51 protein-coding genes (1 of these 51 running past the window's edge) are annotated in these 55,622 nt (G+C 68.2%); 26 read left to right on the top strand and 25 right to left on the bottom strand.

Annotation, left to right across the window (positions count from 1 at the left end; genetic code table 11):
• Positions 1–383: the 5' portion of an SDR family NAD(P)-dependent oxidoreductase gene (locus IBL26_RS10155; protein ID WP_187784361.1), read on the bottom strand. 400 nt of this gene lie to the left of the window's left edge; 383 of the gene's 783 nt are visible here — the first part of the coding sequence; the start codon lies at positions 381–383; its stop codon lies beyond the left edge, outside the window.
• A gap of 205 nt (positions 384–588) precedes the next feature.
• Between IBL26_RS10155 and IBL26_RS10150 the strand changes: the two genes are divergently transcribed.
• From IBL26_RS10150 to IBL26_RS10135, 4 genes are all read left to right on the top strand, one after another.
• The gene (locus IBL26_RS10150) at positions 589–1,896 is read left to right on the top strand and encodes an MFS transporter (protein ID WP_206684186.1); all 1,308 of its coding nucleotides are present in this window, start codon (positions 589–591) and stop codon (positions 1,894–1,896) included.
• Positions 1,897–2,008: 112 nt separating this feature from the next.
• Positions 2,009–2,743 carry a GntR family transcriptional regulator gene (locus tag IBL26_RS10145; RefSeq protein ID WP_187784360.1) on the top strand — a complete coding sequence of 245 codons (735 nt, stop codon included), beginning with the start codon at positions 2,009–2,011 and terminating at the stop codon, positions 2,741–2,743.
• Between the two features lie 267 nt (positions 2,744–3,010).
• On the top strand, positions 3,011–3,439 hold the full coding sequence (locus IBL26_RS10140) for a septal ring lytic transglycosylase RlpA family protein (RefSeq protein ID WP_241749232.1): 429 nt from the start codon (positions 3,011–3,013) through the stop codon (positions 3,437–3,439).
• A gap of 195 nt (positions 3,440–3,634) precedes the next feature.
• A complete protein-coding gene (locus IBL26_RS10135; protein ID WP_187784359.1) occupies positions 3,635–3,811 on the top strand; it encodes a hypothetical protein in 177 nt (58 codons plus the stop codon).
• 228 nt (positions 3,812–4,039) lie between these two features.
• Here the strand turns inward: IBL26_RS10135 and IBL26_RS10130 are convergent, their stop codons facing one another.
• From IBL26_RS10130 to IBL26_RS10105, 6 genes are all read right to left on the bottom strand, one after another.
• Entirely contained in the window at positions 4,040–5,224 is a 1,185-nt protein-coding gene (locus tag IBL26_RS10130) for an enolase C-terminal domain-like protein (RefSeq protein WP_187784358.1), read from the bottom strand.
• 3 nt (positions 5,225–5,227) lie between these two features.
• On the bottom strand, positions 5,228–6,400 hold the full coding sequence (locus tag IBL26_RS10125) for a CaiB/BaiF CoA transferase family protein (RefSeq protein WP_187784357.1): 1,173 nt from the start codon (positions 6,398–6,400) through the stop codon (positions 5,228–5,230).
• Positions 6,401–6,496: 96 nt separating this feature from the next.
• Positions 6,497–7,060 (bottom strand): hypothetical protein, encoded by a 564-nt coding sequence (locus IBL26_RS10120; protein WP_187784356.1) that lies wholly within the window; start codon positions 7,058–7,060, stop codon positions 6,497–6,499.
• A 183-nt stretch (positions 7,061–7,243) separates the two neighbouring features.
• Positions 7,244–7,447, bottom strand: a complete 204-nt coding sequence (locus IBL26_RS10115) for a heavy-metal-associated domain-containing protein (RefSeq protein ID WP_187784355.1) — start codon at positions 7,445–7,447, stop codon at positions 7,244–7,246.
• Entirely contained in the window at positions 7,444–7,833 is a 390-nt protein-coding gene (locus tag IBL26_RS10110) for a MerR family DNA-binding protein (RefSeq protein WP_187784354.1), read from the bottom strand. The genes IBL26_RS10115 and IBL26_RS10110 overlap by 4 nt, the downstream gene beginning before the upstream one ends.
• Positions 7,830–10,196: a heavy metal translocating P-type ATPase gene (locus IBL26_RS10105; protein WP_187784353.1), complete on the bottom strand. Its 2,367-nt coding sequence runs from the start codon at positions 10,194–10,196 to the stop codon at positions 7,830–7,832. The genes IBL26_RS10110 and IBL26_RS10105 overlap by 4 nt, the downstream gene beginning before the upstream one ends.
• A gap of 89 nt (positions 10,197–10,285) precedes the next feature.
• Between IBL26_RS10105 and IBL26_RS10100 the strand changes: the two genes are divergently transcribed.
• Entirely contained in the window at positions 10,286–11,377 is a 1,092-nt protein-coding gene (locus IBL26_RS10100; protein ID WP_241749230.1) for a S1C family serine protease, read from the top strand.
• Between the two features lie 221 nt (positions 11,378–11,598).
• Here the strand turns inward: IBL26_RS10100 and IBL26_RS10095 are convergent, their stop codons facing one another.
• From IBL26_RS10095 to IBL26_RS10085, 3 genes are all read right to left on the bottom strand, one after another.
• Positions 11,599–12,981: an MATE family efflux transporter gene (locus IBL26_RS10095; RefSeq protein WP_241749228.1), complete on the bottom strand. Its 1,383-nt coding sequence runs from the start codon at positions 12,979–12,981 to the stop codon at positions 11,599–11,601.
• A 546-nt stretch (positions 12,982–13,527) separates the two neighbouring features.
• Positions 13,528–14,301 (bottom strand): siderophore-iron reductase FhuF, encoded by a 774-nt coding sequence (gene fhuF, locus IBL26_RS10090; protein ID WP_187784352.1) that lies wholly within the window; start codon positions 14,299–14,301, stop codon positions 13,528–13,530.
• Positions 14,298–15,380, bottom strand: coding sequence for an alpha-hydroxy acid oxidase (locus IBL26_RS10085; RefSeq protein ID WP_187784351.1), 1,083 nt, complete (start codon positions 15,378–15,380; stop codon positions 14,298–14,300). Before IBL26_RS10085 ends, fhuF begins: the two co-directional genes overlap by 4 nt.
• Positions 15,381–15,495: 115 nt before the next feature.
• On the opposite strand from IBL26_RS10085, the gene IBL26_RS10080 reads away from it, so the two are divergent.
• From IBL26_RS10080 to IBL26_RS10070, 3 genes are all read left to right on the top strand, one after another.
• Positions 15,496–15,816, top strand: coding sequence for an antibiotic biosynthesis monooxygenase family protein (locus tag IBL26_RS10080; RefSeq protein WP_187784350.1), 321 nt, complete (start codon positions 15,496–15,498; stop codon positions 15,814–15,816).
• Between the two features lie 118 nt (positions 15,817–15,934).
• On the top strand, positions 15,935–16,768 hold the full coding sequence (locus IBL26_RS10075; protein ID WP_187784349.1) for an aldo/keto reductase: 834 nt from the start codon (positions 15,935–15,937) through the stop codon (positions 16,766–16,768).
• Positions 16,769–16,943: 175 nt separating this feature from the next.
• The gene (locus tag IBL26_RS10070) at positions 16,944–17,723 is read left to right on the top strand and encodes a DUF1194 domain-containing protein (protein ID WP_187784348.1); all 780 of its coding nucleotides are present in this window, start codon (positions 16,944–16,946) and stop codon (positions 17,721–17,723) included.
• Positions 17,724–17,832: 109 nt separating this feature from the next.
• Here the strand turns inward: IBL26_RS10070 and IBL26_RS10065 are convergent, their stop codons facing one another.
• The 3 genes from IBL26_RS10065 to aceA form a co-directional block, all read right to left on the bottom strand.
• On the bottom strand, positions 17,833–20,373 hold the full coding sequence (locus IBL26_RS10065) for a carbohydrate-binding domain-containing protein (protein ID WP_187784347.1): 2,541 nt from the start codon (positions 20,371–20,373) through the stop codon (positions 17,833–17,835).
• An 821-nt stretch (positions 20,374–21,194) separates the two neighbouring features.
• Positions 21,195–21,356 carry a hypothetical protein gene (locus IBL26_RS10060; RefSeq protein ID WP_187784346.1) on the bottom strand — a complete coding sequence of 54 codons (162 nt, stop codon included), beginning with the start codon at positions 21,354–21,356 and terminating at the stop codon, positions 21,195–21,197.
• 12 nt (positions 21,357–21,368) lie between these two features.
• Complete coding sequence (gene aceA / locus IBL26_RS10055) at positions 21,369–22,703, bottom strand: isocitrate lyase (protein WP_187784345.1); 1,335 nt, start codon at positions 22,701–22,703, stop codon at positions 21,369–21,371.
• A 143-nt stretch (positions 22,704–22,846) separates the two neighbouring features.
• On the opposite strand from aceA, the gene IBL26_RS10050 reads away from it, so the two are divergent.
• From IBL26_RS10050 to IBL26_RS10025, 6 genes are all read left to right on the top strand, one after another.
• On the top strand, positions 22,847–24,235 hold the full coding sequence (locus IBL26_RS10050) for a helix-turn-helix domain-containing protein (RefSeq protein WP_187784344.1): 1,389 nt from the start codon (positions 22,847–22,849) through the stop codon (positions 24,233–24,235).
• A gap of 50 nt (positions 24,236–24,285) precedes the next feature.
• Positions 24,286–24,771 (top strand): type II RES/Xre toxin-antitoxin system antitoxin, encoded by a 486-nt coding sequence (gene parS, locus IBL26_RS10045; protein ID WP_241749227.1) that lies wholly within the window; start codon positions 24,286–24,288, stop codon positions 24,769–24,771.
• Complete coding sequence (locus IBL26_RS10040; protein ID WP_187784342.1) at positions 24,768–25,274, top strand: RES family NAD+ phosphorylase; 507 nt, start codon at positions 24,768–24,770, stop codon at positions 25,272–25,274. The genes parS and IBL26_RS10040 overlap by 4 nt, the downstream gene beginning before the upstream one ends.
• Before the next feature lie 118 nt (positions 25,275–25,392).
• Positions 25,393–26,634, top strand: a complete 1,242-nt coding sequence (locus tag IBL26_RS10035) for a YbfB/YjiJ family MFS transporter (protein WP_187784341.1) — start codon at positions 25,393–25,395, stop codon at positions 26,632–26,634.
• Positions 26,635–26,711: 77 nt separating this feature from the next.
• Complete coding sequence (locus IBL26_RS10030; RefSeq protein ID WP_367615406.1) at positions 26,712–27,191, top strand: DUF4126 domain-containing protein; 480 nt, start codon at positions 26,712–26,714, stop codon at positions 27,189–27,191.
• Complete coding sequence (locus IBL26_RS10025; RefSeq protein ID WP_187784340.1) at positions 27,188–28,570, top strand: FAD-containing oxidoreductase; 1,383 nt, start codon at positions 27,188–27,190, stop codon at positions 28,568–28,570. Before IBL26_RS10030 ends, IBL26_RS10025 begins: the two co-directional genes overlap by 4 nt.
• A gap of 247 nt (positions 28,571–28,817) precedes the next feature.
• Here the strand turns inward: IBL26_RS10025 and kdpC are convergent, their stop codons facing one another.
• The 4 genes from kdpC to kdpF are packed head-to-tail and all read right to left on the bottom strand — an operon-like array spanning position 28,818 to position 33,245.
• The gene (gene kdpC / locus IBL26_RS10020; RefSeq protein ID WP_187784339.1) at positions 28,818–29,381 is read right to left on the bottom strand and encodes a potassium-transporting ATPase subunit KdpC; all 564 of its coding nucleotides are present in this window, start codon (positions 29,379–29,381) and stop codon (positions 28,818–28,820) included.
• A 3-nt stretch (positions 29,382–29,384) separates the two neighbouring features.
• Entirely contained in the window at positions 29,385–31,445 is a 2,061-nt protein-coding gene (kdpB, locus tag IBL26_RS10015) for a potassium-transporting ATPase subunit KdpB (protein WP_206684185.1), read from the bottom strand.
• A gap of 12 nt (positions 31,446–31,457) precedes the next feature.
• The gene (kdpA, locus tag IBL26_RS10010) at positions 31,458–33,155 is read right to left on the bottom strand and encodes a potassium-transporting ATPase subunit KdpA (protein WP_187784338.1); all 1,698 of its coding nucleotides are present in this window, start codon (positions 33,153–33,155) and stop codon (positions 31,458–31,460) included.
• Positions 33,156–33,158: 3 nt separating this feature from the next.
• Complete coding sequence (gene kdpF / locus IBL26_RS26070; RefSeq protein ID WP_187784390.1) at positions 33,159–33,245, bottom strand: K(+)-transporting ATPase subunit F; 87 nt, start codon at positions 33,243–33,245, stop codon at positions 33,159–33,161.
• Positions 33,246–33,483: 238 nt separating this feature from the next.
• On the opposite strand from kdpF, the gene IBL26_RS10000 reads away from it, so the two are divergent.
• The 3 genes from IBL26_RS10000 to IBL26_RS09990 all read left to right on the top strand — a co-directional run bounded on the left by IBL26_RS10000 (position 33,484) and on the right by IBL26_RS09990 (position 37,779).
• Complete coding sequence (locus tag IBL26_RS10000; protein WP_187784337.1) at positions 33,484–36,162, top strand: sensor histidine kinase; 2,679 nt, start codon at positions 33,484–33,486, stop codon at positions 36,160–36,162.
• On the top strand, positions 36,159–36,857 hold the full coding sequence (locus IBL26_RS09995) for a response regulator (protein ID WP_187784336.1): 699 nt from the start codon (positions 36,159–36,161) through the stop codon (positions 36,855–36,857). The genes IBL26_RS10000 and IBL26_RS09995 overlap by 4 nt, the downstream gene beginning before the upstream one ends.
• Before the next feature lie 142 nt (positions 36,858–36,999).
• Positions 37,000–37,779, top strand: a complete 780-nt coding sequence (locus IBL26_RS09990; RefSeq protein WP_187784335.1) for a class I SAM-dependent methyltransferase — start codon at positions 37,000–37,002, stop codon at positions 37,777–37,779.
• A 15-nt stretch (positions 37,780–37,794) separates the two neighbouring features.
• On the opposite strand, the gene IBL26_RS09985 is transcribed toward IBL26_RS09990, so the two are convergent.
• The 4 genes from IBL26_RS09985 to IBL26_RS09970 all read right to left on the bottom strand — a co-directional run bounded on the left by IBL26_RS09985 (position 37,795) and on the right by IBL26_RS09970 (position 41,284).
• Entirely contained in the window at positions 37,795–39,099 is a 1,305-nt protein-coding gene (locus IBL26_RS09985; RefSeq protein ID WP_187784334.1) for an NAD(P)/FAD-dependent oxidoreductase, read from the bottom strand.
• Between the two features lie 30 nt (positions 39,100–39,129).
• Positions 39,130–39,696 (bottom strand): LysE family translocator, encoded by a 567-nt coding sequence (locus IBL26_RS09980; protein ID WP_241749225.1) that lies wholly within the window; start codon positions 39,694–39,696, stop codon positions 39,130–39,132.
• A gap of 70 nt (positions 39,697–39,766) precedes the next feature.
• On the bottom strand, positions 39,767–40,573 hold the full coding sequence (locus IBL26_RS09975) for a DUF72 domain-containing protein (RefSeq protein ID WP_241749224.1): 807 nt from the start codon (positions 40,571–40,573) through the stop codon (positions 39,767–39,769).
• Positions 40,574–40,684: 111 nt separating this feature from the next.
• Positions 40,685–41,284, bottom strand: coding sequence for an HD domain-containing protein (locus IBL26_RS09970; protein WP_187784331.1), 600 nt, complete (start codon positions 41,282–41,284; stop codon positions 40,685–40,687).
• A gap of 64 nt (positions 41,285–41,348) precedes the next feature.
• On the opposite strand from IBL26_RS09970, the gene IBL26_RS09965 reads away from it, so the two are divergent.
• On the top strand, positions 41,349–42,368 hold the full coding sequence (locus tag IBL26_RS09965; RefSeq protein ID WP_187784330.1) for an NADP-dependent oxidoreductase: 1,020 nt from the start codon (positions 41,349–41,351) through the stop codon (positions 42,366–42,368).
• A gap of 403 nt (positions 42,369–42,771) precedes the next feature.
• Here the strand turns inward: IBL26_RS09965 and IBL26_RS09960 are convergent, their stop codons facing one another.
• Positions 42,772–43,734 carry a hypothetical protein gene (locus tag IBL26_RS09960; protein ID WP_367615405.1) on the bottom strand — a complete coding sequence of 321 codons (963 nt, stop codon included), beginning with the start codon at positions 43,732–43,734 and terminating at the stop codon, positions 42,772–42,774.
• Positions 43,735–44,392: 658 nt separating this feature from the next.
• On the opposite strand from IBL26_RS09960, the gene IBL26_RS09955 reads away from it, so the two are divergent.
• From IBL26_RS09955 to IBL26_RS09945, 3 genes are all read left to right on the top strand, one after another.
• A complete protein-coding gene (locus tag IBL26_RS09955; RefSeq protein ID WP_187784328.1) occupies positions 44,393–45,595 on the top strand; it encodes an amidohydrolase in 1,203 nt (400 codons plus the stop codon).
• Positions 45,592–47,175 carry an ABC transporter substrate-binding protein gene (locus IBL26_RS09950; RefSeq protein WP_187784327.1) on the top strand — a complete coding sequence of 528 codons (1,584 nt, stop codon included), beginning with the start codon at positions 45,592–45,594 and terminating at the stop codon, positions 47,173–47,175. The genes IBL26_RS09955 and IBL26_RS09950 overlap by 4 nt, the downstream gene beginning before the upstream one ends.
• Before the next feature lie 573 nt (positions 47,176–47,748).
• The gene (locus tag IBL26_RS09945) at positions 47,749–49,257 is read left to right on the top strand and encodes a catalase (protein ID WP_187784326.1); all 1,509 of its coding nucleotides are present in this window, start codon (positions 47,749–47,751) and stop codon (positions 49,255–49,257) included.
• A gap of 107 nt (positions 49,258–49,364) precedes the next feature.
• Here IBL26_RS09945 and IBL26_RS09940 read toward each other — a convergent pair whose 3' ends face one another.
• Complete coding sequence (locus IBL26_RS09940) at positions 49,365–49,610, bottom strand: DUF3126 family protein (protein ID WP_187784325.1); 246 nt, start codon at positions 49,608–49,610, stop codon at positions 49,365–49,367.
• Positions 49,611–49,860: 250 nt separating this feature from the next.
• Here IBL26_RS09940 and IBL26_RS09935 point away from each other — a divergent pair, with 250 nt between their 5' ends.
• The 5 genes from IBL26_RS09935 to IBL26_RS09915 all read left to right on the top strand — a co-directional run bounded on the left by IBL26_RS09935 (position 49,861) and on the right by IBL26_RS09915 (position 54,444).
• Positions 49,861–50,253, top strand: coding sequence for a response regulator (locus IBL26_RS09935; RefSeq protein WP_187784324.1), 393 nt, complete (start codon positions 49,861–49,863; stop codon positions 50,251–50,253).
• A gap of 104 nt (positions 50,254–50,357) precedes the next feature.
• On the top strand, positions 50,358–51,107 hold the full coding sequence (locus IBL26_RS09930; RefSeq protein ID WP_187784323.1) for a DUF7168 domain-containing protein: 750 nt from the start codon (positions 50,358–50,360) through the stop codon (positions 51,105–51,107).
• The gene (locus tag IBL26_RS09925; protein ID WP_187784322.1) at positions 51,104–51,559 is read left to right on the top strand and encodes a SprT family zinc-dependent metalloprotease; all 456 of its coding nucleotides are present in this window, start codon (positions 51,104–51,106) and stop codon (positions 51,557–51,559) included. The genes IBL26_RS09930 and IBL26_RS09925 overlap by 4 nt, the downstream gene beginning before the upstream one ends.
• A 57-nt stretch (positions 51,560–51,616) precedes the next feature.
• Positions 51,617–52,774, top strand: a complete 1,158-nt coding sequence (locus IBL26_RS09920; RefSeq protein ID WP_187784321.1) for an ROK family protein — start codon at positions 51,617–51,619, stop codon at positions 52,772–52,774.
• A gap of 95 nt (positions 52,775–52,869) precedes the next feature.
• Complete coding sequence (locus IBL26_RS09915; protein WP_206684184.1) at positions 52,870–54,444, top strand: ABC transporter substrate-binding protein; 1,575 nt, start codon at positions 52,870–52,872, stop codon at positions 54,442–54,444.
• A 53-nt stretch (positions 54,445–54,497) separates the two neighbouring features.
• Here IBL26_RS09915 and IBL26_RS09910 read toward each other — a convergent pair whose 3' ends face one another.
• On the bottom strand, positions 54,498–55,124 hold the full coding sequence (locus tag IBL26_RS09910; protein ID WP_187784320.1) for a hypothetical protein: 627 nt from the start codon (positions 55,122–55,124) through the stop codon (positions 54,498–54,500).
• Between the two features lie 79 nt (positions 55,125–55,203).
• On the bottom strand, positions 55,204–55,622 hold a 419-nt coding region (locus IBL26_RS09905; protein ID WP_187784319.1), incomplete at its 5' end, for a pyridoxal-phosphate dependent enzyme.

The raw sequence follows: 55,622 nt of genomic DNA, 5'->3' as shown, positions 1-55,622 counted from the left end.
AGATTGATGGAGAGGACGCGGTCGATCTCCTCCGCCTCCAGCTCCGCCAGCGGCATGAGCTTGCCGATGATCCCGGCATTGTTGACCAGATGCGTCGGCGCGAAGCCGTCCGGCAAGGCGGCCGCCGCCGACCGCACGGCAGCGCTGTCGGCAACGTTCACTTTCACGACGGTGACGGCATCGCCATGGCGGGCGGCGCAGTCCCGCAGCGCGGCGTCCTGGATGTCCCAGACGATGGCCTTGCCGCCATGCGCCACCACGGCATCGACGATGGCACGCCCGATGCCGGAGGCACCGCCGGTGACGATGACGCAGGAACCCGCCAGCGCATCGGGCGCCAGGGATGGTGCCGGTGCGGGGGTGCCGCCGGTCTGGAGAGTCATGGGTTCCTCCTCGTTCTTCAGTTTCAATCTAGGATACATGTTCTTGTGTTCCAGACGCAAGGCCGCTAGCGTCCGCGCCAAGCCGCTATCGAAACCGCGGCGTCGAGGATGATCCAGGACAGGCCCGGCCATGCCGGACCACCATGCCCGCGCATGGAAACGCCCCGCCGACGCCGCGCCGATGGCGCCAAAGAGGAGGAATGGCGTGTCCTATGCAGCGACCGTCGCGGAGGCCCCGACCGGCATCCGCGAGCGCGTGACCAAGAAGCTCTACATTCGCATCGTGCTGTATTGCTTCGTCCTGTTCATCATCAACTACCTCGACCGCGTGAATGTCGGCTTCGCGGCGTTGCAGATGAACGAGGAACTCGGCCTGACACCGAAGATCTTCGGCTTCGGCGCCGGCATCTTCTTCCTCGGCTACATGGCGTTCGAGGTGCCGAGCAACCTGATCCTGCACAAGGTCGGGCCACGGATCTGGATCGCGCGCATCATGGTGACGTGGGGCATCATCTCCTGCGCCATGGCCTTCACCGCAGGGCCGACCAGCTTCTACATCCTGCGCTTCCTGCTGGGCGTGGCGGAGGCCGGCTTCGCGCCTGGTATCCTGCTGTATCTGACCTACTGGTTCCCGGCGAAGGAGCGTGGCCGCGCGGTGGCGGGCTTCATGACGGCCACGGTGCTCTCCTCCGTCATCGGCGCCCCGCTCTCCGGCTGGCTGATCAGCGGCACGCATGACTGGCTGGGCTTTTCCGGCTGGCAGTGGATGTTCCTGCTGGAGGGCCTGCCGGCCATCATCCTCGGCGTGGTAACCTTCTTCTACCTGATCGACCGGCCGGAAGACGACCGCCGCTGGCTGAGCACCGAGGAGCGCGGCTGGCTGATCGCCGAACTCCGCAAAGAGCAGGCCACCGTCTCCAGCCACGGGATGGAAGACTTCCGCGCCATCTTCAAGGATGCCCGCGTCTGGCTGCTGACGCTGGTCTATATGTGCAACGGCATCGCCATCTACGGCGTCGTGCTATGGCTGCCGCAGATCGTGAAAAGCATCGGCGGGCTCAGCAATGTGCAGACCGGGCTGGTCTCCGCCATCCCCTTCGTCTTCGCCGCCATCGGCCTGATCGTCATCGCCCGCAGCTCCGACCGCACCGGGGAGCGCAAGCTGCACACCGCCTTCAGCGGCCTGCTGGGGGGGTTGTTCCTGGCGGCCAGCGCCTTCGCCCCCTCCCCCATCATCGGGCTGGTGCTGTTGTGCTGCTCCGCCTTCGTGCTGTGGGCGACGCTTGGCGTGTTCTGGACGCTGCCGACGCAGTTCCTGACCGGCGCGGCGGCGGCCGGTGGCCTGGCGGCCATCAACGGCTTCGCCCAGCTGGGCGGCTTCTTCGGCCCGTCCCTGGTGGGCTGGGTGCGGGAGGGGACGGGCAGCTTCACCTACGCCCTGTTGGCCCTGGCCGTTTTCCCGGTGATCGGCTGCTTCATCTGCCTGTCGCTCAAGGCGCGGCGGGACAGCTGAGGCGATCACGGCCGGCGGCATGGGAGCGCCGCCGGCTGCGCCATGGCTTTCGGCGATTCCTTGCCGGGCCGTGACGCTCTAAGAAGGTCGGGAATGGATGGAGACGGGCACGATGCGGGTGGCAGGTCAGGCAGAGCGGAACCCGTCCCTGGGCGCGCAGCTGGCCGAACGCATCCGCGCCGCCATCATCTCCGCCGAGTTCGACCTGGGCGAGGCGTTGTCGGAGGACGGCCTCGCCGCCGCCTTCGGCGTCAGCCGCACGCCGGTGCGGGAAGCATTGCGGCTGTTGCAGACACAGGGGCTGGTAGCGGTGGTGCCCAAATCCGGCACCTTCGTCTTCAACCCCACTGAGGCCGATATCGCCGAGCTGTGCGAGTTCCGCTCGATGCTGGAGGTCAAGGCCGCCAGCCTGGCCCTGCAACGCGCCGCCGCCGCCACGCTGGCGGAATTGCGACCGGCGGTGGAAAGCATGGTTCAGGCCCAGGCGCAGGGCGACATGCGGCTCTACGGCCGGGCCGACATGGCCTTTCACCTCGCCTTCTTCGCCCATTGTGGCAACCGTCACCTGGCCGAAGCCTATGACATGTGCCTCGGCCGCGTTTCCGCCTTGCGGACGCACTTGGCCTTCGCCAGCAAGGGCGAGCCAGCGCGATCGTTCGCCGACCACCAGCGCATCGTGGCGATCTTCGCCGGAGATGATGCCGCGGACCTGCCCGAGATCCTGGACCAGCACATCCTGCGCACCCGGCAGAACTACATCGAAGCCTTGCAGGACCGGCTGCGTGCCTTGCAGCGCCAGGGCACGCGGCGGGACCAGATGCGGCGCAAGCTGGGCATGGCCGGTTAGGGCCCTATTCCACGGCCGAAGGCATCACGGGAAAGTTTGGGTGGGCCGATTCTCCCCTCTCAGGCTCCATGCGGCCCGGTTGGTCGCACCTGACATTGGCGCTGTAGCTGGGTTTGCGGCGCCCAAGCCGGCATCCGCGTTTTCCTAACCTTCCTCTGCCACATTCGCCGGGCGAGCCGGCGCATGTCTGGACGGGTGGCGGCAGCCGCCGGTCATCCCCATATATTTCAATAGTTTGATCCGGAGGGAAAAGGGGGGTCACACCCGATGAGAATCCTGACCTGGGCCACGATTGGCATGTTGTTGGCTGCCAGCGCCGCCACCGCACCCGCCGTGGCGCGGGAACGACACCGGGAGACCGGCGCCCGGGCCCATCATGCGGCGCCCCATGCGCAACGGGGCCGGGCTTCATACTACAGCAGCCGCTTCCATGGGCGCCGCATGGCCAATGGGGAGCGGTTCGACCGCAATTCCAACGCCGCCGCCAGCCGGACCCTGCCACTGGGCACCCGCGCACGGGTGCGGAACCTGGAGAATGGCCGCACGGCGGTGGTGACCATCCAGGATCGGGGGCCGCATCTGCGCAGCCGGGTGCTGGATGTCAGCCCGCAGATCGCCACCCAGCTGGGCATGCGGCAGCAAGGGACCGCGATGGTCGAAATCACGCCACTGGGTAGCCGCAGCAACCCGGGTTAAGCGGAGGCCTTGCCTTAATCAGGGCCAAATTTGGGCGAGGTGAGCGCCCGAAACCATCTTTTGTTTCTATTTTGTTCGCGTTTCATGACGGAAATGCTGAGATTATGGCGTCTTCGTGACCGGCCCCGCCCGATTTAAGGCTGGAATGTGGCAAGGCTCTGCCCTATTTCTGACTCCAGACAAGGAGGCCGGACCATGGACAGCAAGCTGATCGATCGCCGCAGTGCCCCGAAGAGCCGCGAAGACGCGATCAAGATCGCCCGGATGGAGCGCGAGAGTGCTGCCTATGCCGAGCTGGCCGAAATGAATGGCAACTGGAACAGCTGGGGTGACAAGAACACCTTCATGCTGGGTTCTTACCGCCCTTACTGAGGCTCAACAGCGCCTCAGCCTGGAACGGTCTGGCCGCACGCCGATATGGCGTGCAACCAGGCCGTTTTTTATTGGCCGGGTGCGGCTGCTTTCTACGGAAGGGACTGCAGGTAACGCCTTTCCCTTCCGGCATTCGTCGGACGGCACACCTTGGCTATCCGCAGAGCACCGTCGCGGCCTCCGATAGAGCACACGCCGCCGGCTAGGCCAGCCGGCGGCCATGCTGCCTTAATCGGCCAGTTGCTTCAGTACGGCGTAAAGCGCGGATTTCCGCTCGAAGCCGATACCCGGGCTGTCCGGCAGCTTGATACGGCTGTCTTCCACCGGCGTATCGTCGGCGAAGCCGCCGAAAGGTGCGAAGACTTCCGGATAGCTTTCGTTGCCGCCCAGCCCCAGCCCGACGGCGATGTTCAGCGCGAACTGATGGCCACCATGCGGCACGCAGCGGCGCGGACTCCAGCCATGGCTGACCAGCATGTCCAGCGTCCGCAGATACTCGACCAGGCCGTAGGACAGCGCCGGGTCGAATTGCAGGATATCGCGGTCGGCGCGCAGGCCACCGTGGCGGATCAGGTTGCGCGCATCGACCATGCTGAACAGGTTCTCGCCGGTGGCGATGGGGCCCACATAGTGCTCGGCCAGCGCGGCGTGGGTGCTGTAGTCCAGCGGGTCCAGTGGTTCCTCGTACCAGCGCAGCTTATAGGGGGCGAGCGCGGCGCCGTAGCTCAGCGCCGCATGCAGGCCGAAGCGGCCATTCACATCCACGCACAGGCGTGAACCATCGCCGCCCAGCAGCTTCAACACGGCCTCGATGCGCGCGACGTCTTCCTTCAGCGCGTCCCGCAACGGCGTGCCGGGGGCACCGCCGATCTTCATCTTGACGACCGAATAGCCCATGCCGAGGTAGCGCCGCATTTCCTCGACCAGCGCTTCCACGCCCTTGCCGGGGTAGTAGTAGCCGCCGGCGGCGTAGATCCAGGCGCTGTCATCCGCCTGGCCCTGGCGATAGCGCTCGGCCAGCAGCTTCCAGAGCGGCACGCCCTCCAGCTTGGCCGCGGCATCCCACAAAGCCATGTCCAGCACGCCGACGGCGACGCTGCGCTCGCCATGGCCGCCGGGCTTCTCGTTCTTCATCATCGCCGCCCAGGCACCGGCGGGGTCGAGCGTCCCTTCCGGCGTGGAGAGCGCCACCTCCGGCGTCTCCAGCAGGCGGTTGATGAAGCGTTCCTTCAGCAGCCCTGGCTGGGCGTAGCGGCCATTGGAATTGAAACCGAAGCCGGTGGCGCGCTTGCCGCTGCCATCCTCGACCGTGACGGCCACGATGCTGGCCGTCATCTTCGAGAAATCGATATAGGCATTGGCGATGTCACTGGCGATCGGCGCGACGCCATCGCGGACGGAGACAATCCGCATCGGTCAGATCACCTTCATCGCGCGCAGGCTGTCGATCTCTTCCGAAGCGAAGCCGAATTCGCGCAGCACGGAACTAGTGTGCTGCCCGCGCTCCGGCGTCGGCACCCGCGGCGGCTCGACCCCCGCGATCTGCATCGGTGGCCGCACCAGCTCGATCTCACCGAGCTTCGGGTGTTGCACCGGCCAAGCGAGGCCGAGATGCTTCACCTGCTCATCGGCGAAGACCTGGTCCATCGAATAGATCGGGCCGCAGGGCACGCCGGCGGCGTTGAACCGGCTGACCCAGTTGGCGGAGGTGTCGCTCTCCAGCCGCGCCTGCAGCACCGCGTTGGTCTTCTGCCGGTTCTGGGCACGCAGCTTGTCGGTGGCGAGATCGGGGTCCTTCGCCTCTTCCTCGATGCCCAGCACCTCGACGATCCGGCGCCACATCTCGCCACCGCCGCCGGCGATGTTGATGACGCCGTCGCTGGTGCGGAACAGGCCGGTGGGAATGGTGGTCGGGTGGTCGTTGCCAGCCTGCTGCGGCACGTCCTGCTTCATGGTCCAGCGGGTGGCCTGGAAGTCCATCATCGCCACCATGGCTTCCAGCAGGCTGGTATGGACCCAGCGGCCCTTGCCGGTCTGCTCCCGCTCCAGCAACGCCACCATGATGCCGATGGCGCAGTACAGGCCGGCGGTCAGGTCCGCCACGGGAATGCCGGCCCGCACCGGGCCCTGGCCCGGCAGGCCGGTCACGCTCATCAGCCCGCCCATGCCCTGGGCGATCTGGTCGAAGCCCGGCCGCTTGGCGTAGGGGCCGTCCTGGCCGAAACCGGAGATGCTGCCCAGCACGATGCGCGGATTGATCGCGGCCAGCGCATCGTAGTCGATGCCCAGCCGGGCCTTCACGTCGGGGCGGTAGTTCTCCACCACCACATCCGCCTGCGCCACCAGGCGGCGGAAGGCGGCAATGCCCTCCGGCTTCTTCAGGTTCAGGGTGATGGCGCGCTTGTTGCGGTGGACATTCTGGTAATCCGGCCCCAGCGCGTCGCCACCCAGGCCCTTGCCGGTATCCACTTCTTCCGGCGCCTCGATCTTGATGACGTTGGCGCCCCAGTCCGCGAGTTGCCGGACGGCCGTGGGGCCAGAGCGGACGCGTGTGAGATCAAGCACGGTGAAGCGGGAGAGCGGCAGCATGGCGTTGTATTTCCTCCGACTGGCGCGGAGCAGAGTAGCGCGCTCCGGCCCGGTGGAAACCCTCTGACGGACCGGCGAGGCCGTTTTACCCCGCCGCTAACCCCTGGGCGTGTCGGAGAGCCGGGCGAAGGGCCCGTACAGGTCGTTCAGTTCGGTGCCCTGCGCCAGCTTGTTGTAGCGCAGGGCGGAGGCGGGCTCCTGCGGCTGCACCGCCAGCATGTGGCGGCCCTGGCGGTCCACGAACAGCAGGTGGCGGTGGCTGTCCCCCCGGTGGATGACATAGACCTGCTTCATCTCCGCCACGCGTTCATCGAGGTCCGCTAGGGCGCGTTGGCGCCAGGCCAGCGACCAGTGGTCGAGGCTATGGGCCATGCTGGTCTCGGCGCCGGACGGCGGTGGCGGGGCCGGGTCCTCCGGCAACGCGTCCAGCAATCGGTCCAGATCCTCCCGCAGGCGGGAGATGACCGGGTTCAGTGCCGGGGAGGTCAGCGCCTGCTTGACCTGGGCAGCCTGCGCTTCCAGGAGCATCTGCTGCCGCGTCGCCTCGTCACTGCCGCCGTAGCCGGTGAAACGCCGGTTAGTGTAGCCGGGGGGCGGAGATTCGGCGCCCGGCTCCCTGGAGCCAGTTTCATCGGGGCCGGGGGTGCGGTCGTTCGTCATCGCGGTGTGCCCTTGCGCCGGCGGAAGGCGCCAGCCTGCATCGCCTCTTTCTGCCACGGGCAGCATGAACAAACCGTGCAACGCGAATCGTCCGCTGAAGCGGCGAAAGGCCGGAGAAGGAATTCTCCGGGCACCTTCTCTGGGGAATTCCTTCTCCAACCGTCCATCGCCCAGCCCGCAGGCCTAGGCAGCGACGTCGTAGCCTTCCTCGCGGATCGCCGTTTCCACCCGATCGCGCGGCAGGCTGGTGGTGGCGCGGACCTTGCCGCTTGCCAGGTCCACCGCCACCTGCGCGGCCGGGTCCCCGGCCTGGATGGCCTGGGTCACCGCACGCACGCAATGGGCGCAATCCATGCCGCGCACCGTCAGTTCGATCGTCTCACTCATAGTGTCTTTTCCAGTTCATCCAGGATGGGGCAGTCAGGCCGCGAATCGCCGCAGCAATGCGCGGCCAGGTGACGCAGGCTGCGGGCCATCGCCTGCATGGCCTGCGCCTTGGCTTCCAGCGCTTCCACATGCGCCAGGGCGATGCCGCGCACATCGGCGCTGGCACGGTTATGGTCGGCCCAGAGCGCCAGCAGCTTCCGCACATCCTCCAGCGGGAAGGCCAGGGACCGGGCGTGGCGGATGAAGCGCAGCCGCGCGACATCGGACGCCTCATAGTCCCGATAGCCGTTGGAGAGGCGGCGGGAGCGGATCAGCTCCAGCGACTCATAATGACGAATCATCTTGGTGGTGACGCCCGAGAGCTTGGCGGCGTTGCCGATATTCATGCAGCCCTCCAGCGAGCCAGCAGCAAGGCGTTGGACAGGACCGCCACCGAAGAGAACGCCATTGCCGCCCCCGCCAGCGCCGGAGAAAGGCCGCCGAACGCCGCCAGCGGGATGCCCAGCGCGTTGAAGCCGAAGGCCCAGACGAGGTTCTGGCGGATCTTCGCCAAAGTGCGGCGAGTGATGGCCAAGGTGGCAGGCACCAGCGCCGGGTCCGGCCGCAGCAGCGTGACATGCGCGGCGGCGATCGCGGCATCCGTGCCGCTGCCCATGGCGATGCCGAGATCGGCGCTGGCCAGGGCGGCGGCATCGTTCACGCCATCCCCGACCATGGCGACGCGATGGCCTTCCCGCTGCCAGGCCGTCACCTGGGCCGCCTTGCCATCCGGCAGGATACCGGCCGCCACCTGGCCGATGCCCAGCGCCCCGGCGACGCTGGCGGCGGCGTCCGGCCCATCGCCGGTCAGCATGGCGACGGCGACGCCCTGGGCTTTCAAGGCGTTGACGGCATCGGCAGCACTGGCGCGCGGCGCATCGGCGAAGGCCAGCAGCGCCAACAGGCGCGGGGTGCTACCGGCTTCGATCAGCCAGGAGAGTGTGTGGCCCTGCGCGGCCTCGGCCCGGGCCAGTGTGTCCAGCGGGCCGGGTTGCAGGCCGTTTTCCTCCAGCACGCGGGTACTGCCGAGGACCAAGCGGCGGCCATCCACCACGCCCTCGACGCCCCGACCCGGCAGGGCTCGGAAGGCTTCCGCCGCCGCCGGCTGGCCACCGGCCGCCTGCAACACGGCGCGGGCCAGCGGGTGCTCGCTGCCGGCCTGCAGGCTGGCGGCCAGCGCCAGGGCGGCCTCGCCGGCGATGCCCGCGGCGGGGTGCAGCGCGGCGAGGCTAGGTCGGCCCTCCGTCAGCGTCCCGGTCTTGTCGAAGGCGACGAGGCTGATATGCCCCGCCTGCTCCAGCGCCACGGCATCGCGGATCAGGATGCCGGCGCGGGCCGCGGCGCCGGTACCGGCCATGATGGCGGCGGGCGTGGCAAGGCCCAGGGCGCAGGGGCAGGCGATGACCAGCACGGCGACTGCGTGCAGCAGCGCCACCGCCGGCCCGGCGCCGGCCAGCAGCCAACCCAGGAAGGTCAGCACGGCGATGCCGACCACCGCTGGGACGAACACGGCGCTGACGCGGTCCACCAGCTTCTGCACCGGTGCGCGGCTGGCCTGGGCGGCCTGCACCAGCGCTGCCACCTGCGCCAGGCGGGTATCGCCGCCGACGGCGGTGACCTGCACCACCAGCCGGCCATCGAGCGAGACGGTGCCGGTGGCAACGGCGTCGCCGACCCCCTTCTCCACCGGGCGGCTTTCGCCGGTCAGCGCGCTTTCATCCAGGCCAGCCTCGCCGGCTTCGATGGTACCATCAGCGGGCACACGCTCGCCGGGGCGGATGACAACGCGGTCCCCGACGCGCAGCAAGGCCAGGGCGACCTCCTGCTCTTGCCCCGCCGCATCCAGGCGGCGGGCGGTGCGCGGCCGCAGGGCCAGCAAGGCAGCAATGGCGGCCCCGGTGGCACGCTTCGCCCGTGCCTCGAAATATCGGCCGAGCAGGACGAAGGCGATGACGACCGCGGCGGCCTCGAAATACAGGTGATGCACGCCCTGCCACAGCAGGACGACCGAAAGGCCGAAGGCGGCGCTGGTGCCCAGCGCAACCAGCAAATCCATATTGCCGACGCCGGCGCGCAAGGCACGCCAGCCAGCGCGGTAGAACCGGGCGCCCAGCCAGAATTGCAGCGGGGCCGCCAGCAGCAGCTGCGCCCAGCCCGGCGGCATCCAGTCCTGCCCGAAAGCCATGCCCAGCATGCCTATCAGGAACGGCGCGGCCAGCAGGAAAGCGATGCCGAGCTCGACCTCGGCCCGATGGCCCGGCGCCGCGTCAGGCGCGGCGTCCTCGGTGACGGCGGCCAGGGCATAGCCCGCCTTCTCCAGGGCTGCTGCCAGCGCGGAGGTCTCGACCGTCGGCAACAGGCGGAGATGCGCCTGTTCATTGGCCAGATTGACGCTGGCGGAGATCACGCCCGGCACCCGCTCCAGCGCCCGCTGCACCCGGGCAGAGCAGCTGGCGCAGGTCATGCCGGTGACGCCGATGTCCCGCGTGGTCTCCTCCACCGAGTAGCCGGCGCCCTCGATGGCGGCGGACAATGCTGCGAGGGGCGCGGTGCCGCGCAGTTGCGCCTGCTCGGCGGCCAGATTGACCGAGACGTCCTCGACACCCGGCACCTTTCGCAGGGCCCGCTCGACCCGGCCGGCACAGCTGGCGCAGGTCATGCCGGAGATGGGCAGGGACAGGCTGGGGGCGAGAGTGGCTGTATCGGGCATACCGGGCCATGTAGGGATTCCCACTATGGGAAGGTCAAGGCACGTAACGCCGATTGACGCCGGACGCGGGGCAGGGAACATCCGCGCGCATGGACCCCTCCCCGATCCGCCTCGCCATCCCCCCTGCCCCAGCCCCGCGCCGGTTCCGCCTCACCGCGGCACCGCTCGCAGCCGCCCTGGCCATGACCCTGGCCTTGCAGGCCGGTGGCGCGCTGGCCCAGCAGGCGCAGAACCGCTTCCAGATCGTCAACCGCACCGGGCAGGATGCCAGCGCGGTGTATGCCGTGCGCAGTGGCCGGCCGGACTGGGGCAACAACCTGGCCCCGGGCCCGATGCCGACCGAAAAGGCGCTGACCCTGCGCCCGGATGCCGAGGCCGGCTGCCGCTTCGACATCCGCCTGGTGCTGGCCGACGGGCGGGAAGCGGTGCTGCGGAACCAGGATATCTGCGCCACGCCCCGCGCAGTGCTGGAACCAGGCGCGGTACGTGCGGCAACCGCCACCGCGCCGACCCAGCCGGCGCCGGGCGCGCCGAACCCGCGCGCCAGGGCCGTCTCCAGCGGCAGCGGCTTCGTGGTGGCGACGGACCGGGTGCTGACCAACCAGCACGTGGTGAATGGCTGCGACAAGATCTTCGTCCGCACCGCCGATGGGCGGATGTTGCCGGCCGTGCCGCCGGCACGGGTGGATGCCAATCTGGACCTGTCGCTGCTGGTCGTGCCGGGTAATCCTGGCCCGGCCCTGCCCTTCCGGGCGCAGCCGGAGGTGCGGCGCGGCGAAGGCGTCATCGCCTACGGTTTCCCGCTGCCGGGCCTGCTTTCCTCCGACCCCAAGCTGACGCGGGGCGAGGTGAACGGGCTGAATGGGCTGGGGAACAATCCCGGCCAGTACCAGATCAGCGCGCCGGTACAGCCGGGCAATTCCGGCGGGCCGTTGCTGGACCTGCACGGCAACATCGTCGGCGTCGTGGTCAGCAAGCTGAACGCCAGCGCGGTCTCCCAGCGCACCGGGGATATTGCCCAGAACATCAACTTCGCCGTGAAAGGCACGGCGGCCGTGGAGTTCCTGCGCCGCGCCGGCCTGACGCCCGCCACCGCCGACAGCGGCGGCACGGAACGCAGCGCGGCGGATGTGGGCGAGATCGCCAACCGCAGCACGGTGTTCATTCGCTGCGAGCGCTGAGCGGGGAAGAAAGGAAGGCTGGGGGAGAAATTCCCCATGCCCCTTCTTCATTCTGCGAGTTTGGCGGGGGCTTAGGGGCCGTGCGCAGCTGAATACTGGAATATCGGGTGCTGAAGGTGCGAGGGCCGAAGATCATTGTGCGGCGGCGCCTGAACTTGAAGCGCCTTCCTAGGCCCGGGAAATTCCTTCCCCGGCTTTCTTCAACCCCCTGATGGCAGCGCTCAGGCCCGCAGGAACGCCAGCTTCCGCCAGCGCAGCGTCATCAGGACCGCCACCACAGCCAAGCCGGCGGCAAGGCCGAACCAGATGCCAAGGGGACCCATGCCCAGCGGGAAGCCCAACAGCAGGCCGATGGGAAGGCCGAGGCCCCAGTAGCCAAGCGCGGCGAACAGCAGCGGCAGCCTGGTATCCTTCAGGCCACGCAGGGCGCCGGCCGCCGCGACCTGGACACCGTCAGCCAGCTGGAACAGCCCGGCCACCATCAGCAGTGTCGCGGCCAGGCGGCGCGTGTCGGCGAATTCCTCGCTGAGGAACAGGCTGGCCAGGCGGTCCGGCAGCAGGAACAGCAGCGTGGCGGTCAGGGCCATGAAGCCGGCGGCGAGCCCGATGGCGGTCCAGCCAGCGCGGCGGACGCCCAGCGGATCGGTGGCGCCGGCGGCCAGGCCGACGCGGGCGGTGGCGGCCTGGCTGATGCCCATCGGGATCATGAAGGCGGCGCTGGCTACCTGCAGCGCCACGGCATGCGCCGCCACCGCCGCCGGGCCGAACCAACCCATCACCAGCGCCGTACCGCTGAAGATGCCGATTTCCAACAGCATGGTGCCGGCGATGGGCAGGCCGATGCGGGTGAGCTCCGCCATGCGCCGCCAGTCCGCCCGCCAGAAGCGGCCGGCGAGGCGGAAACGGGCGAAGCGCCGGTCCAGCGATACCAGGATGGCGAGGCCGACGAACATGAAGGCGTTGGAGGTGGCGCTGGCAATGCCCGCACCCAGCACGCCGAGCGAGGGCGCGCCGAAGCCGCCCAGCACCAGCGCGTAGCTGAGCACGGCATTCAGCCCCACCGCCGCCAGCGAGACCCAGAGCGCGGCGCGTGGCCGCTCCAGCGCCGAGAGGAAGCCGCGCAGCAGCATGAAGCCATAGAAGGGCAGCAGGCCCCACATCATGGCGCGGGTGAAGGTCTGTGCCGCGTCCGCCAGCGACGGGTCCTGGCCGGTGGCACGCAGGATGGGGCCGCTGTTCCACAGCGTGACGGCGATCGGAATATACACCAGCACCCCGAGCCAGCAGGCCTGGCGGAAGGTGCGGCGCATTTCGCGCATGTGGCCGCGGACGCGCCCTTTCTCCTGCGCCATCATGGCGGTGGCGGCGAAGGCCAGGCCGAAGGGCAGCGCCATGGCGATGAAGTGCAGGTTGCCGCCCAGCGTCGCCGCCGCCAGCGGGATCTCACCCAGATGGCCGAGGAAGATGGTGTCCGTCACCAGCAGCGCGACCTGCGAGAGATTGGTCAGCGCCAGGGGCCAGGCCAGCAGCAGCATGGCGCGCAGCTCACCGCCCCAACTGCGGGCTGGGGGCAGTTGGGCCTGGACCGGGATCGGGGAAGTCATGACGGACGCTCCTTCAGGGAGTCGGCTTATGATGGCGGGGCGCAGGGCGCAACCGCACGACCCCGACAGTTGCGCGTGCCGCGCCCAGCCGTGCGCCTCCAGCTTCTATGCGACCCGGCCGCAGGGCCCGGCCTGCTGGGTGGCTGGCCGGTCCTGAACTCGCAGTCCGTGTTGCACTGTCCGATGCCGTATCTGAGCGGGTGTTCATCGCAACTTGAACGGGAATGAGCGCACGCCAGCCAAACGCCGGGATGTGCTCGCTCTCCGCGGAGGGCGAGCCTTGCGCGGGATCGATATTCGGCCAAACGCTGGAAAGGCCGGGGAAGGAATTCCCCGGACCCCATCTTTCTTCCTCGAGTCTTTTGGGCGTGGCTGTGGGGGTGTCGCCCTTTCCGTATCAGACTGGGTGCCGCCGAAGGCTGCTAGTTCAGCCCAGGTGGCCTACCTGCCGGTCTCCAGGGCCCACGCCAACTGACAGAAAACAGGATGGCGTAAACATATACATTTACGCAGGGGATTTCTTTCCCCTGACCTTCCCTGGCGCCCTCAGCCAAATGTCGATTGGCCTTCATGGCGCTGGGCGGGTTCCGGCTTGCGGCCGCGGCCATCCGGCAGGGGGCAGGAGACGCCGCAGCCCTCGAAGGCCGGCAGCAGGTAGCGCAGGCAGCAGACGCGGCGGCGCTCCACGGCCTCGCCGCAGGTCTCCACAGTGCGGTAGGGCTGGAACAACGGGTTGTCCCAGCCATCCGGCCAGCAGCGGTTGTTCAGGAGCGCGTCGATATCCGCCTGGGACTGCGGTGAGAGCTGGTTCTGCCGCCGGGCGATGTTGGCGGTGCCGGCGAAGCGGATGCCGGCGTTGCTCCAGACCAGCTTTGGCGCCACGCGGCCGAGCGAGGCCACCGCGCCCACCAGCGGCGCCAGGTGCTGCCGCACCAGCGGTGCGAAGCGCGCCATGCCGGCATCGGCGACCGGGCCGCCCTCATCGGCGATGCAGAAACCGAGGGGGGAGCCGTCCTCCGCCACATGCAGCACCGTGTCCTCTAGTGCCAGCGGCAGGTCGCGGCCCAGTAGCAGGTTGGCACCCAGCACCGGGTAGATCAGCCGGGCGGCATAGTACTGCGTCCACATGGAGACGACGGCGCGCCTGTCGGCGCCCTGGTGCTGCACGGCGTAGCGGTCCAACAATCCCTCTAGCACCTCCGGCCGCAGCAGGTCGGCGCAGCGGACGGGCTCGCCCTCGCCAGGGGCGACGCGGAGGGAGAGCACATCGCGCACGAAGGCCAGCGGACCTTCGAACACCGGGGCGAGGCTGTCGATCATGGCCGCCAGATGACCTCCGGCCCGATCGCGTCCAGAGTGGCGCAGCCGGTCTGCGCCATGGCGATCTCCAACTCCGTCCGCAGCAGCTTCAGCACATGGGCGACGCCGGTGGCGCCGCCGACGGCCAGGCCGTGCAGCACCGGGCGCCCGACCAGCACGGCGCGGGCGCCCAGCGCCAGCGCCTTCAGCACGTCGGTACCCCTGCGGATGCCGCCATCCAGCAGCAGCGGCACCCGCCCCGCCACCGCCTCGGCAATGCGCGGCAGGGCGTCGATACTGGCCGGTTGGGTGTCCAGCACCCGGCCGCCGTGGTTGGAGACGATCAGCGCGTCCGCGCCGATCTCGATGCCCTTCAGCGCGTCCGCCGGCGTCATGATGCCCTTCAGCAGCAGGGGCAGCCTGGTCCGCGCCCGCAGGATGGCGATGTCTTCCCAGGTGGCGGCACCGGCGAGCAGGCCGTTGAAGACCTCGCTCTCATGCGCGGCGGCCTTGGGTGGCGGGGGCGGCTGGGCGCCGCGCAGGTTCACTGCCTCGATACCCAGTGGCAAGCGGAAGCCGGCGCGCTGCTCCTGGTTCCGCAGCGTGACCGGCGCATCGATGGTGACGACGATGGCGCCGTAGCCGGCCGCTTCCGCCCGCTGCACCAGCGCGTGGGTGAAGGCGCGATCCGGCTGCACGTAGAGCTGGAACCACAGGGGCGAGGTCGCCCGCTTGGCGATCGCTTCCAGCGGCAGGCTGGCCATGGCGCTGACCACCATGGCGGCCCGCATGGCGGAGGCACCCATGACCGTCGCCGCCTCCCCTTCCGGGTGCAGCAGGCGGTGCCAGGCGGTGGGGGCCAGCAGGATCGGGTGCTCCAGCGCCTGGCCGCACAGTTCCAGCCTGGTATGGGCGCCGGACATGTCGGCCAGTACGCGGTTGTTCAGGCGGATGCGGGCGAACGCGGCGCGGTTCTCCGCCACGGTATGCTCATCCGCGCTGCCGCCGGTGATCGAGGCCCAGATGGCGGCATCCAGGCGCTGGCGGGCATGCGGCTCGTAATCGGCGACCGCGGCGATGTCGGGGGGGATGACGGGCATCCAGGCAGGGTTCCTTGGCCGGCGGGGAAGACAAGGCCGGGGTCCGGCTCGACAGGCAGGGGCGGCAGGCTTAGCATATTGCGAACTCTTCGCAAAAACCGCACAGGAGCCGCCCATGACCTTTATCGCGATGAACCGGTTCAAGGTGGCCCTAGGCTCCGAGGCGGAGTTCGAGGAGGTCTGGCTGAGCCGGGATTCCCACTTGAAGACCGTGCCCGGCTTCGTCGAATTTCACCTGCTGCGCGGCCCGGTGCGGGAGGACCACGCGCTCTATTCCTCCCACACCGTCTGGCGCGACAAAGCGGATTTCGAGGCCTGGACGCAGTCGGAAGCCTTTCGGGCGGCGCATCGCGGCGCTGGCGAGCGCAAGCCGCTCTATCTCGGCCCGCCGCAATTCGAGGGGTTCGAGGTAATCCAGACTGTCGGGCTCGACTGACCGGCCGAGGCCCCTGTTGGTGAATTCACGGCACAGGTGATTGTCCGGCGTGGCGAATACAGCCGCGCCGGCATCGGGCGCATATGCGGGCCAACGCAATGTCCTGGAGTTTTCACCGATGCATGACGTCATCGCGCATGGCGCGCAGATCCCCGCCCTCGGCTTCGGCACCTTCCGAATGGCGGAGCCGGATGTGGTGCGCATGGTGCCGCAGGTCCTGAAGCTCGGCTTCCGCCATATCGACACCGCCCAGGCCTATGGCAACGAGGCCGCGGTGGGCGAAGGCATCGCCCGCTCCGGCATAGCCCGGGGCGAGGTGTTCCTGACGACCAAGGTGTGGGTGGACCGTTACCGCCAGGGGGACCTGCAGCGCTCGGTCGATGAGAGCCTGGGCAGGCTGCGCACCGACTACGTGGATTTGCTGCTGCTGCACTGGCCGAACGACGCCGTACCGCTGGCTGAGCAGATCGGCGCGCTGAATGCCGTGCGGCAGGCTGGCAGGGCGCGGCATATTGGCATCAGCAACTTCAACACCGCCCAGATGGCCGAGGCCGCAGGGCTGAGCGCCGCGCCGCTGGTGACCAACCAGGTGGAGTACCACCCCTATCTGGACCAGTCCTTCGTGCTGGAGGCCGCGCGTGCGGCGGGGATGGCGCTGACGGCCTACTACCCCATGGCCGATGGCAAGGTGTTGCAGGACCCGGTGCTGCGCGACATCGCCGCCCGGCATAGCCGGAGCGTGGCGCAGGTGGTGCTGCGCTGGCTGGTGCAGCAGGAAGGCGTCGTGGCGCTCTCCAAGACCGTGCGGGAGGACCGGGCGACCGAGAACCTGGCCATCGCCGACCTTGTGCTGGACGCGGCGGAGATGGCGGCCATCCACGCCCTGGCGCGTCCGGATGGGCGCCTGGTGAGCCCCCCAGGCCTCGCACCCACCTGGGATGCGGCGGGCTGAGGCCGAGCGCGAGCTGGACTTTTGCAACGCACCATCCTTACAGGTCGATCACTTATCGGAATGTTAATGTTATAATGCACTGTTAAATATGAATTTTATATCCTGGCACGGGGCTTGCTGTTGCTGTGGCTGGAGGCAGCCAGCAAGGCCGGCTTCCGTACAGGAGGATTATCCAATGTCAGTCTTGACGATGTGCCGCTCCGTGAGAGGACTGGCTGCCATCGCAGTCATCGCCGCTCCCGTTGCCTTCACCGCCCCGGCCTATGCCGTGCCGGTCGGGCTGGAACTGTCGCTGCTGATCGACGTATCAGGCAGCATCGACACCAGCGAGTACAACCTGCAGAAGCAGGGCTACGTCCAGGCCTTCCAGAGCGCCGCCGTGCAGGCCGCGATCCTGGATAGCGTGGGCGGCGCCATCGCCGTCAACTTCATCCAGTGGTCCGGCGCCGGCCAGGCGACGCAGTCGGTCGGCTGGACGCTGATCAACAGCGCCACCACCGCCAACTCCTTCGCCGCCGCGATCAACAGCATCGCCCGTGCCTATAGCGGCCAGACGGCACCGGGCAACGCGCTGAACTTCGCAGCGCCGCTGTTCAACAACAATGGCTACGAGTCCGCGCGCCAGGTCATCGACGTCTCCGGTGACGGCGTGCAGAACGATGGCGTGAATACCGCCACTGCCCGCAACAATGCGCTGGCTGGCGGCGTCGACACCATCAACGGCCTGGCCATTCTGGGCGAGGCTGGCGTGGCTGCGTTCTACCAGAACAGCATCGTCGGCGGCGCCAACGGCTTCCTGGAAATCGCCAACGACTTCGGCGACTTCGCCCAGGCGATCGAGCGGAAGCTGGTGCGTGAGATCCGCGTGCCGGAGCCCGCGTCCCTCGCCCTGTTCGGCTTCGGCCTGGCAGCGCTGGGCGTGGCGCGCCGTCGCCGGGCCGCCCGCGCGGCCTGATCCGACCGCCAACGTGCAGGAACACGGGGCGGACCCAAGGGGCCGCCCCGTGTGTTTCATACGCAAACGATGATGGCGTGCTCAGCCAGTCATCGAAATCAGCCCGACCTCAGCTGATAAAGATGTGGTCGGTGACCACCATGGCAGGCGCCACGGCGTGCTGCGGGTCATCCTGGTATGAGACGTCGAACGTCACCGTCCCGGACTTCTCCATCGGTGCGCTATCACCGGTGGACACACCGTTCAGGCGCACATCCTCGACATACAGGTTGCGGTCGTGGTTGTGATCGCCGCCCCAGACATCGTTGAGGTACTCCACTTCCACCACATGCGTGTCCCGCGCGGAGACATCGCCCAGATGGATCTCCATGCCGCCGCTCTCATGGCTGGCCGAGACGTTGCCATGGAAGGCGGTGACGCCATCCACGGTCACGATCGCCTTCGGATCTCCGCGCCAGGAATCGGCACCAAGCCAGATGGAGAGCGAGACACTGCCGGCCGGGTCGAGCGGCTTGGCCGGCGTCGTGTCTGTCGGCGGAGTGACCACCGGGGTGCCGCTGCCATCCGTGCTGGAGGACGGGGTGCCCGGCAGCGTGATCTCCGGCGTCGTCACCACAGGGGGGATGACGACGGGCGGAATCGTGATCGGCGGGATCACCACCGGCGGCGTCACCGGAAGGGTGGGCGAGATGTTGATCGTGCCCGGCGCGGCCAGCGCGAAGGTCGGGTCACGGGCAAAGTCCGCCGCGGTGCTGAAGGGCGCGTTGTCGGCCACCAGCGCCTCGTACGCGGCGGCGGCCTCGGCCGAGCCGGTCAGGTGCGCGATACCGGCGAGAGTGGCGAGTGCGAGCTGCGCGTAGTCGCCCTGGCTGTTGTCCCAACCCTGGTTGTTGGACCAGCCATGCGCGTCCGTCTGCGCACCGATCTCGGCCCAGGTCTGGTACGGCTTGCCGCTGCCATCCGCGATGGCGATCAGGTAGGCGGCGCCGTCATGCTGGTCGAAGCCCTGCCCTTCATGCGTGAAGCGACCGACCAGGAAGTTGGTCTGCCATTCCAGGAAGGTCAGCGCATCGGCATTGCCGCGGCTGGCGGCGGCGATGACGGTGGAGGCGAAATAATCCTGCTGCCACGGCGGCATGGCACCATCGACGCCGTAGACGCCGGGCAACCAGCCATGCGCCTCGCCCTGCTCCGCCGTCCATTCCGGGATCTTGGAGACAAGCCAGGACCAGTTGGCTTCGGAGGCTTCGGTGAAGTAGGCCTTCTCGGCGCTGCCATCCGGCGCGGCCCAGGCGGCCTCGTCGATCTGGCGCAGCGCCCAGGCGGCGCCGCGCACCTGGTTGCCGTCGACCACGATGTCGTTGGCATTGGCGCGGTCGGACGGCCACTGCGCCACGATGTTCCAGCTGGCCTGGGCGTTCAGGTTGTCCAGCATCCAGCGCTGGCCGGTCATCAGGTACGGGACGTAGGACAGGTCCGGCTGATGCGCGGAATCCAGGTCCCAGCCGGAGCTGTTGCCGATCTGCTGCGTCAGGCCACCCGAGGAGGCATCGCCAGCCGAGCCGGTGCCGCCGCGCTCATCCGTCCATAGGCTCGGATAATCTTCGGTGCTGAGCCAGCCCTTGTTGGCGGTGTCCCAGAGATGCCAGGTGACGGCGCTGGCGGTCTCGGCCTGACCCAGCGCGTAAGCGGCGGCGCGCGGGTCCTGGGACATCAGCCAGGCGGTGTTGGATTCCGTGGTGATGCCGATATCGGCACGCGCGCCGGTGCCGGGCATGAACTGGCTGACTTCGTTGGTCGCCAGCGGGTCACCCCAGCCATTGGACTGGGTCGCGGTGGCGAAGCCGTCCAGCATCGTGTCCGAGATACCGACGGTAAGGTCGTAATGCGCAACCGCGCCGGTGGCCTGCAGATGCGCGATGTCCTGACGGATGTTCAGCCAGCCTTCGGCGGGATCGCCCAGGCCCTGGCCGCCATCGGTACCGTTGGACGAGTAGCTCTGGTGCCAGTTCTGGTACTGAGCCTGGTTCACATGCTCCTCAGCCACCACCTGGCCGTCCATGGAGACGGCGACCTTGTAGTTGACCCGGCCGCCATCGGTCCCCATGACACCGTCATTGTTGAACTGCGCCTCGACGCTCATCCCGCCGCCCTTGAAGGCGGTGACGTCGAAGATCAGGCGCTGGGAGCCATCAAGCGGGATCTCGACCCGCGCCTGGGTTGCCAAGTCGCCCTTCTGCCAGAAGCTGGCAGTGCCGTCGGCGAGCGCCTGCTTCAGCGCGGCCAGAACGTCGACATGGGTGGTCTGGCCCTGGCTGGTGAGATCCACCGCAAAGGAATGGCTGTTCAGGGCCGAAGAGAGATCGATCGGCGTGGAAGCGGTGGCGGAGGCCACCGTGGACAGGGCGACATCCACGATAGCCCCTGCCGGGAGGTCGGGACGAGCCATGGACAGCACGGCCATTTTGACCGAGCCATCGGCATAGGTCGTCTTAACATCCATTTGCACCGGGATGTCGACGCCGTTCACCGTGGCGACAAGGCCAGCCTTTGCGCTGACTTCGCCCTGGGTGAAGACCTGTCCGAATGTCGTGATGCCGCCCGCAAGGGTATCGGCCCCGGCATTCTCCAGGTTCAAATCAATCTGCATCCAGGATAAATCCTTCGAAGAAAAACCTTGGGAAGTTCGTTGTGATCTCAGTACATAATCAATAAAATTGATTCGTTATTGAATCCACGTTCCCGACCAAGACTCAGCGCCAAACTGTCAAGACTCTGGCACCGGGGATTTGATCCCACAATTCTGTGAGGATTGCAATATCGTCGAAAAATCTTACAGTTATGCAATTCCGATGCGTAAACATAATGTTCGGCTCAGGCCCGGCGCCCCGCCTCATCCGGCTGGAGCGGAGCAGTGAGAGCCAGTAGATGCAAAGCCGGGCGACGAGACCGCTGTTGGTAAGGTTAGGTATTTGTCGCCATTTCTTCACAGGAGTTACTGGCGGCTCCCGGCTTCGCTTGACGATTGCTTGCCGAGTCCGAACGCTCAGTGAGCCTTGGCTTGGCAGGCGCCTGGGCGGTCTGAATCACGACAATTCAACAGGTTCAACGCGGCATCTGCAGCCCTGCCGGGGCATCGCAGGCAGCATTGTGCGGCGCAGCATAGCTGACCTGCATCTGTAGATGTCTGCTGAATGGATGGTCACGGCCTGAAAGGGCGGGCCGGACAGGCAGGCCGACGTTACCGCGTCACGCGGAAACGGGCCGAAGCCTGATGAATCGGAAAGACCGGGGCGGCTGATCCAATACTCTGGGCCGCCACCCGCCATCGCCACCGATATTCAATCCGGAATCGATTTATTTGACGCCGCGTAACGCACCGTCACGCCTCAGGCCTCAGCGGGGGCGCGTCAACGCAAACGGGCCACCGCCTAAGCGGTGGCCCGTGCCGGGCGGCGATCCGTGGAGAGTTCAGCCTTCCAGATCGTCGTCCCGGTAGGCGGTGCTCGGCGTTGGGATCAGCGAGGTATCGGGCGGGCCCGGCAGGCGGTGCGGCCGGGCTGCCACGGCGGGCTTGGCGGCCCAGTGATGGTGGTGCACCAGCCCGTCGTCGAAATCCTGTTCGTGATCCATGGGAGGCATCCTCTACTTGGCCATCGCCGGGGCGGCGGGGGCAGGGTGATGGTCGTGGAACTGCGCGGCCTCGGTGCTGCGGGCCATGGCGGTGGTGCTCGATGTGCCGCCGGAGGCCGCCGTGGCCACCGCGTCGAAATAGCCGACGCCGACCTCGCGCTGGTGGCGCGTCGCGGTGTAGCCATCGGCCTCGGACGCGAACTCGGCCTGCTGCAGCTCGGAATAGGCCGCCATGCCGCGGTCCCGGTAGCCGCGCGCCAGGCGGAACATGCCGTGGTTGAGGCTGTGGAAGCCGGCCAGAGTGATGAACTGGAACTTGTAGCCCATGGCGCCGATCTCGCGCTGGAAGCGTTCCGCCTGCGCCTCGCTCATCTTCCGCTTCCAGTTGAAGCTGGGGGAACAGTTATAGGCCAGCAGCTTACCCGGGTACTCGCGGTGGATGGCCTCGGCGAAGGCGCGGGCGTCGTCCAGGTCGGGCTCGGAGGTCTCCCACCACAGCAGGTCGGCATAGGGCGCATAGGCCAGGCCACGGGCTATGGCGTAGGCTTTGCCGATGCCGGGCCTGATGCGGAAGAACCCTTCCGGTGTTCGCTCGCCACTGATGAAGGGACGGTCGCGTTCGTCGATATCGGCCGTCAGCAACTGGGCGCTCTCCGCATCGGTGCGGCAGAGCAGCACGGTAGGCACGCCCTCCACATCCGCGGCCAGGCGCGCGGCGTTCAGGGTGCGGATGTGCTGGCTGATCGGCACCAGCACCTTGCCGCCCAGGTGGCCGCATTTCTTCTCGCTGGCCAGCTGGTCCTCGAAATGCACGCCGGCGGCGCCGGCCTCGATCATGGCGCGCATCAGCTCATAGGCATTCAGCGGGCCGCCGAAGCCGGCCTCCGCATCGGCGATGATGGGGGCCATCCATTCCGTGCGGTCGCCCTGCCCTTCCAGATGCGCGATCTGGTCGGCGCGGCGCAGCGCGTTGTTGATCCGACGCACCACCGTCGGCACGGAGTCCACCGGGTAGAGCGACTGGTCCGGGTACATCGCCCCGGCCGAATTGGCGTCCGCCGCCACCTGCCAGCCGGAGAGGTAGATCGCCTTTAGCCCGGCCTTCACCTGCTGCAGCGCCTGGTTGCCAGTCAATGCGCCCAACGTGTTCACGAAGGCCTCGCTGTGCAGCAGCTGCCACAGGCGGCGGGCGCCGTTCTCCGCCTGGGTGTGGCGGATGCGGAAGGAGCCCGCCAGGCGCTCCACCTCCGCCGGGGTGTAGTCGCGGCGGATGCCGGCGAAGCGGTCCGCACTGCCGGCGGCGTTAGCGCCGTCAGGGGCGTAGCAAGGGGCCGGGTTGTTTGGCATCGTCGTCTCCGTGTCATGTGGGCCGTTTGGCTGTGTGAATCATTCACGTTGCGGCCCTGAAGATCACCCGGCAAAGTCAGAAGATGCCTGCAAGAAGGTCTTCGCCTTCACAGACCTCCCTGTAAAATCGTAAAGGTTGTAAAATGGCGCGCCCGCTGATTGGCCGTACGCTGCGCCGCCTGCGGCAGGAGCAGAGCCTGACGCAGCAGGCCCTGGCCGGACGGCTTGGCATCTCCGCCAGCTATCTCAACCTGATCGAGCACGACCAGCGGGCGGTGACCGCCTCGCTGCTGATCAAGCTGGGGCAGACCTTGCAGGTCGACCTCGATTGCCTCTCCGGCAGCCAGGAGCGGCAGTTGGAAAGCGGGCTGCGGGAAGTGCTGGCCGACCCGATACTGGGGTTGGAGGAGTTGCCGGACGGTGAGATCCGCACCCTGGCCGCGGGCGCACCGCAGGCAGCGCGCGCCATGCTGGCCCTGTATCGGGCGCTGCGCGTCGCGCGGGAGGATTCCAGCGGGCTGGCGCTGCCCAGCGGCCGCCGCATCGTGCTGCCGACGGAGGAGACGCGGGACTTCTTCCACCAGCAGGCGAACCACTTCCCGGCGCTGGAACAGGTGGCCGAGACGATCGGCGAGGAACTTGGCGCCGCGCCGGCGGAACTGAATCACGCCGTCGCGGAACGGCTACGGCGCGTGCATGGCGTGCGGGTGCGCGTCGGGCCGCTGGAAGGCAGCCTGCGCCGATACGATCCGGCTACGCGCCTGCTGGAACTTTCCGAATTCCAGCCACGCGAGAGCCGCGGCTTCCAGATGGCCTTCCAGCTGATGCTGCTGGAAGCGCGGGATGCCGTGGAGGCCATCCTGGCCCCGGCCGCGCCGACGACGACGGAGGCGGCGGCGTTGTTCCGCATCGGCCTGCTCAACTACGCCGCCGCCGCGCTGCTGATGCCGTATGGCGCTTTCCTAGCCGCCGCGCGGACGTTGCGGCATGACCTGGACCTGCTGGCGGCGCGCTTCGGCGTCAGCTTCGAACAGGCGGCGCACCGGCTGGCGACGATGCAGCGCAGCGGCCAGCGCGGCGTGCCGTTCTTCTTCCTGCGGGTGGACCCGGCGGGGAACGTGGACAAGCGCTTCTCGGCGGCGGGGTTCCCCTTCGCACGCTTCGGCGGTTCCTGCCCGCGCTGGGTGGTGCATACCGCCTTCGCCACCCCCGGCAGCATGCGGGTGCAGGTGGCGGAGCTGCCGGATGGCGCCACCTTCCTCTGCTTCGCCCGCACCCTGACCGGTCCGACCCAGCGCTGGGGGGAACCGCCGCCGATGCATGTGGTCGCCATGGGCTGCGACATCGGCCGGGCGGCGGAGGTGGTGTACGCGGACGGCATCGCCCCGGCCGAGGCGAAGATCGGCATCGGCCTTTCCTGCCGCCTGTGCGACCGCGCCGAGTGCCGCAGCCGCGCCTTTCCGCCGTTGGAGCACCGCCTGACCCTGGACCCGAACGAGGAGAGCACGACACCCTGGCGCTTCGAGCGTTGAAATGGCGGCGACAGATGTCATATTGAATGCGACAGATGACGGAGGCTCCGATGGCAGCGATCGCTGGCACCGCCCCGGCGGCGGGCGAGGCCATGGAATTGCAGCGGGTGGCCGCGCTGCTGGGCGGCAGCCGCGTATTGCGCCACCCGCTGAATGGCCCGCTGGATGCGCATGAGCTGTTGATGCAGGGGCTGCCCGGCACGGCCCTGCGGCATCTGGTGGACAACCTGCTGGTGCTGCGGAAGACCGCCTCGCTGGAAAAGGCCGTCGGGATGAGCCTGCGGACCTTCCAGCGGCGGCGGGAGGCGCCCTCCAAGCCGCTGAATGCCGAGCAGAGCGGCCGGGCCTGGAAATTCGCCAGCATCCTGGCGAAGGCGACATTCGTGCTCGGCTCCCAGGAGGATGCGGAGCAGTGGCTGGAACGGCCGGCGATCGGGCTGGACCAGCGGCGGCCGATCGACCTGCTGGCCACGCCGGCGGGGATCGAGCTGGTGGAGGATTTCCTGCAGCGGCTTGAGTACGGCGTCTACGCTTGACGCCGCTGCCCGCGCCGCTTGGCCAGGGCGGGCTGGTCGCCTGGCGGTTGGACCAGGCCCGCTTCACCACCAGTTGGGATAGCGGCGAAGGCGCCTATCAAGTCGGCGGGCGCTGGAACAGCCGGGGCGTGCGGGCGGTGTATTGTTCGCTCGACCCCTCCACCGCCATCCTGGAAGTGGCCTTGCACAAGGGCTTCAAGGCGCTGGATACGGTGCCGCATGTGCTGACCTCGCTGACGATCGGCGAGCCCGCCGCCGTGCATGTGGTGCGGCCCGCCGATGTACCGAACCCGAACTGGCTGCGCCCGGGCATCCCCAGCGCCGGACAGCAGGCATTCGGCGATGCGCTGCTGGCGCGGCACCGCTTCGTGGCCATTCCCAGTGCCGTCTCGACGCGGAGCTGGAACCTGATCTTTCTGCGCGCGGACGCGGCTACGGGCTACGTCGTGCAGGACCAGGAGGCCTTCGCGCTGGATACACGGCTGCACCCGCCCGCCACCTGAGCCTGGCATCCAAGCTTCCGCATGGCAGGGATCGCCCCGGGTGGCGTGCGTGCCGGGGCGGGCCGTGCGATACCGCTGGCAGTCGACCGAGACGCCCAGGCCAGGAGAGAGACCCAGCATGACGGCCCCCTACGCCCCCCGCCGGGATGCATCCCCGGCTGTCATCGCACTGGCGGGGGCGTTGTGCCTGTCGGCCGCCATGGGCATCGGGCGTTTCGCCTTCACGCCGATCCTGCCGATGATGCTGCATGACGGCGTCATCGACCTGGAAGGCGGCAGCCGCCTCGCCACCGCCAATTACCTGGGCTACCTGCTGGGTGCGCTGTCCTGCATGGCGCTGCCGGCGCTGCGGCGGCGGATCGGGCCTAGCTTTCCCGGCAGCGCGGCACTGGTGCGCTACGGGCTTGCCATCACCACGCTGCTGACGCTGGCGATGGTGGCAACCATTCCGGCGCTCTGGACGCCGCTGCGGTTCCTGGCCGGCTATGTCACCGGCATCGTCTTCGTCTGTGCCTCCGGCTGGTGCCTGGGGCAGTTGGCGCGGCTGGGCCGGGCGTCGCTGGGGGGCATCATCTATACCGGGCCGGGCATCGGCATCGCCGTCTCCGGCCTCGCCGCCAGCGCCATGGCGTCGCACGGCCAGAGTTCCGCCACCGCCTGGGGCGTGTTCGGGCTGCTGGCCGGCTTCCTGACCTTGGTGATCTGGCGCGTCTTCCAGGGCCATGACGCACCGCCCCCGCCGGCCATGCCGGGCCGGACCGGCGAATCCGGCTTCTATTCCACCGAACAGTTGCTGTTCGTGCTGGCCTATGGGCTGGCTGGCTTCGGCTACATCATCACCGCGACCTTCCTGCCGGTGATCGCGCGGGAGGCACTGCCCGGCTCCACCCTCAGCAACTACTTCTGGCCGGTCTTCGGCTTCGGCGTCATCGCCGGGGCACTGATGACGCGGGTGGTGCCGCTGCGGATCGACCGGCGGCTGCTGCTGCTGGGCTGCTACGTCATCCAGGGCCTGAGCATCCTGTTGCCGCTGGCCTGGCCGACCGATGCGGGCTTCGTCGCCGGCAGCCTGCTGCTGGGGCTGCCCTTCACCGCCATCACTTTCTTCGCCATGCATGAGGCACGGCGGCTGCGGCCGGCCCAGGCCACCAGCCTGATGGGCCTGCTAACCGCCGTCTACGGCATCGGGCAGATCGCCGGGCCGCCGATGGTGGCCATCCTGCTGGGCCGCGCCGCCAGCCATGCCGCTGGCTTCACCCTGTCGCTGGAAGTCGCGGCAGCCAGCCTGGGGCTGGGCGCGCTGCTCTACCTGCTGCTGTACCGCGCCTTCCCGCTGCAGGCGGGCGCCGCGCCGAAATAGACCGGCTGGCCACGGCCCTGCTGCGGAGAGCGCGGCGAAGCTGTTAGGCTCTGGCCGAATCGCGCGGAGGGCGGAGCGTGGAACTCTGGCTGGCGGCTTTCATCATCGGCATCGTGGCCGGCCTGCGGGCGATGACGGCCCCCGCCGCCATCGCCTGGGGAGCGGCGATGGGTACCCCGGCGCTTGGCGGCACTCCCCTCGCCTTCCTCGGCTACGCCTATACGCCCTGGGTCCTGACCCTGCTGGCGGTGGGTGAACTGATCACGGACCAGTTGCCCAGCACGCCCAGCCGCAAGGTGCCGCTGCAATTCGGTACGCGCCTCGTGGTTGGCGCCCTCTGCGGTGCGGCACTGGCGTTGCAGGGGCAGGCGGGCTGGGGCGGCGCGGCCTGGGGTGGTGCCGCGGCCGGCCTGCTGGGCGCCTTGGCCGGCACACTGGGTGGTGCGGCCACGCGCGGCTGGATGGCCGCCCGCTTCGGGCGGGACCTGCCTGCGGCATTGATCGAAGACGCGGTGGCCATCATCGCCGCGTTCCTGGTTGTCTGGAGCCTGCGATGAAAGAATTCGACGCCATCATCATCGGGGCCGGCCAGGCCGGGCCACCCATGGCCGCGCGCATGGTCGAGGCGGGCATGCGCGTGGCGCTGGTGGAACGCGACGTGCTCGGCGGCACCTGCGTCAATCGCGGCTGCATGCCGACCAAGGCGCTGGTGGCCAGTGCGCGCGCCGCCCATGTCACCCGCCACGCGGCGCAATGGGGCGTGCTGGCCAGCGGGCCGGTCGGCGTCGACATGAAGCGGGTGCGGGCGCGGGCAGCGAAGGTCACCACCGATGCGCGCGGCCGGCTGGAATCATGGTTGGGAGGCATGCAGGGGCTGACGCTGCTGCACGGGCATGCGCGCTTCCAGGACGCCCGTACCATCCGCATTGGCATGGAGGCGCTGACGGCGCCGCGCATCATCCTGAATGTCGGCGCACGGACGCTGGTGCCAGCCATCGCCGGCATCGACCGCGTCGATCACCTGACGAGCAGCAGCATAATCGAGCTGGACACGCTGCCGGAGCACCTGCTGGTGGTGGGCGGCAGCTATATCGGGCTGGAATTCGCCCAGATGTACCGGCGGTTCGGCGCGGAGGTGACGGTGGTGGAGCGCGGCGAGCGGCTGCTGCCGCGCGAGGACGGGGATATCAGCGAGGCCATCCGCGATGCGCTGGAAGCGGAGGGCATCGTTATCCATACCGGCGCCGCCTGCATCGGCCTGGCACCACATCCGGACGGCATCGCCCTGCAACTGGATGGCGGCAGCGGCGAGCCCGCCGCCATCGGTTCCCACGTGCTGGTCGCCACCGGGCGGCGGCCGAACACCGATGGGCTGGGGCTGGATGCCGCCGGCGTGGCGATGGACGCGCGCGGCTACATCACCGTGAACGACGAGTTGGCGACCAACGTGCCCGGCATCTGGGCGCTGGGCGATTGCAACGGGCGCGGCGCCTTCACGCACACCGCCTACAATGATTTTGAGATCCTGGCCGCCAACATGCTGGATGGCGACAGCCGCAGGGTCAGCCAGCGTATTCCGGCCTACGCCCTGTATATCGACCCACCCCTGGGCCGCGTCGGCATGACGGATGCACAGGCGCGGGCCACTGGCCGGAAGCTGCTGTTCTCCAAGCGCCCCATGACCCGCGTGGGGCGGGCCATCGAGAAAGGGGAGACGCAGGGCTTCATGAAGGTTGTGGCGGATGCGGAGACCCAGCAGATCCTGGGTGCCGCCATCCTGGGCGTGGAAGGCGACGAAGCCATCCACGGGTTGCTGGACGCCATGCATGCCGGGACACCCTTCCCGGTGCTGCGCTGGGCGGTGCCGATCCATCCGACCGTGTCAGAGCTGATTCCGACGTTGTTGGGTGGGTTGAAGGCCGCGGAAGAAGGGTAAACAAGGAAGGCCGGGGAAGGAATTCCCCGGACCCCTTCCTTTCTTTTTTTGTTTTAACGAGCAGTTGCCGGCAAAGCTGGCCCGCTGCTCCATTTCGGTCAGTTGGGCTGGAGGGCGATGATTTCCAGCATCTGTGGGGCGTAGCCCTGAGTGGCCTTATATCAATGGAACCAACCCTCCGGTTCCAGACCACACTCCAAACTCGCAGAAAAAAGATGGGGCCCGGGGGAATTCCTTCCCCCGGCCTTCACCTCCCCGAACGATCCGCCGCATCCAGCGCACGGTTGAGCGCCAGGACATTGACGCGGCGTTCTCCCAGGATGCCCAGTTCCCGGCCTTCCACATGCTCGGCCAGCAGCGCGCGCAAGCGGGGCACCGGCATGTTGCGGGCGGCGGCGACGCGGGCGATCTGCCGCTCGGCATTCTCCGGGCTGATATGCGGGTCGAGGCCGGAGCCGGAGGCCATGGCGGCGTCGGCCGGCACAGGGGCAGGGCCGGCGGCAGCCACGCGCTCCCGCACCGCATCGACCAGCTTGGCGCTGGTGGGGCCGAGCTGGGAGGCCGCGCCAGCGGCGGCGTCGTAGCCCTCACCGGCGGCGGAAGGGCGGGGGTGGAAGTAGCGCGGCGCGGTGAAGGACTGGCCGATCAGAGCGGAGCCGATGACGCGGCCATCCTGCACGACCAGGCTGCCGCCGGCCTGAAGCGGGAAGATGGCGCCGGCGATGCCCGTCATGGCGAAGGGCATGGCCAGACCGAGCAGGCCGGTGAACAGCAGCACCGTGGTCGCAGCGGGGCGAAGGATGTTGGCCATGGCTCAGAAAAATCCCAGCAGGGTGAGGATGACGTCGATGAGCTTGATGCCGATGAACGGCGCGACGATGCCGCCCAGCCCGTAGATTAGCAGGTTGCGCCGAAGCAGCGCGGCGGCGCCCACGGGCGTGTAGCGCACGCCGCGCAAGGCCAGCGGCACCAGCGCCACGATGATCAGGGCGTTGAAGATGACGGCGGAGAGGATGGCGCTTTCCGGGCTGGTCAGCCGCATCAGGTTCAGCGCCTGCAGTTGCGGGTAGGAGGCGACGAAGATGGTGGGCAGGATGGCGAAGTACTTGGCGACGTCGTTGGCGATGGAGAACGTCGTCAACGCACCGCGGGTGATCAGGAGCTGCTTGCCGATCTCCACCACCTCGATCAGCTTGGTCGGGTCGCTGTCCAGGTCGACCATGTTGCCGGCCTCGCGCGCCGCCTGCGTACCGGTCTGCATGGCGACGCCGACATCGGCCTGGGCCAGGGCGGGCGCGTCATTGGTGCCATCGCCGGCCATGGCGACGAGGCGGCCTTCGGCCTGGGCCTCGCGAATGTAGCGCAGCTTGTCTTCCGGGGTCGCCTCGGCAATGAAATCGTCGACGCCGGCTTCGGTGGCGATGGCGGCGGCGGTCAGGCGGTTGTCGCCGGTGACCATCACGGTGCGGATGCCCATGCGGCGCAGCGCGGCGAAGCGCTCGCGGATGCCGGGCTTGACGATATCCTTCAGCTCGATGACGCCGAGCAACCGGCCCTGGTGGGAAACGGCGAGCGGAGTGCCGCCGCTGCGGCCGACGCGCTCCACATCCTGCCGCACCGCCGCGGGTAGTTCGGCGCCGATGGCGGCCGCCAGGGCCTCGACCGCGCCCTTGCGATAGCTGCCATCGGCGGTGTCCAGGCCGGACATGCGCGTCTGCGCCGTGAAGGGTACCACCTTGGCATCGGCGGGCAGCACCGGTATCGGCAGGTGGTGATGATCCCGCGCGAAGGCGACGATGGAGCGGCCTTCAGGGGTCTCGTCCGCCAGGGAGGACAGCAGCGCGGCCTCGGCCAGCCGGCCGGCCTCGACGCCCGGCGCGGGGTGGAAGGCGGCGGCCTGGCGATTGCCCAGGGTGATGGTGCCGGTCTTGTCCAGCAACAGCACGTCCACGTCCCCGGCGGCTTCCACCGCGCGGCCGGACGTGGCCATGACGTTGAAGCGCACCAGCCGGTCCATACCGGCGATGCCGATGGCGGAGAGCAGCCCGCCGATCGTCGTCGGGATCAGCGTGATCAGCAGCGCAGCCAGCACCGGCACGCCAGGCGGATTACCGTTCCAGGACGCGAGGCCGACCAGGCTGACCACGGCGATGAGAAAGATGATCGTCATGCCGGCCAGCAGGATGTCGAGCGCGATCTCGTTCGGCGTCTTCTGCCGGGATGCGCCTTCGACCAGCTGGATCATCCGGTCCATGAAAGTGGAGCCTGGCGCGGCCGTGATGCGCACCACGATCCAGTCGGAGACGACCAGGGTGCCGCCGGTGACGGCCGAGCGGTCGCCGCCGCTTTCACGGATGACGGGCGCGCTTTCTCCGGTGACGGCGGCTTCGTTGACGCTGGCGATGCCTTCGATCACCTCGCCATCCGAAGGAACCAGGTCGCCGGATTCCACCAGGACGATGTCGCCGCTGCGCAGGTCGGTAGCCGAGCGTGGTTGCCAGAGGCTGCGGTCATCGGCGCGCAGCAGCAGCTTGGCGCGCGCATCGGTGCGCGCGCGGCGCAGGCTCTCCGCCCGGGCACGGCCCCTGCCCTCGGCCACTGCTTCCGCGAAAGTGGCGAAGAGCACGGTGAACCACAGCCAGGCGGCGATGGCGGCAAAGAAGCCCCACGCCTCCCCCCGCACCAGCGCCGCGACGGACAGGATGGTGACGAGGATGGAGACGACCTCGGTGACGAAGATTACCGGGTTGCGGATCAGCCGCGCCGGGTTGAGCTTGACCAGCGCATCGCCTGCCGCGCGCAGCAACAGCGCGCGGTCGAGCAGAGCGGCGTCGCCGCGCGGAGCCACCGTGGCGGCTTGCATGTTGGTGTCCATGATTGCGGGACCTCAGAAGGTCTGGCCGGCGAGCATGACGAAATGCTCCGCCAGCGGACCGAGGGCGAGAGACGGCAGGAACTGCAGCCCGCCCAGGATCAGGATGACGCCGGCCAGCAGCCCGGCGAAGAGCGGGCCATGCGTCGGCAATGTGCCAGGGCCTTCCGGCGATTTCACCTTGGCAGCCAGGCTGCCAGCGATGGCCATGACCGGGACGACATAGGCGAAGCGGCCCAGCAGCATGGCGATGCCGAGGGTGGTGTTCAGCCAGGGCGTATCCGCCGTCAGGCCACCGAAGGCGGAACCGTTGTTGCCGGAGGCGGAGGTGTAGGCATAGAGCATCTCGGACAGCCCGTGCGGCCCGGCATGCGCCAGGGAGGCGACGGCCTGCGGCAGCACCAGCGACACGGCTGTGAAGCCCAGGATGGTCGCCGGCAGCACCAGCACCGCCAGCATGGCCAGCTTGATCTCCCGCGCCTGGATCTTCTTGCCGAGATACTCGGGCGTGCGGCCCACCATCAGCCCGGCGACGAACACCGCCAGCAGGGCGAAGATGAGGATGCCGTAGAGGCCGGAGCCGACGCCGCCGGGCAGGACCTCGCCCAGCTGGATCAGGAACATCGGCACCAGTCCGCCCAGCGGCGTGAAGCTGCTGAACATGGCATTGACCGCGCCGCAGGATGCGCCGGTGGTGGTGGCGGTGAACAGCGATGCCAACGCCAGGCCGAAGCGGACGTCCTTGCCTTCCAGGTTGCCCTGTGCGGGATCGACGCCCAACGCGGCCATGATGGGATTGCCGGAGGCCTCAGCGGCGTAGATGGCCAGCGTCGCCACCAGCACGAAGCCCAGCATGACCAGCATCAGGGCTCGGCCCTGGCGAAGATCGCCGACGATGCGGCCAAATGTCAGGCAGAGCGCGAAGGGAATGACAGCCTGGGACCAGATCTGCAACGCGGTTGCCAGCGCGCTTGGCCCCTCGAACGGATGCAGCGAGTTGACGCCGAAGAAGCCGCCGCCATTGGTGCCGAGATGCTTGATGGCGATCTGGAATGCGGCCGGGCCCAGCGGGATGGTTTGCGCCGCGCCTTCCAGCGTGGTTGCGCTGGCGTAGTCGGCGAAGGTCTGCGGGACACCCATGGCAACGAAGGCCAGGCCGACGACCGTCGCCATCGGCAGCAGTACGTACAGCGTGACACGGGTGAAATCCGCCCAGAAATTGCCGAGATCGCTGACGCCGCCGCGGGCGAAGGCGCGGGAGACCGCCAGGGCCAGCGCGATGCCGGTGGAAGCGGAGAGGAAGTTCTGCACGGCCAGGCCGGCCATCTGCGCGAAGTAGGAGATGGCGGCCTCGCCGGAATAGGCCTGCCAGTTGGTGTTGGAGACGAAGCTGACCGCGGTGTTGAAGGCCAGCCAGGGCGACAGGCCCTCGAAGCCGCGCGGATTCAGCGGCAACATCCCTTGCAGGCGCAGGATGAGGTAGAGCAGCAGGAAGCCCGCCGCGTTCACCGCGAGCATGGAGATGGCGTAGAGCCGCCAGCCCTGGCCCTGCTGTGGATCGATGCCGCCCGCCCGGTACATGAGGGTTTCAACCGGCCGCAGCCAGCCAACCCGGCCGGAGGCGACGGCGGCGATGTAGCGGCCGAGCGGTATCGCCACCGCCAGGATGGCGGCGACGACGAGGGCGATCTGCGCCCATCCGATCAACGTCATGGATCACAAATCCTCAGGGCGCAGCAGCGCCCATAGCAGATAGGCCAGCAGGCCCAGGGAGACGGCGGCACCCAGGATCAGGTCGAACATGGTGGTCAGACCCGTTCGCAGGCGGCGGCATAGGCCGCCATGAGCCCGAAGAAGCCGAGGCCCAACGCCAGCAACAGAATGTCGGTCATGAAGGATTCTCTCGGGGAGCGGACAGGTCATCCTGTCTCGGAGCATCATTCTGTTAGGCGCGCGGCCCGCAAAAATGCGATGCGGGATTGGGTGGCGGCTTATAAAGGCCGCATAAAAATTGCGCGTTTCTGGGCATGGCCGCGTTGTGATGCCGCCTCTGTCGGCCCGCCGGGGCAAGGGCTATCCTGCCTCCATGGCCGATGAACCGCCCCGACCGGACCCGGACACCCTGCTCGCCCTGGCGGCGAAGGAAGGGCGCGGGCGGCTGAAGGTGTTCCTGGGCGCCGCACCTGGCGTCGGCAAGACCTTCGAGATGCTGAGCGAAGGCCGCAGCCTGAAGGCCACGGGCGCCGAGGTGCTCGTCGGCCTGCTGGAAACCCATGGGCGGGCCGAAACCGCGGCGCAGCTGGGCGCGCTGCCGGTGCTGCCCCGCAGGCGCATCGCCTATCGCGGCCAGGCGCTGGAGGAGTTCGATCTGGACGCGGCGCTGGTGCTGCGGCCGCAGGTGCTGCTGCTGGACGAGCTGGCGCATAGCAACGCGCCGGGCAGCCGCCATCCCAAGCGTTGGCAGGATGTCGAGGAATTGCGCGCCGCCGGCATCGAGGTCTGGACGACGATGAATGTCCAGCACCTGGAAAGCCTGTCTGAGGATGTGGCGCGCATCATCGGCATCCGCGTGCAGGAAACCGTGCCGGACCATGTGCTGGCGGATGCGGATGCGGTGGAGCTGATCGACATTCCGCCGGCGGAGCTGCTGGAGCGGCTGCGCCAAGGGAAGATCTATCGTCCCGAACAAGCCGCTCGGGCGCTGAAGGGTTTCTTCCGCGAGGGTAATCTCGCGGCGCTGCGGCAGATTGCGTTGCGCCGCACGGCGGACCGGGTGGATGCCGACGTCACCGGCTATATGCGCGCCAACGCCATCGCCGGGCCATGGCCGGCCGGCGACCGCGTGCTGGCATTGATCGGCCGCGATGCCACGGCGGAGGATGTCGTGCGGCAGGCACGGCGCATCGCCGATGTGCTGCGCGCGCCGCTGCTGGCCCTGCATGTGGAAACCGCCAGCGCCACCGATCGCTTCGACCCCGCCCCCGCACTGCTCCTGGCTGAGCGGCTGGGCGCGGAGGTGGAGACCACCGTGGCGCGCGACGTGCCACCCGCCGTGCTGGCCCATGCGCGGGCCCACAACGTCACGCATATCGTCATCGGCCGGGGCCGGCCGGCGGGCTGGCGGCGGCTGACCGGACGGACATTGACAGCGACGCTGATCCGGCAGGCGGCGGATTTCACGCTGCACCTGATACCGGCGCCCACTTCCGTTCCGGGGCGGGTGCGGGCGGAAGCTAGGGGCCTGCCCGGCTGGGTTGGCTGGGCGGCGGTGCCAGTGCTGGTATGCCTCGCCACCGGGGCCAGCCTGGTCGCGGATGGCGCGGTGCCGGAAGGCGGCCTGGGCATGATCTACCTGGCCGCGGTCGTGGCCCTGGCGGCGATGTTTGGCCCGATGCCGGCAGCGGCTGGCGCATTGCTGGCGTTCCTGGTGTGGGACTTCCTGTTCCTGCTGCCGCGCTTCACCTTCGCGCTCTCCGGCATCCAGGAGGTGATGGGGGCGGCCATCTTCTTCTGCGTCGCCTTGCTGCTGGCGGGCACCACGGGCGGCCTGGGCCGTTCGGTGGCGACGGCCCGCGCACGCGTCTTCGGGCTGCGGCGGTTGATCGAGCTGTCGCGCAAGGTCAGCGCCGCCGGCTCGGCCGGTGATCTGGTGGTGGTGGTGGCGCAGGAAGCGGCGGGGCTGTCCGGCCGGCCGGCCTGCGTGCTGTTGCCGCTGGATGGCGAGCCGGTGGTGCGGGCGGCCCGGCCGGTGGATATCGAGCCGGACACCGCCTCGATGGCCGCCGCACGCTGGGCGCAGGCCAAGGGTACTCGCGCCGGCTTCGCCACGGACGCACTGCCCTCGGCGGACTGGCAGTTCCGGCCGATGCGGACGGCGCAGGGAACCGTCGGGTTGGTCGGGCTCCGGATGAGCGGTATGGCCACGCCGATGGATGCCGAGCACGACCGGGCGCTGGATGCGTTGCTGGACCAAGCCGCCATCGCGCTAGAGCGGGCGCAACTGATGGCGGATCAGGCCCGCAACGCCGCGCGCGCGGAGACCGAGGCATTGCGATCCGCCCTGCTCGCTTCCATCGGTCATGATTTGCGCACGCCGCTCACGTCCATTCGCGGCGCGTTGGAAACCTTGCGCCTGTCCGGTGAGGCTTTGCCGCTGGCCGCACGCGATGACCTGCTGGCGACGGCGGAGGAGGAGACGATCCGCCTCACCCGCTATCTCGGCAATATCGTCGATATCGTCCGGCTGGAGCACGGCCAACTGCAGCCGAAGCGGGAACCGGTGGATCTGGGCGATGCGGTGCGCACCGCCGCCGAGCGCATGATGCGCAGCAGCGGCCGGCGGATCCGCTGCGACATCGCCGAGCGGCTGCCGGCGCCGCGCCTGGATGCGGCCTTGATAGACCAGGTACTGGCCAACCTGCTCGATAACGCCATCAAGTTTTCTCCGGCTGAAACCGAGGTGGTGGTCGCCGTACGGCGCGATGGGCCGCAGGTGGCGATCACGGTAGAGGACCAGGGAAGCGGCATCGCACCCGACATGCTGATCCATATCTTCGACCCATTCTTCCGCGTCCGCAGGGGAGACCAGGCACCCGCCGGCACCGGGCTGGGGCTGGCGATCTGCCGCGGACTGGTGCACGCCATGGATGGACGCATCGCGGCGGACAGCCCGATCCGCGACGGCAAGGGAACCCGTATGACTGTGCTGCTGCCCGCATGAGAAATGACGGCCCCCGCATCCTCGTCATCGACGACGAGCCGCAGATTCATCGCTTCCTGGGGCCGGCCCTGACTGCCGCAGGCTATGAGCCGATCCGTGCGGAAAGCGGGCATGATGCCTTACGGCAGGCGGCCACGCGCAATCCCGCCCTGATCCTGCTGGATCTCGGCCTGCCGGATATCGACGGCCACGCGCTGCTGCCGCGCCTGCGGGCGTTCTGCGCGGCACCTGTCATCATCGTCTCCGCGCGCGGGGACGAGGCGGGCAAGGTGGCGGCATTGGATGCCGGGGCGGAGGACTATGTCGAGAAGCCGTTCGCGCTGGCCGAGCTGCTGGCACGCATCCGCGTCGTGTTGCGGCGGGCGGGCGCCACCGAGGTCGCGGCGAACCAGACGCCGATGCGGATCGGGCCGCTGACCATCGACCTGGACCGCCGGTTGGCACGGATCGATGAGGACGAACCGCTGCATCTGACGCCGCGTGAGTGGAAGCTGTTGACGACACTGGCGCGATCGCAGGGGAGGGTCATGACGCAGCACCAGTTGCTGAACGCCGTGTGGGGTCCGGCGCATGTGGAGGACGCGCAGTATCTGCGCGTCTATATCGGCCACCTGCGGCAGAAGCTGGGCCGCGTGGCGGGCCTGCTGCGGACGGAACCCGGCGTGGGGTACCGCTTCGGCGAGCTGGACCTGTGATCCCACGTCCGACGGCCCTCCGCCTCCACTGTGCATGAGCGGCATCTGCACCGCGCCCGGCAGCGGCGTCCAGACGTGACGAGGCTTGTTGGCCGCCGCCGCTTGCGGTAGTGCGCCGCATCCGCGCCAGGGGACGGCCCGCATGCACCAGGGTAATTTCAGCCTCAAGGAAGAGATCCGCGAGTACTGGACCAAGCGGGCCGAAACCTTCGACCAGTCGCCCGGGCACGGCATCCGCCCCGGGGCGGAGCGCGACGCCTGGGCCGCGTTGCTGGACCGCCATATGGGCCCCGCCCCCGGCGCCCGCCACGTGCTGGAGCTGGCCTTCGGAACCGGGGAGGTGACGGCAGTGCTGCTCGGCCTTGGCTGCGACGTCACCGGGCTGGACCTGACCGAGGCGATGCTGCTGCGTGCCCGCGCCAAGCACGCCAACGCGAAGCATGTCCGCCTGTACATGGGCGATGCGGAAGATACGCGGGAGCCGGCGGGTCGGTATGACGCCGTGGTCAGCCGCCATCTGGTCTGGACGTTGGTGGACCCGGCGGCTGCGTTCCGCGACTGGTTCCGAGTGCTGAAGCCGGGCGGACGCGTCGTCATCATGGATGGCGACTATGTGCGGCTGTCGCCCGTCGGGCGGCTGCGGCTGGCAGTGTCCGACTGGCTGAGCGCGCGGCAGGGCGCCACGGGCCCGGCCGTGGACCGCGCCACGCATGATTCAATCCTGAGCCGCGTGCATTTCAGCGGTGGGCTGCGGCCGCCTGCCCTGCGCGCCATGCTGGAGGACGCCGGCTTCACCGACTTCCGGGTGGAGAAACCGTCCGGACCCCATGCGGCGCAGCGGCAGGGCGCGCCGTTGCGCCAGAGGCTGCGGATCGGCGTCTGGAACAGCTTCGTGCTGTCTTGCGCCAAGCCGGGCGCCTAGGCAGGCGGCTAGCCGTCAGGCGCCGGCGGGGGAAGGAGCCTTCTCCGGCATCTCTGGTCCCAGGCCGCGCTTGTGCAGGGCGGAGAGGACGAAGAACACGGTCTTAAACGACAGGATCGGCAGGGTCGCGCGCAAATTGCCGCGCAGGTTGCCTGCCAGCATGTTGATGATGCCATCCCGCATCCACAGCGTGTTCTTCGGTGCCATGAACAGCGAGCGCATCACCGGGTCGTTGACGCGGTAGATCAGCCAGCTGATGCGGTCCATCGCCTGGGCGAGCTCGCGGTTGGTCCGCGCCGCCAGCTTCTGGCCGCGTGCCGGATTGTCCAGCCACGCATCGGCGGTTTCCGCGCCTAGCTCCCCCGCCGTCATCGCCATCAGCACGCCAGTCGAGAACATCGGGTCGACGAAGCCATAGGCATCGCCGATCATCAGGAAGCCATCGCCATGCCCCTGGCGGGCGCGGTAGCTGTAATTGGCGGTGCTGTAGATCTCGGACACCATCTCCGCATCGCGCGTGCGGGCGGATACCATGGGGCTGGAGGCGATGCGGCTTAGGAACAGCTCCTTCGGTGTGCCGGTACGGCCCTTCCAGGCCGCCTGATTGCCGACGAAGCCGATGCTCATCACGTCGCCGGGCAGCGGTATCAGCCAGAACCAGCCATCCTCGGCCAGGTGGATGCTGATATAGCCGTCCAGTTCACCCTCCCGCCGGGTCACGCCCTTGAAATGAGCGTAGATGGCGGCCGTGTTGTTGTACTTGTTGGAATCCTTCACCTTCATCCGCGTCGCCATGAAGGTGTCCCGCCCGGACGCATCAAGCACGTAGCGCGGCTGCCATTCCAGCGTTTCCCCGGCGGCGGTGCGCGCGGTCACGACCGAGCGTGCGCCACCGGTGCCGAGGCGGATATCGGTGACGCGGGTTTCCTGCCGGGCATCGGCGCCGAGCTGCATGGCGTTGTTGAACAGCAGCGCATCCAGCTCCGCGCGCTTGACCTGCCAGGCATGGGTGCGGTCCCGGTTCAGCGCCAGGGCGAAGGGAAAGGCACAGCTGCGGCCGGTGCGGTCGGAGACGAACTCGGCGCCCGGCTTGTGCACGCCGATCGCGCGGACCTGCTCCAGTACCCCCAGACGCTCGAAGATATCCAGGTTGCGGGGCAGCAGGCTTTCGCCGATATGGAAGCGGGGATGCGCCTCCTTTTCCAGCAGCACGACCTTGCGGCCTGCCTTGGCCAGGAAGGCCGCGGCGGTGGAACCGGCAGGGCCGCCGCCCACCACCAGCACGTCTGGCTGGCCGGCATCCAGTGCGGGTTGCATCATGGCGTTCTCTCCGGTCCTGGACGCTGCGGCTCAGCGCATCAATGGCGACATGACGATCAAGGCAGCGAACAAGCCGATGGCGGCGGCCCCTACCCGGGGCACCAGCCGGGCCACCCCGCCGGCCTGCGCCAGTCGGCCGATACCGGCCCCGACCATGATCCAGCAGAAGCCCACCAGAGCCAACATGGCGACGAAACCCAGCAGGTAAACCCACACACCGGCCGTTCCGAACGGAATGACGCCGAGCGCGAAGATGATCGCCTTAGGGTTCAGCAGGGTGGTCACGAATAGCTGGCGCGGGCCGATGCCCGCGGCATCCGCCCGGGCCACCGCACCCTGCCGCCACAGCTTCAGCGCCAGGGCGAACAGATACGCGCCGACAGCCAGCCGCAAGGCGATGCTGATCGCGGGCGAGGCCGCTACCACCGGCCCCAGCACCAGGCCAAGCAGCAGGATGGAGATCAGGTAGCCACAGGCCTCCGCCGGCAGCAGCACCAGGGAGCGCCGCAGCCCCACGCCGGCGCCGGACGTGGCCAGCAGGGTGTTGGTAGGGCCAGGCGTGCCGAGAATCGCCAGCACCGCCAGGGTGAACAGCAAGGGGTCTTCCATGCGCCCGGACTATAGACGGCTCCGCAACGAGGAAAAGAGCGCGCCACGGCCAGCCCACTCAGGCCATGCGGCCGATCAACGACATGGCGGCGGCCGGGTTGGCGACCTTGTTGCCGCTGATGACGTAGAGATAGACATCCCGCGCGCCCTTGGCCGGCCTGTCGGCGCTGATGGGGGCGAGGTCGTCCGGCGTGCTACCGGAAGCCCAGATGCGCGCCCGGTCCACCCATTGGTCCAGTGCCTCATCCGGGTAGCCCAGGGCCTCGCCCTCCTGCGTTCCCATCAGGCGGGCATAGACGAAGGGTGCCGTCGCATCGGGGATCAGCGGATGCTGGGAGTCCGCAGCCAGAACGATGGCGACCTTGTAGGCCCGCGCCAGGGCGATGAATTCGGGAACCTGGAAGCTCTGGTGCCGTACTTCGACGACATGCCGCAAGGCGTGCCCGTCCACCTCGGCGGGCAGCAGCTTCAGGAAGGCCTCGAAATCCACCGGGTCGAAGATCTTGGTCGTGGCGAACTGCCAGTTGATCGGGCCCAGTTTCTGCTTCAGCTCAGTCAGCCCGCCGGTGAGGAAGCGCTCGATCGACGCACCGGCCTCCGCCAATACCTTCCGGTTGGTGGCATAGCGTGGCGCCTTCAGGGAGAAGACGAAATCCTCCGGCGCGTCGTCATGCCATTTGGCGAAGCTCTCGGGCTTCTGCGCGCCATAGAAGGTGCCGTTGACCTCGATGGAGGTCAGCTGCCGGCTGGCGTAGTGCAGTTCCTGCTTCTGCGGGTGCCCCTTCGGATAGAAGGTCCCGCGCCAGGGCTCGTAGGTCCAGCCCCCCACCCCGATCCGGGTGGTTCCCGTCTTCGCTTTCGCCAAGGCCCTGCCCCCTGCCATCCGGCCGGCAGTCTAGGCGTGGCCAGGCGCTGCATCATCCCCTCATCGTATCGGTTGGTGGAAATTTGAGCGGCGGCTGGCCCTTGCCCTGGGTTATCCGGTGGTCAGACCCGTCAATTCCCGCGCCATGTTCGCCCGCGCACTGTCTTCGAGGGCCTCGCGCATGACTTCGGTCTGGAATAGCGGGGTGGTGGAGGCCAGGGCCGAGTGCAGGAAGGCGGCGCGGCCCGCACGCCACGCGGCAATCCCCACCACGGGTACGAATTCCCGTTCCACCGCAAGCGCATAGGCGTCGTATGTCGCCGGTTCGGCGCCCAAGATGGATAAATCCATGTCGAGGAATGCCGCGATATCCTCGGCCTCGTCGGTGGGAAGATCGGCGGGAACGGCGTGCCGTTCGGTGGCCAGGATCATCCGTGCCGCGCGGGCTACCACCGGGGCCGCGATGCAATGGGTAAGGGCCTGGCGCAGCAGCGCTTCGCTCTGCCGCTCGTTGTCCTTCGCGCCGGGCTGGTAGACGGCATCGTGGAACCAGATCGCCAGCTCCATGGCCTGCGGGTCATGCCAGCCAGCCCGACCTTGGCGCCATTGGGCCAGCAGCGCATCGATATGCGCCTGCCCGTGGTGGAAGCGCTGCGGCTCCTCATACCGAGCGCGGAGATCGGCTTCCAGCGCCGCCATCAACGTGAACATCACGGCCTTTCGGGGCGGTCGGGACCGCCCCATCTGCAAGACAACGTCAGAGAGGACACACTCTATGCCCAGTATCACCAGCCGCCAGATCCGCCTTGCTGCCCGCCCCGAAGGCAAGCCCGGGCCGGAGCATTTCCGCTTCGAGGATGAGGTGCTGCCCGCCCCCGCCGATGGGCAGGTGGTGCTGCAGAATCTCTACCTGTCTCTCGACCCCTATATGCGCGGCCGGATGAACGCGACGAAATCCTACTCCCCGCCGGTCGAGATCGGTGCGGTCATGGAAGGCGGCTCGGTCTCCCGCGTGCTGGAATCCAAGGACCCGGGCTTCGCGGTGGGCGACATCGTGTTGTCCCATACCGGCTGGCAGACCCACGCGGTGGCGGATGCGGCAGGGCTGCGCAAGCTGGACCCGAAGCTGGCGCCCGTCAGCACGGCGCTGGGCGTGCTCGGCATGCCGGGCTTCACTGCCTACACAGGGCTGCTGACGCTGGGCCAGCCGAAGCCGGGCGAGACCGTGGTGGTGGCGGCGGCCACCGGACCGGTGGGCTCCGCGGTCGGGCAGATCGCCCGCATCAAGGGTGCCCGCGCTGTCGGCATCGCCGGCGGTGCCAAGAAATGCGCCTTCCTGCGCGATGAACTGGGCTTCGACGCGGCCATCGACCACCGCGCGCCGGATTTCGCCGAGCAGTTGAAGGCTGCCTGCCCCGACGGCATCGATGTGTATTTCGAGAATGTCGGCGGTGCGGTGTGGGACGCTGTGTTCCCCCTGCTGAACACCTTCGCCCGCGTCCCGGTCTGCGGCCTGATCTCGCAGTATAATGGCGCCGGCGCCTCCGGCGCCGAAAGCGTGCCGGGACTGATGCGGCAGGTGCTGACCCGCAGCCTGACGATCCGCGGCTTCATCCAGCGCGAGTTCGCCGACCAGCGCCCGGCCTTCCTGCGCGACATGGCCGATTGGATCGCCAAGGGCGAGTTGCGCTACCGCGAGGATATCGTGGAAGGACTGGAGAACATGCCGCACGCCTTCGCAGGGCTGCTCGAAGGGCGGAACTTCGGCAAGCTGGTGATCAAGCTGGCGGATTAACGAACGGGGCTACGGTGGATTGAGAGGGGCGCTGCCCCTCTCAAACTCTCCCCGCCAAACCCATTCTCGGGTTGCGCTCGGATGGGCGGTCAGCGCGTCAGATTTGTATTCCAGTTTACCTGACTGAGCAGGACGAGCCTGCCGAGCGGCAACGCAGACATGATTTATTTGTCCACAGGGCAAGGGCCTGGGCTGTCAAAAGCCTGGCGGCGACCGGCTTTCAATCTGCCGCGGCCATGCAGGCGCCACTGCCAACCCTTGAAATCCTCATCCTTGAACTCGAAGAAAAAAGAAGGGGCTTGGGGAATTCAGTCCCCAACCTTCCTCTACGCACGCCGAAAACGACCCGTCCATTCCACTTTCGCCAGGCCAATCCGACCCGTCTATTCCAGTCAGGAAGCCTTCAGGCGTCACGATCGTCCGGGGCGGCGCTGAGGGCGAGGCTGCCTTGCTTGGGCAGGGCGTGCACATAGCGGTAGCGGTAGGATTTGGCGCGGCCGCTGCCGGTTTCCTCGCAGGTCCAGGATGCCAAGCCGCCGGCGTTGACCATGTCCTCGAAGGCCTGGCGGCATTCCTCGCGGAACTTCAGGCGCTGGCGTGTAGTCTCGGCCTTGTAGTCACGCCCGGCCAGCTCGGCGAGGGTCTCAACTGGCACCCAGGTGTAGTCAGGTTGGGAATCGATGAAAGGCCAGAAGGCCTTGGCGTAGTCGGAGCGCAGCTTGAAGTACGTTTCGCCGTCGATGCTGGCGAGGGTGCGGCTTTCGAACATGTCGCGCACCCATTCGCCGTAGGCCACCTTCACCCGGGAATCGAGGGTGATGCCGTCCCACTCGATGCGCCCGAGCAGGTTGTCGGAGTAGCCTGCGGCGGCGAGGCGGCCGCTCTGACTGGCGGCTTCGTACTGGGCGAAGTCGCCCTGGTAGAACCGGAAGCTGACGGAGCGCAGCTCCTCGAAGACCCGGAGCATGGTGCCGAGGTTGTTCACATGCGCGGTGCGGCCCGTAGCGGAGAGCAGCGAGCGCCAAGTGGTCTCGGTGTGGTAGTAAGGCAGGGGTCGGGCGCCGGTCTGCGGCGCCATTTCCGTCCGCTTCGCGCGCATGCGGAACAGGGCGTAGAGGGCATCGCGATGCTGCGAACCGAGTTCCCTGCCCCGCACTTCCACCACCGTGTGGGGGCGGACGACGTAGAGGCGCTGGAAGCCGCTATCGGTGATCAGCCCCTTCTTGCGGGGGGCGAAGGCCGAGGTGCGGGCAAGGCGGGCCGGCATGACGGTCGGCGCCTTGCGGCCACGCCGGTTGGCCTTGGCACGCTCGAAGCGCTCCAGGCGCTTGCGTTCGGCCTCCGTCAGTTCCTGTCCACCGCTCACTGCCACTACCACCGATTCCGACCCTTCAATTCCCATAGGGCCCGGCAACCTAGCACTTCACGGCGCGGCGTGCAGCATCAGGGAATCAACGGGTCGCTTTGGGGAGCGGACGGGTCGCTTGAGGCACATGGCGGTGGATGGTCCGGGGGAGAAGTGAATCAAAGGTTCGGTTTCGGGAGCGGAGAGGTCGGTTTAGGGAAGGAAGGGGTCGGAAGCGGGAAGGAAAGGGTCGGAACACCGCGTTAATCCATTGAAAATGAACGAAGAATTTTGGAATAGACTTTACTTAATAGACTCTAGAATCAGACACTGATTGACCGCCTCTGTGGATAAGTGTGTGCAAAACCGGCTCGGATAGCCTCTGGCAGCTTCAGAAGCGGCTTCTACGACGACCTAAAGCGACCCCACGATTCCCGAAAGGCGGCGTCCCGCGACTCCAACGCCGCCGAAAGCCGCCGAATCGGTCGGTAAGGCCGTCATACCGACCCTGCGATTCCCGCTTTTCCACCACCCGAAACGCAATTGGTCTGGCGGCAGAGAAGGCATAGAGAGAAAACGACCCGTCGATTCCCGATGCCGGCTCCAACCGCTTGCAGATTGACCCGCCCCTTCCCGGCGGTCACTGTGCGGCCGATTTCGCTGAAGGATCAGGCTTCTCATGTTGCGCCAGCCCATTCTGGACGGCATCCGGCAGTATGAGCCGGAGCTCGTCGCCATCCGCCAGGACATCCACCGCCACCCCGAGACCCGCTTCGAGGAAACCCGTACGGCGGCGCTGGTCGCCACGAAGCTGCGGGAGTGGGGCATCGAGGTGGAAGAAGGCATCGGCAAGACCGGTGTCGTCGGCACGCTGAAGGGCAAGCGCCCCGGCCAGCGCGCCGTCGGGCTGCGGGCCGACATGGACGCGCTGTTCATCGAGGAAGAGAACACCTTCGCCCATGCCTCGACCGTGCCGGGCAAGATGCATGCCTGCGGCCATGACGGGCACACCACCATGCTGCTCGGTGCCGCCCGGTACCTGGCGGAGAACCCGGATTTTGCCGGCACGGTGCATTTCATCTTCCAGCCGGCGGAGGAAGCCGGCACCGGCGCCGCGGCGATGATCGCGGACGGGCTGTTCGACCGCTTCCCGGTCGATGCCGTCTACGGCATGCACAACACGCCGGGCCTGCCAGTGGGTGAGTTCGCCACGCGGCCGGGGCCGATCCTGGCAGGCGCCGATTTCTGGGGCGTCACCTTCACCGGCACCGGCGGCCATGGCGGCGCGGCGCCACATCTGGCAACCGACGCGACCGTGGTGCTGGGGCATTTCCTGCTGGGCGTGCAGACCATCCTGCCGCGCAACCTGAAGCCCACCGAGAGCGCGGCGCTTTCCGTCGGCCATGTCAGCGGCGGAACCTACGGGTCGCCGAACGTCATGCCGTCCCGCGTCGTCGTGCGCGGCACCGCGCGCTACTTCCGGCCTGAGGCGCAGGCCATCATCAAGCAGCGCCTGCAGGGCCTGGCGACGACGCTGGCTGATGCCTATGGCTGCAAGGCGGAGCTGACCTACGAGGCGCTTTGCCCGCCGACCGTCAACGCCCCCGGCAAGGTGCCGGTGGCCGAGGCTGCGGCCGCGGCGGTGGTCGGCGCCGAAAAGCTCAGTGAGTTCCCGATGAGCACGGGTGGCGAGGATTTCGCCTTCATGCTGCAGCAGAAGCCGGGCGTGTTCATGCGCATCGGCAACGGCGTCAACGCGGATGGCAGTTTCCACAACGTCCACACGCCGCTCTACGACTTCAACGACGACATCCTGGCGCTCGGCGCGGCCTACTGGGCCAGCCTGGTGCAGCAGGAACTGGGCCTGGAAGACAACGCATGACCACCCCCTCCCAGCGCCTGCGCGCCGCCCTGCTGGGTTGCGCCCTGACGGCCCTGTCGCTGACCGCGGCGCGGGCCGAGCCGCTCTCGATGGCCGTCAGCGCCCCGCCGGCCAGCATCGACCCGCATTACTACACGCTGACGCCGAACATCATGGTCTCCCGCCATATGTTCGAGACGCTGACCGAGCGGGACGCCAATTCGCGCATGAGCCCGGGGCTCGCCGAATCCTGGCGGCTGGTGGATGAGACGACCTGGGAGTTCAAGCTCCGCCAGGGCGTCAAGTTCCACAACGGCGACGACTTCACCGCCGAGGACGTGGCCTACACCCTGCGCCGTGTGCCGACGGTGCAGAGCCCGAGCTCCTTCGCCGTCTACATCCGCTCCATCACAGGCGTGGAGGTGGTGGACGCGCACACCATCCGCCTGAAGACCCCGACCCCCTACCCGCTGCTGCCGAACGATCTGGCGCAGATCTTCATCGTGCCGCGCAGCCTCGGCGAGAATGTCGCCTCCGCCGAGTTCAACGCCGGCCGGGCGACGATCGGCACCGGGCCCTACCGCTTCGTCTCCTACGACCCGAACAACCGCGTGGAGATGACGCGCAACGACAACTACTGGGGCCCCAGGGCGCGCTGGGACCGCGTGAACTACCGCATCATCACCAATTCCGGTGCGCGGGTCGCCGCCCTGCTTTCCGGCGACGTCGCGTTGATCGACAACGTGCCGACCGCCGATGTCAGCCGCATCCGCAATGACAACCGCGTCGTCCTGGCGGAAGGCAACAGCGTCCGCCTGATCTTCCTGGGGCTGGACACCTTCCGCGACAGCGAGAGCCCCGACGTGCGCGGCCCGAACGGCGAGGTACTGGCACGCAACCCGCTGCAGGACCGCCGGGTTCGGGAGGCGCTGTCCATCGCCATCAACCGCCCCGCCATCGTGCAGCGCGTGATGGAGAACGTGGCGCTGGCGGCCAACCAGTTCATGCCGCCGGATTCCTTCGGCTTCGATCCGTCCATTCCCGCCATCGGCTTCGACCCGGAGCGGGCGAAGAAACTGCTGGCGGAGGCCGGGTATCCGAACGGCCTCAGCATCACGCTGCGCGGGCCGAACGACCGCTACATCAATGACTCGCAGATCATCCAGGTCGTGGCGCAGATGTGGTCCCGCATCGGCGTGAAGACCCAGGTGGAAGCCAGCCCGCTGGCGACGCTGATCGGCCGCCTCAGCCGCTTCGAGGCCTCGGCCTACCTGCTGGGCTGGAGCAACAGCACCGGCGAGCCCTCCACCTCCCTTCGGGCGGTGATCGGCACGCGGGATACGTCGCGCAGCATGGGCCTGGCCAATTACGGCCGCTATTCCAACCCCCGCATGGATGCCATTGCCGACGAGGCGATGCGCACGCTGGATGATACGGCGCGCGAGAAGCTGATGCAGCAGGCGATGCGGATGGGGATGGAAGACGTCGCCGTCATTCCGCTGCACACGCAGAAGAATGTCTGGGCCACGCGCCGTGGCCTGACCTACGAGCCGCGTGTGGACGAGCAGACGCTGGCGGAAAGCACCCAGCCCAGCCGCTGAAGCAGGCGGAGCGACAGGCCGGGACAGGGTTACCTTCTCCCGGCCTGATCGTCTTACGCATCTGCCTAGCGAAACGACCCCTCTATTCCAGGTTCAGATGCGGTCAGAAGCGGGTTGCCGGTGTCTTACAGGTTGAATGAAGGAGCGCCGGCGGTATTGCCCGGCTTTTTGGGCTCTGAATTCAGCGGCCAGAGAAGGCAGGGGAAAGAATTCCCCGGACCCCTTCTTTCTTGTTCGAGTTTTCTGGGCTTTCCATCCTCGCTGCATGAGGCAGGTTTTGGCGGTGGATGGGCGCGAGGTGATGCCATCCGGGTTCAGAGCTCCCGCAGTTCGGACAGCCTGCACGCCAAACTCGCAAAAAGAAGATGGGGCCCGGGGAAGGAATTCCCCGGCCTTCCTATGAACCGGCGAGAGCCTGTCCGCCAGACGTTTTTCTCGTAGCGAGCCCACCGAGAGAGCCGCCCAATCATGGCCCCTCTCGATCATTCCCGCTTAAATTTTCAATTTCACCGATAAGCTGTATCTCTACTACAGTCCTCCCGGCACTGCCCTGCCACGGAGGAGACCTCAATCATGTCAGACGAAGCCACTCGCCCGCCGCTGACCAGCACCGCGGGTGCCCCCGTCCCCGACAACCAGAACAGCATCACGGCCGGGCCGCGCGGCCCCGTGCTGCTCCAGGATTACCAGCTGGTCGAGAAGCTGGCGCACCAGAACCGGGAACGGATTCCGGAGCGGGTCGTGCATGCCAAGGGTTCTGGTGCCTATGGCACGCTGACAATCACTGGCGATATCAGCCGCTACACGCGCGCCAAGGTGTTCCAGCCAGGGACGCAGACCGAGACTCTGCTGCGCTTCTCGACAGTCGCCGGAGAGCGTGGCGCGGCGGACGCCGAACGCGACGTGCGTGGCTTCGCGCTGAAATTCTATACCGATGAAGGTAACTGGGACCTGGTGGGGAACAACACCCCCGTCTTCTTCATCCGTGACCCGATGAAGTTCCCGGATTTCATCCGCACGCAGAAGCGCCACCCGCGCACCAACATGCGCAGCCCGACGGCGATGTGGGATTTCTGGTCGCTCTCGCCGGAGAGCCTGCACCAGGTGACCATCCTGTTCAGCGACCGTGGCCTGCCGCAGGGCTACCGGCCGATGAACGGCTATGGCAGCCACACCTATTCCTTCTGGAACGACGCCGGTGAACGCTACTGGGTGAAGTTCCACTTCAAGTCGATGCAGGGCATCAAGACCTGGACGAACAAGCAGGCCAACGAGATCATCGCCGAGGACCGTGAGAGCGCCCAGCGGGACCTCTATGATGCGATCGAGCGTGGCGAGTTCCCGAAATGGCGTGTCTGCGTGCAGATCATGCCGGAGCAGGATGTCGACAAGCACTGGTACAACCCGTTCGACCTGACCAAGGTCTGGCCGCATGGCGACTATCCGCTGATCGATGTCGGCGTGCTGGAACTGAACCGGAACCCCGAGCACTATTTCGCGGAGATCGAGCAGGCGTCCTTCTCGCCCTCCAACGTCGTGCCCGGCATCAGCTATTCGCCGGACAAGGTGCTGCAGTCCCGGCTGTTCGCCTATGCCGATGCGCACCGCTATCGCGTCGGCACGCATTACGAAGCGCTGCCGGTGAACAAGCCGAAATGCCCGGTGCACACCTATCACGCGGACGGCGCCATGCGCTTCGATGCGCCGAAGGGCACCGATGCCTTCTACGAGCCCAACTCGTTCAACGGGCCGGTCGAGGTTCCGGGCACGAAGGAACCGCCGCTGCGCATCAGCGGTGACGCCGATCATTACAACCACCGGGACGGCAATGACGACTATCGCCAGCCTGGCGACCTGTTCCGCCTGATGAATCCGGAGCAGCGGCTGCAGCTGTTCGAGAACATCGCCGGCGCCATGCAGGGCGTGCCGCCCTTCATCATCGAACGGCAGCTGGAGCATTTCCGCCGCGCCGACCCGGCCTATGGTGCCGGCGTCGCGGAGGCGATCAAGCGCATCCACACCGCCCCGGCCTCGGCGCCGACCACAGCGGCGGATGTCGGCCCGGCGCACGCGGCGGACTGATCGGCAAGCGCTGCGGCAGGTTGGTGGGGTGTTCCGCCAGCCTGCCCTTCGGCCGAGTGGCTGTTGATGGAGCGCGGGCCGGGATGAAGCTTCCGGCCCGCCTCGTCTCAGCGCGTGGTGCGCTTGGCGGGGTCGCGCGGCGGTGGCGGCAGGTCTTCTTCCAGGATCGTCAGGTGGACGGAGTAGGACACCTCGCCCTCCTCGTCGTCCTGATGGATCGTGCCGATCACCTCATCCTCCACGGCGATCTCGACGGACAGGCCCTTGCGCGCCGGGGGGACGACACGAATCTTCTCCGAACCCAGGAGGCGGCGCAGATAGGTCTGAACGCGTGCGATGTCGGCGGGTGTCATGCGAGGCGGTTCTCCAAGGTAGGGCAGACGCCCTCCATGCCCCCGATGCCGCCCCGGGTCCAGTTGCACCGCAGCAATGGTGACGGCCCAAAAGGCAAACATCGCCCGAAAGACGCAACCGGGCAGCCATGCGAGAGTTTCCTTACAACGAGGCTCACTTCCGCGCGATAAGCAGGGCCTTGCGCCCCAGCTCCCGCTCGGCGTTACCATATGGAGGGTGATCCGCTCCCTCCCCTAGGATGCAGTAGCGATGATGGATACCCAGATGACCGACGGCGCCCAGCCGACCATTCTCGTGGTCGAGGATGAACACATCGTCCGGATGGTGACCGTGGCCATGCTGGAAGACATGGGCTTCCGTGCGACGGAGGCAGCGACGGCCGCCGCCGCCATCGCCCGGCTGGACCCGGCCGAGGGGCGGCTGCAGGCGGTACTGCTGGACATCAACATCCCAGGGGCGCGGGGCCGTGACATGGTGGGCGAAATCCGCGCTATCCGCCCTGGCTTACCAGTACTGATCGCCAGCGGCGCGGATACGGAAGAGCTGCGGCTGCGCTTCAATGGCCATGGCCAGGTCGATTTCCTGCCGAAGCCCTACGCGAACGCCGAACTGCGCGAGGCTCTGGGCCGACTGGGCCTCTAAGCCACGGCGCCCGCGGCCGCTGGCGTAGCGGACCGGCTTTGTCCGGCTCCGCCGCCGGCTTATGATGCCGCCCTGTTCCCGATTGTCATTCCTGGCTGGATACGATGCCTGACCCGTTTGCCGCGCCGCCGCGGCAGGACACTGAGCTTGACCGCGTGAAGGCCCGCATCCGCGCTATGGCCGAGCGCACGGTCTCGAACGGCTGTACCGAGGCGGAGGCGATGGCGGCGGCCGAGATGGTCGGCCGCCTGCTGGAACGCTACGCCCTGACCATGGAGGAGATCGACCTCCGGGAGAGTCAGTGCGTCCAGGTGGAGATCCCCCTGCCCGGCCGCCAGCGGCGCCCGGTCGATGGCTGCGTGCCGGCGATCGCCCGGTTCTGCGACTGCAAGGTCTGGCTGGCGCGGGACGAGGCGGGGTCCCGCTACATCTTCTTTGGCTTTGATACGGATACGGTGCTGGCCGGCTGGCTGTTCCAGGTGATCTCCCGCGCCATGGCGGTGGAACTGGACGCCTTCCGCCAGCGCTCGCCCCAACTGCGTGGGGTCAGGTTGCGGCAGGCGTCCACCAGCTTCCAGCAAGGCATGGCGGCGCGGTTGGCGGAGCGGCTGGAGACGATGCATGCGGCCCGCGAGGCCGGCGTCGCCGCGCAGCGCCAGGCGGGCACGGCGCTGTTTCTCGTGAAACATCGTGTGGTGGACGACGCCTTTCGTGAGACCGGGACGCGCCTGGTCTCCGGCGGCCGCCGCCAGTTGCGGCAGGACGGCGCCTTCCGCCAGGGCGAGGCAGCGGGTGAGCGGGTCAATCTGAACCGCCCGGTGACGGGCGATGGTGGGGGCGGCCGGCTGACATGAGCCGCCGGCCGGCTGACCGGCAGCGGGCCCGCGTCTATGCCTGGGAAGACCGGCATGTCGCCCCGCATGGCGGCGATCTGCTGCCCTTCACGGCGATGCAGCCGATGGTGAATGCCATCTGGGCCGAGCTGGGCCTGCGCTACCCGCCAGCCGTCGAGCCCCTGCCCCGCCAGGCGCGCCGCCTGCAGGCCGATGCCAACCGGCTACGCCTGCGCGTGCCGGAGCAACTGCCCAGCTGGGTGCTGCTGCATGAGTTGGCACACGCCCTCAGCAGCACGCATGACGGTGCTTCGGACGGCCATGGGCCCTGCTTCATGGGCCTGTATCTGCAGTTGCTGGAGCGCTACCTGCGGTTGCCGATGGCGCAACTGGCCCCTTCGCTGGCTGAGGCCGGCATCACCTGGGACCCGGCGGCCAAGCCTGTCTTCCTGGATGCCGCGCCTGCCCGTTGACGGCCTGGCGCCAATGGTGCCAGCATTCTTACACTGTGTAAGAAAGAACCGGGGGACATGGACCATTCGCCGCGCAGCCGCCGGCAGACGCGCGCCGCGCTGATGGCGCGGCTGCTGGCCCATGGCAACGCGCCCGGCCTCTACCGCCCCCGGCTGGCGGCCGAGGCGCGGCTGACCGAGGCCAGCGTCTCCCGCATCATCGCCGAGCTGAAGGCAGAGGGGCTGGTGGCGGAGCCACGTTGCCCGGCCCCCTATGCGGGTGGCCCGACCTCCATGGTGACCTTCAGCCAGGACCTGCATTTCGCCGCCATCGAGATTGCTAGTGACCGGCTGACCATCGGCGGCGGCGGCATCGCCTCCCCGGCTTTCGTCGAGCGGCGGCCTCTGCCGCGGGAACCTGGCGCATTGGCGGCGGCACTGGCGTCCGCCGTGCGGGACCTGGCTGCCGCTGCCAGCCAGCATGGCGTTCACCCGCGGCAGATCGGCGTCTCCCTGCCAGGGTATCGCGGCGATGCGCGGCCCAACCCGATCCTGCCGCTCGACCCGCTGGCACTGCGGCGGCTTCTGGCGGAGCATTATCCTGGCGTGCCGGTCGCCATCGCCAATGCGGTGGTGGCACAGGCGGCGGCGCAGTTGCACCGGCCGGCGGGCTGGCAGGGCCCGGGGCGGCAGTTATTCGTCTATCTGGCCCACGGCGTGGCTGGGGCCTGGATCGACCCGGCGGAGCCGCCTGCCGCTATCCGGGCCTTGGAACTCGGCCATGTGGTGCTGGACGCGAAAGGGCCGCTTTGCCGCTGCGGCCACCGGGGCTGCCTGGAGGCCCGCGCTTCCACCGCTGCCCTGGCGCAGCGTCTGGACGTACCGGAGGCCGCCTTGATCGAGGCGGGGGACGGCTGGGCGGGCCGCTTCCCCCTCGGCGCCCTGGCGCGGCAGGCGGTGCAAGACATGCTGGGTGGGCTCGGCCTCGTGCTGGGCAATGCGCTCAACCTGCTGCCGGCCGAGCGCGTGGTAATCTGCGGCTGGCCGGCCTCCTTGCCGCCGGAGGACCGCGCGGCAGTGGGCGCGGGGATGGACCGCAGCCTGTTCGGCGGCCTGGCGCAGGCCGGGATCACGTTGGAATTCCTGCCGCCCGACCTGGGCAGTGAGCCACGCGGCGCGCTGGCCTGGGCCGCCCATTGCTTCGTCGAGGCCGGTGGCCTCGCCACGGGGGCCTGACACGCCCCGGATGTTTGCCTGACCGTCCGTGCCACCACGGCGGCCACCCTGATGCCTGAGCAGCGGACATAGACCCGCGCCGTGAGGAGACGACCATGAGTGTGATGAAGAAGCCGGCCTGGCTGGCGGCGGCGTTGCTCGCCACCCTGGCCCTGCCGCTGGGCCGCGTGGCGACCGCCGAGACGGTGCTGCGCGTCAAGCCCTCCGGCGATGTCCGGACGCTGGACCCACTGCTGGGCAGCGATTCCATGGCGCGCAATTTCGGCTACATGATCTACGACACGTTGCTGGCCGTGGATGCCGACCTCGCCATCCGCCCGCAGATGGCGGAGAGCTGGACCCGCAGCGAGGACGGCAAGGTCTGGACTTTCACGCTGCGGCCGGGGCTGATGTTCAGCGATGGCACGGCGGTCACGGCCGAGGATGTGGCGGCGTCCCTGAAGCGCTGGGCGCAGAATGATGGCATGGGCCAGCAGTTGCTGGCGCGCGGCGCGGTGTTCGAGGCAGCGAATGCCCGCACCTTCCGCCTGACGCTCAACCAGCCCTGGGGACTGGTGCTGGAGGCGCTGGGCAAGCCGGGGGCGCCGGTGCCGTTCATCATGCCGGCGCGCGTCGCCGCGACGCCGCCCGGGCAGGCGGTGACGGACCAGACCGGCTCCGGCCCCTTCATGTTCCGGGCCGAGGAATGGCGGGCGGGCGACCGGCTGGTCTTCATTCGCAACCCGCATTACCAGCCGCGCGCGGAACCGGCGAGTGGCCTGGCCGGCGGCAAGGTGGCGCGGGTGGACCGGGTGGAATGGCGCATCATGCCGGACCAGCAGACCGCTATCGACGCGCTGCGGAAAGGCGAGATCGACATCGCCGAGGATATACCCGCCGACCTGCTGCCGCTGCTGGCGCGGGACCGCAACGTCACCGTGGCGCGGCAGGACGAGGTGGGCGTGGCGCAGCAGATCCGCCTGAACAACACGCAGCCGCCCTTCAATAATCCGCTGCTGCGGCAAGCCTTGTTGGTGGCGGTGAACGGCCAGCAATTCCTGGACGCGGTGATGAGCGACCCCTCCCAGGGCCGGGTGTGCCAGAGCTTCTACATCTGCTCCTCCCCCCTCTACACCACTGCCGGCTGGCCGGCGCCGGACCTGGAGCGGGCGCGGGAACTGGTGCGCCGCAGCGGCTATGACGGCACGCCTGCGGTGCTGCTGGATGCCGCGGAGAACAGCAACATCCACGCCTTCACCGTGGTGGCGGATGCGCTGCTGCGCTCCATCGGCATCAAGACCGACGTGCAGGCGATGGACTGGGCGACGGTAGTGGCACGCCGGCAGAGCCGGGAGCCGGTTTCCCGCAACGGCTGGTCCATCTTCATCTCCGGCCCCGGCGGGCTGGATATGATGGAACCTCTGAGCCATCTCGGCCTGCGTTCCAATTGCGAGCGTGCCTGGTTCGGCTGGCCGTGCGACGAGCGGTTGGAAGCATTGCGGGCGCGCTTCGCTGACACGGCGGATCTGGAAGGCCGCAAGGTCATCGCTGCCGAGATCCAGGCGCGGGCGCTGGAGACGGTGCCCTACGTGCCGATCGGCGTGCAGTACCAGTTGCGGGCGCATCGGGCGGAACTGACCGGGGTGATCAACCCGCCGGCACCAGTCTACTGGAACATCGGCCGCCGCTGAGCGCCGAAGGCCACCGTGGCCGGGGAGGCGTCACCCTGGCCACAGGTTCCGCCTCAGCCACCCATGCCTGGCAGGCGCAGCCCACGAAGTCCCTCCGGCAGAGTGATCTGCGGTGCGCCGGCTGGCAGGCGGAAGCGGGTGGGGTCCTGCGGCCCGTAGGCGACGCGGGTGGCTTCCAGGATTTCGCGGCGCCCGGTCTGTTGCAGGCGCAGCAGCACGCCATCCGCCGTCAGGCAGGCGACGCCGCTTTTTCCATCGTTCCGGTCCAGCCGCCAGTCGGTGCAGCCCTGCCCGGCAATGGTGCGGCGGCCCTGGCGGGTGATGCGCCCCTGCGATTCCGGGTTCTGCATCAGCATGGCCACCTCCGGCGAGTCCGGCAGCCGCATCACCAGCCCCTGCGGCATGACCATGGAGGCCCGGCGCGTCCGTTCCTCCACCAGCACCCAGCCAGGGGCCGAGGCATTGTCCACCCGCAGTAGCCGTTGGCTGGACAGCCAGGAGGCGTTGATGTCGCCCTGGATCTTGTCGCTGCCCTGCAGCTGGAACGTGACGGCGACGTCGCGCGTCGGCAGCAGGTTCGGGCGGGGCTGTGCCTGGTTCGTGGTCTGCGCGGCAAGGTTCGCGGCTGACGCGGCCAGCAATGTGGTGGCGAGCAGGGCCGTGGCGAGGCGCTGTTTCATCGGGCTTCTCCGCGCGGTGTGCCTGAAGCAGATGGGGTCGCGGCGCCCTGGCCGCACCCCCTGCCCTGCCGCGCGCCTGTCACAACCCGTGGAAGAGATCCGTCGAGAGGTATCGTTCGGCGAAGGATGCGGCGATGCCGATGATGAGCTTGCCGTGGTGCTCGGGCTGGGTGGCGAGGTCGAGCATGGTGTGCAGGACGGCGCCGGAGGAGATGCCGATGGGCAGGCCCTCGGTGCGGGCGCAGAGGCGGGCCGCGGCGTAGGCCTCGCGCTCGGTGACGCGGCGCAGCAGGTCGATCCGCTCCATCTCCAGCACCTTCGGCTTGAAGCCGGCGCCGATACCCTGGATTTCGTGCGGGCCGGGATCGTCGCCGGAGAGCACGGCGGATTCGGCCGGCTCGACGCCGACGATGGTCAGGCCGTCGCGGCGCGGCTTCAGGGCGCGGGCGATGCCGGTGAGCGTGCCGCCGGTGCCGAGGCCGGCGACGACGATATCGA

It is taken from the genome of Teichococcus aerophilus (assembly GCF_014490485.1).
Lineage (GTDB): Bacteria > Pseudomonadota > Alphaproteobacteria > Acetobacterales > Acetobacteraceae > Pseudoroseomonas > Pseudoroseomonas aerophila.
The sequence above is the reverse complement of the archived record's forward strand: the minus strand, read 5'-3'. Positions and strand labels throughout refer to the sequence as shown.

Bases quoted from the DNA above. Each gene is read 5' to 3' on its own strand.
- IBL26_RS10145 (WP_187784360.1), top strand. From the start codon at position 2,009: ATGCGGGTGGCAGGTCAGGCAGAGCGGAACCCGTCCCTGGGCGCGCAG.
- IBL26_RS10140 (WP_241749232.1), top strand. From the start codon at position 3,011: ATGAGAATCCTGACCTGGGCCACGATTGGCATGTTGTTGGCTGCCAGC.
- IBL26_RS10135 (WP_187784359.1), top strand. From the start codon at position 3,635: ATGGACAGCAAGCTGATCGATCGCCGCAGTGCCCCGAAGAGCCGCGAA.
- IBL26_RS10130 (WP_187784358.1), bottom strand. From the start codon at position 5,224: ATGCGGATTGTCTCCGTCCGCGATGGCGTCGCGCCGATCGCCAGTGAC.
- IBL26_RS10125 (WP_187784357.1), bottom strand. From the start codon at position 6,400: ATGCTGCCGCTCTCCCGCTTCACCGTGCTTGATCTCACACGCGTCCGC.
- IBL26_RS10120 (WP_187784356.1), bottom strand. From the start codon at position 7,060: ATGACGAACGACCGCACCCCCGGCCCCGATGAAACTGGCTCCAGGGAG.
- IBL26_RS10115 (WP_187784355.1), bottom strand. From the start codon at position 7,447: ATGAGTGAGACGATCGAACTGACGGTGCGCGGCATGGATTGCGCCCAT.
- IBL26_RS10110 (WP_187784354.1), bottom strand. From the start codon at position 7,833: ATGAATATCGGCAACGCCGCCAAGCTCTCGGGCGTCACCACCAAGATG.
- IBL26_RS10105 (WP_187784353.1), bottom strand. From the start codon at position 10,196: ATGCCCGATACAGCCACTCTCGCCCCCAGCCTGTCCCTGCCCATCTCC.
- IBL26_RS10100 (WP_241749230.1), top strand. From the start codon at position 10,286: ATGGACCCCTCCCCGATCCGCCTCGCCATCCCCCCTGCCCCAGCCCCG.
- IBL26_RS10095 (WP_241749228.1), bottom strand. From the start codon at position 12,981: ATGACTTCCCCGATCCCGGTCCAGGCCCAACTGCCCCCAGCCCGCAGT.
- fhuF (WP_187784352.1), bottom strand. From the start codon at position 14,301: ATGATCGACAGCCTCGCCCCGGTGTTCGAAGGTCCGCTGGCCTTCGTG.
- IBL26_RS10085 (WP_187784351.1), bottom strand. From the start codon at position 15,380: ATGCCCGTCATCCCCCCCGACATCGCCGCGGTCGCCGATTACGAGCCG.
- IBL26_RS10080 (WP_187784350.1), top strand. From the start codon at position 15,496: ATGACCTTTATCGCGATGAACCGGTTCAAGGTGGCCCTAGGCTCCGAG.
- IBL26_RS10075 (WP_187784349.1), top strand. From the start codon at position 15,935: ATGCATGACGTCATCGCGCATGGCGCGCAGATCCCCGCCCTCGGCTTC.
- IBL26_RS10070 (WP_187784348.1), top strand. From the start codon at position 16,944: ATGTCAGTCTTGACGATGTGCCGCTCCGTGAGAGGACTGGCTGCCATC.
- IBL26_RS10065 (WP_187784347.1), bottom strand. From the start codon at position 20,373: ATGCAGATTGATTTGAACCTGGAGAATGCCGGGGCCGATACCCTTGCG.
- IBL26_RS10060 (WP_187784346.1), bottom strand. From the start codon at position 21,356: ATGGATCACGAACAGGATTTCGACGACGGGCTGGTGCACCACCATCAC.
- aceA (WP_187784345.1), bottom strand. From the start codon at position 22,703: ATGCCAAACAACCCGGCCCCTTGCTACGCCCCTGACGGCGCTAACGCC.
- IBL26_RS10050 (WP_187784344.1), top strand. From the start codon at position 22,847: ATGGCGCGCCCGCTGATTGGCCGTACGCTGCGCCGCCTGCGGCAGGAG.
- parS (WP_241749227.1), top strand. From the start codon at position 24,286: ATGGCAGCGATCGCTGGCACCGCCCCGGCGGCGGGCGAGGCCATGGAA.
- IBL26_RS10035 (WP_187784341.1), top strand. From the start codon at position 25,393: ATGACGGCCCCCTACGCCCCCCGCCGGGATGCATCCCCGGCTGTCATC.
- IBL26_RS10025 (WP_187784340.1), top strand. From the start codon at position 27,188: ATGAAAGAATTCGACGCCATCATCATCGGGGCCGGCCAGGCCGGGCCA.
- kdpC (WP_187784339.1), bottom strand. From the start codon at position 29,381: ATGGCCAACATCCTTCGCCCCGCTGCGACCACGGTGCTGCTGTTCACC.
- kdpB (WP_206684185.1), bottom strand. From the start codon at position 31,445: ATGGACACCAACATGCAAGCCGCCACGGTGGCTCCGCGCGGCGACGCC.
- kdpA (WP_187784338.1), bottom strand. From the start codon at position 33,155: ATGACGTTGATCGGATGGGCGCAGATCGCCCTCGTCGTCGCCGCCATC.
- kdpF (WP_187784390.1), bottom strand. From the start codon at position 33,245: ATGTTCGACCTGATCCTGGGTGCCGCCGTCTCCCTGGGCCTGCTGGCC.
- IBL26_RS10000 (WP_187784337.1), top strand. From the start codon at position 33,484: ATGCCGCCTCTGTCGGCCCGCCGGGGCAAGGGCTATCCTGCCTCCATG.
- IBL26_RS09995 (WP_187784336.1), top strand. From the start codon at position 36,159: ATGAGAAATGACGGCCCCCGCATCCTCGTCATCGACGACGAGCCGCAG.
- IBL26_RS09990 (WP_187784335.1), top strand. From the start codon at position 37,000: ATGCACCAGGGTAATTTCAGCCTCAAGGAAGAGATCCGCGAGTACTGG.
- IBL26_RS09985 (WP_187784334.1), bottom strand. From the start codon at position 39,099: ATGATGCAACCCGCACTGGATGCCGGCCAGCCAGACGTGCTGGTGGTG.
- IBL26_RS09970 (WP_187784331.1), bottom strand. From the start codon at position 41,284: ATGTTCACGTTGATGGCGGCGCTGGAAGCCGATCTCCGCGCTCGGTAT.
- IBL26_RS09965 (WP_187784330.1), top strand. From the start codon at position 41,349: ATGCCCAGTATCACCAGCCGCCAGATCCGCCTTGCTGCCCGCCCCGAA.
- IBL26_RS09955 (WP_187784328.1), top strand. From the start codon at position 44,393: ATGTTGCGCCAGCCCATTCTGGACGGCATCCGGCAGTATGAGCCGGAG.
- IBL26_RS09950 (WP_187784327.1), top strand. From the start codon at position 45,592: ATGACCACCCCCTCCCAGCGCCTGCGCGCCGCCCTGCTGGGTTGCGCC.
- IBL26_RS09945 (WP_187784326.1), top strand. From the start codon at position 47,749: ATGTCAGACGAAGCCACTCGCCCGCCGCTGACCAGCACCGCGGGTGCC.
- IBL26_RS09940 (WP_187784325.1), bottom strand. From the start codon at position 49,610: ATGACACCCGCCGACATCGCACGCGTTCAGACCTATCTGCGCCGCCTC.
- IBL26_RS09935 (WP_187784324.1), top strand. From the start codon at position 49,861: ATGATGGATACCCAGATGACCGACGGCGCCCAGCCGACCATTCTCGTG.
- IBL26_RS09930 (WP_187784323.1), top strand. From the start codon at position 50,358: ATGCCTGACCCGTTTGCCGCGCCGCCGCGGCAGGACACTGAGCTTGAC.
- IBL26_RS09925 (WP_187784322.1), top strand. From the start codon at position 51,104: ATGAGCCGCCGGCCGGCTGACCGGCAGCGGGCCCGCGTCTATGCCTGG.
- IBL26_RS09920 (WP_187784321.1), top strand. From the start codon at position 51,617: ATGGACCATTCGCCGCGCAGCCGCCGGCAGACGCGCGCCGCGCTGATG.
- IBL26_RS09915 (WP_206684184.1), top strand. From the start codon at position 52,870: ATGAGTGTGATGAAGAAGCCGGCCTGGCTGGCGGCGGCGTTGCTCGCC.
- IBL26_RS09910 (WP_187784320.1), bottom strand. From the start codon at position 55,124: ATGAAACAGCGCCTCGCCACGGCCCTGCTCGCCACCACATTGCTGGCC.